Below are 57,671 nucleotides of genomic sequence, written 5' to 3'. Positions count from 1 at the left end.
GGCAACCATCCCGATGGTCGCGGCCGTGTCGCGCGTGGCCAAGGTGCACTACGCCGAAATCGTCGCCTCGATTGCCAGCAAATCTGCTGGCCCTGGCACTCGTGCCAACATCGACGAGTTCACCGAAACCACCTCCAAAGCCATCGAAGTGATCGGCGGCGCAGCCAAGGGTAAGGCGATCATTGTGATGAACCCGGCCGAGCCACCACTGATGATGCGCGATACGGTGTTTGTGCTGTCCGAGGCGGCCGATCAGGCCCAAATCGAAGCGTCCATCCTGGAGATGGCGACCGCTGTGCAGGCCTACGTGCCCGGCTATCGTCTCAAGCAATGGGTGCAGTTCGACGTCATTCCCGAAGAGGCGCCGCTGCACATTCCGGGCCTGGGCACGTTCTCCGGGCTCAAGACCTCGGTGTTCCTCGAAGTCGAAGGCGCCGCCCATTACCTGCCGGCTTACGCCGGCAATCTCGACATCATGACCTCCGCTGCCTTGGCCACCGCCGAGCGTATGGCGCAGTCGATGCTGAACGCCTGAGGAGACTGACATGACTTTTAATCCTGGCAAAAAACTCTATATCTCCGACGTGACCCTGCGCGATGGCAGCCACGCAATTCGCCACCAATATTCGATCCAGAATGTGCAGGACATCGCCCGCGCCCTGGACAAGGCCAAGGTCGACTCGATTGAGGTCGCCCATGGTGACGGCCTGCAAGGCTCGAGCTTCAACTACGGCTTCGCGGCGCACACCGATCTGGAATGGATCGAAGCGGCGGCCGATGTCATCAGCCACGCCAAAATCAACACGTTGCTGCTGCCCGGTATCGGCACGGTGCATGACCTGAAAGCGGCCTACAACGCCGGGGCCCGGGTGGTGCGCATCGCCACCCATTGCACCGAAGCCGACGTCTCGAAACAGCACATCGAATACGCTCGCGAGCTGGGTATGGATACCGTCGGTTTCCTGATGATGAGCCACATGATCCCGGCCGAGCAGTTGGCCGCTCAGGCGAAGTTGATGGAAAGCTACGGGGCCACCTGCGTGTACATGGCCGACTCCGGTGGCGCGATGAACATGCAGGACATCCGCGACCGTTTCCGCGCGTTCAAAGCCGTGCTCAAGCCGGAAACCGAAACCGGCATGCACGCGCACCACAACCTGAGCCTGGGCGTGGCCAACTCGATCACCGCGGTCGAGGAAGGCTGCGACCGCATCGACGCCAGCCTTGCCGGCATGGGCGCCGGGGCCGGCAATGCCCCGCTGGAAGTGTTCATCGCCGCCGCCGAACGCCTGGGCTGGAACCACGGGACCGACCTGTACACGCTGATGGACGCCGCTGACGACATCGTGCGTCCGTTGCAGGACCGGCCGGTGCGGGTCGACCGCGAAACCCTGGCGCTGGGTTATGCCGGGGTTTACTCGAGCTTCCTGCGCCACGCCGAAATCGCCGCTACCAAGTACGGCCTCAAGACCCTCGACATCCTCGTCGAGCTGGGCAAGCGCCGGATGGTCGGTGGTCAGGAAGACATGATCGTCGACGTGGCGCTGGATCTGCTCAAACGCTGAACCGTGCATCACCCCCGGCTGGTCGCCCACGCAGCGGCCGGACGGGTTTGCTTTGCCCACTACAAAAATAAAACGGGTATTCCATATGACATCGCTAAACGTGATAACACCGTTACACATGGCGCGGACCATCGGTCTGTGTTTCCTCGTCGCCCTGATGGAAGGCCTGGACCTGCAAGCCTCGGGGATCGCCGCCCAAGGTATGGCGGCGGCTTTCCAACTGGATAAATTACACATGGGCTGGGTCTTCAGCGCCGGCATTTTCGGCTTGCTGCCCGGTGCCTTCCTAGGCGGCTTGCTGGCTGATCGTATCGGTCGCAAACGCGTGCTGATGGTGTCGGTAGCCCTGTTCGGGCTGTTCTCGCTGGTCACCGCCATGGCTTGGGACTTCAACAGCCTGTTGGTTGCCCGCTGCCTCACGGGCGTGGGCCTGGGCGCCGCGCTGCCTAACCTGATCGCCCTGAGCAGTGAAGTGGCGAGCCCGCGCCTGCGTGGCACAGCCGTTAGCCTGATGTATTGCGGCGTGCCGTTGGGTGCTGCGCTCGCAGCTACTATTGGCATCGCCGATCTGGCCGGTGGCTGGCAAGTGGTGTTCTATGTCGGCGGAGTGGTGCCGCTGTTGATTGTGCCGCTGTTGGCACTTTATCTGCCCGAGTCGGCACAGTTTCTCCAGCGCGGCCAGAACGTCGCTCCGGTCGGCGTGGTCCGGGGCCTGTTTCGTGAGGGCGCGGCAGTGCCGACCGCGATGATCTGGGTCAGCTACTTCTTCACGCTCATGGTGGTCTACATCCTGATCAATTGGCTGCCCAGCCTGTTGATCGGCCAGGGCTTCAGCGGTACCCAGGCCAGCTGGGTGATGCTGGCGCTGCAAATTGGCGCAGCGTCCGGCACCTTGCTGCTGGGCTGGGTCATGGACCGCTTGCCGGCCTGGGCGCTGTCGGCGCTGATCTATCTCGGCATTCTTGCTTCTCTGACCGCCCTGGGTCTGGCCAGTCAGCTGCAGAGCATGCTGGTGGCCGGGTTCGTTGCCGGCTTTTTCGCCACGGGCGGGCAATGCGTGCTGTATGCCCTGGCACCGCATTTCTATCGTCCGTCCGTGCGTGCGACAGGTGTCGGCTGCGCGGTCGCCATCGGCCGATTGGGCGCCATGAGCGGCCCGTTGGTGGCCGGCAAGATGCTCGCCTTGGGCACCGGCACCACCGGGGTGATGTTGGCCTCGGCACCGGGGATTGTCATAGCGGCGCTGGCGATGTTTTACCTGTCAGTGCGGCGCAACGGCTCGCAAGCCGACTGACTTTCTACCCGTTACACCCCGCGTCGCTATGGGCGCGGGCTTATTCCAACAACAATAAAAGTGAACACTGCCATGCTCAGGAATTCTCTTGGGGCGCTTAGCGCCTGCGCCTGCGTTTTATCCCTTGGTCAGGCTTGCGCCAGCGGCTTTGTCGACGACAGCCACGCCGATCTGGTGATGCGCAACTATTACTTTGACCGCAATTACGTGAATGCCACGCCTCAGGCCGCCGCCCGCGAATGGGCGCAGGGCTTCATTCTCAATGTGCGTTCCGGTTTTACGGAAGGGCCGGTGGGGTTCGGCCTTGATGCTCAAGGTTTGCTGGGTGTGCGCCTGGATTCCTCACGCGCTCGCACCGGTACCGGCCTGCTACCGTTTAGCGGCACCACCCGTGAGCCGGCCGATGAATATTCGGAGCTGGGCCTGACGGCCAAAGTCAGGGCGTCGAAAAGCGAGCTGCAATTGGGCACCATCAGCACGTTCCTTCCGATCGCTTTCGCCAGCCCTACTCGCCTGCTGCCACAGACGTTTCGCGGCGCGTACCTCAAGTCCCAGGAAGTCGACAAGCTGACCCTGCACGTCGGCTGGCTCGACCGCATCAACCTACGTGACTCCACCGACTACCAGAAAATGTCGGTGGCCTCGCCCAACGGGCGCTTCAAGGGTGCGGCTGAGTCCGACCGCTTTTCATTCCTCGGAGGCGACTACGCCTGGTCACCGCAACTGACGCTGAAGTACTACCACGCAGAACTCGCGGACCTGTACCGCAAGGACTTCTATGGCTTTGTCGACAATCGGCCGATGGGCCCCGGCAGCCTGAAAAGCGACTTCCGCCTGTTTGTCACGGGTGAGGACGGCGCGGCCAAAGCAGGCACAGTGGACAACCGCAACGCCGCCCTGATGCTGACGTACAGCCTGGGAGCCCACAAATTCGGCGCCGGCTACATGCAACTGAGCGGCAAGACAGGCATGCCGTACCTGTTCGGCACCGAGCCGTTGGTGATCACCGAGGGCTCCCTGAGCTCCGACTTTCTGAATCCCAAGGAGCGCAGCTGGCAGGTGCGCTATGACTACAACTTTGTCGCCCTGGGTCTGCCCGGACTCAATGGCGTGCTGCGCTACGTTAGCGGCGATAATATCGAGTTGCCCAAGTTGGGCGGCAGCAACCTGAAAGAAAGCGAAAAGGACATCGAACTGAACTATGTGCTTCAGGGCACGCCTCTCAAAGGCCTGGCCCTGCGGGTGCGCAACGCCTGGTACCGCAACGACTTCAGCGCCCAGGCCAGCCATCGGGATGACAATGAGCTGCGGGTGAATGTCGATTACACATGGAAGTTATGGTGAGTTCCCGCCGGTTCCCGGGTGAGGCGCCAATACTTGCATCACGAAGATGCGCGTACACCGTCACTGGATCAAGCCGCCTCCATAGGCCAGATTCATGGTTTGCAGGTAGCGCCAAGCGCTTGCTACAGGTCGATTTCGGCTCGTCGTGACCGGCAGAAATCGGCCGATTCTGTTGAAAAAGTAGCTCTCCTGTCTGGCCTGCGGCAAAATCTCTGCATTGGCCAGCAGGGAAGCACGCAGCATGATGGGACAGTTATCGAGTGGGCAGGAGCGGCTGTTTTACTCGTTCAACCTTGAAGATCACATTCCAGCCAATCACCTTCTGCGCAGCATTGATCAATGTCTCGATCTGAGCAACCTGCGCCATTACCTCGCCGATTTCTATAGCCCGATTGGGCGTCCGTCGATTGATCCCGAACTGATGATCCGCATGCTGATCGTCGGCTATTGCTACGGCATTCGCTCAGAGCGGCGGTTGTGCGAAGAGGCCCATTTGAACCTGGCGTATCGCTGGTTCTGCCGGTTGAGCCTTGAAGACGAAATCCCCAACCACTCGACCTTTTCCAAAAATCGACACGGCCGTTTTCGGGACAGTGATCTGTTTCGCTGGTTGTTCAATGAAGTGCTGCGTCGCTGCATGGACGCCGGTCTGGTCAAGGGCGAAGGCTTTGCCGTGGACGCCAGCATCATCAAAGCGGATGCGAGTCGGCAGCGCGGCGTACCGGGAGATGAACCGGTCAACTGGAGCGATCCATCCCTGAGCACCCGCGCCGTGCGTGAGTACCTTGAGGGGCTCGATGAAGAGGCTCTGGCCGAAACGCTACCAAAGCGCCTGTCGCTGACGGATCCTCAAGCCCGCTGGACCGCTGCTTCAGGCGGCCCAGCTTTCTACGCTTACTCCACGAATTATCTGATCGATACCGAGCACGGCGTGATCATGGATGTGGAACCCACACCGGCTCATCGAACCGCAGAAGTCGAGAGCACCAAGACGATGATCGATCGGGTCGAAGCGCAGTTCGACATCAAGCCGGAACGCCTCATTGGCGACACCGCTTACGGTACCGCGCCGATGCTGGCCTGGATGGTGGAGGAAAAAGACATCGAGCCACATGTGCCGGTGTGGGACAAAACCGAGCGCAAGAACGACAGTTTTTCGAGCAACGATTTCCACTGGAATGAAGAGGCTGAGGAATACCGCTGCCCGGCCGGCAACCCATTGCGCAGCGAATGGCGAGCCTTCAAGAATGAGCGTTCGCACGTCACCAAAGCCAACACCATCATCTTCCGATCCAGACAGACCGACTGCGCGACGTGTCCGATGAAAGCCAAGTGCTGCCCGAACACTGCGTTTCGCAAGATCGCCCGCAGCGTCCATGAAGCCGCTCGGGATGTGGCTCGGCGCATTGCAGCAACGCCGGCGTATCAGCGCTCTCGCCACGAACGTAAAAAGGTCGAAATGTTGTTTGCCCACCTCAAGCGCATCCTGAAATTGGATCGCTTGCGACTACGTGGCATGAGTGGCGCGACTGATGAATTCACGCTGGCCGCTGCGGTGCAAAACCTGCGACGGCTGGCCAAGTTTTCATCGCAAGGGCCACCAGTCACGGGATAGGTGCGCCTGCACCAAGCAAAAAACCTCAAACTAACCCAATAACAGAGCCGAAAAGGTCAACGAAGGGCCGAAAAACCACTCAATGTAGTGAGTAGGTTCTCCAGTGGTGGTCGTGCCTGAGTTCAGGCGATCTGAAAATCCGACTTTTTCAACAGAATCGTCCCATAGCCGCCAGTCAATGTGTCTACAAAATCGGGGGCCATTCAAATCAGAGGGCAGTCTTGCGCTGAGTAATTTATGACTCGCGTATGCTCAAAATGGAATCTGTGATGGCTTGAGCATTAGTGTCCAGCGTTTCCATGGCCGACATCGCATCAGCGGCGACACTGCCTACCCCATTTTCTGAGAGCCAATTGGTTATTTCTTCTATAGCTGCACTTAAGGCGTGCTGGTTGTGGAGGAGCAATGTCAGAGCGTCCGCCGTGGCGATCTTGCAGTCTGAGTAATCTGGCATGGCGGTCGTCCTTGAGGAATGATGCCGGAAGCCTAGCTCATCTCGTCTTTGGCTGAGACTCGCCGACAGCTGACCGCCATGATAGGCGGCAGATGGACAGATGCTGACGCTCGCCGGTATCTGCTCTGCAGGCCTTTGTCACTTCAGGTCAGACCCAACGACGCTTTACTACAGAGTCCGGCCTTCCTGATAGAATCGATCAGGTTATAGATAACACCCTTCTGAGAAATGGTATGAATACGGAATTGATGGAAGATGAGATGCGCCGGGCGCTTTTCGGTGATTCTGAGCCCTCTGCGCCGGCAATTAACTCAGACGTGCAGGACACAGTCCCGGATGTTGTGATCGTCCAACCGGTGAAGGCAGCGAAGAAAAAGGCAGTCTCAAAAGGCTTCACCCCTAGATTGAGAGTTACGCTCCGTGTGGGAAACGAATTTGAAGGCGAGATGCACGAGATGGTGCATGAGGCCGATACGCTGAGCTCCCTAGTTGCAGAACAAGAAGCTACAAAGACGGCCAGAAAAAAATTCAGGTTTGTGGAAGTAGTCTCGGTCAAATCGATGTAAGTGGGGACTCTCATTTTTCGCCCGCTGGGCATTAAGCCGCATTCACTTACCGCGGGTCACCCAACAGATTCGTGTCGATTGAAGCCTCAAATATTAGGGGCTTTAGTCGTATCCCGGACTGGATTTAACACCCTCACTCCATCCCACTCTCAATGTTTAACTGGTCGCTAACCCCAAGCCACATATCTCAGGGCAGCGCTGCTTTTCTCTTGCGTTCAAATATATAAACCCTGTTCCATCCTTGTATAAAGGCCCACTCTCACCATCAAGAATTTAATTCTGGAACCCGCTCCGGGTTTTATACTGTGGTTCCCAACAGGGTACCGACTCCTGCTGCCACCGCCATCGAAAGCGCACTCCAAAAAGTCACACGTAAAACCCCATTTTTAATATTCGCCCCGCCGACCTTGGCCGCCAAGCCGCCAAGGATAGCAAGGAAGACCAACGACGCGACGACGATGACTGGGATGAGATGTTCTTGTGGAACTACTACGACCACGAGTAATGGTAGTGCCGCACCTACGGCAAAGCTTAGCGCAGATGCAAGAGCAGCCTGTAATGGCTTTGCACTCATCGCATCGGTGATTCCCAACTCATCTCGGGCATGCGCCCCCAAGGCGTCGTGATCCATTAGTTTAGTCGCGACTTCTTTTGCAAGCGGCACCTCAAGTCCTCGCTCAACATAAATCCCTGTCAGTTCACGATTCTCGCCCTTCGGATTTTCCTGAATCTGAATTCGCTCCGCCTCTAGGGCAGCCGCTTCCGTGTCGGCTTGGGACTGCACGGAAACGTACTCTCCGGTAGCCATCGACATAGCACCGGCGACGAGAGCAGAGACACCCGCTATAAGGATGCTGTTGTGAGTTGCGTGAGAGGCGGCTACGCCCAGAATCAGACTTGAAGTTGAAACGATTCCGTCATTGGCCCCCAATACGGCAGCGCGCAGCCAACCAATATTGTCTATTGAGTGTTTCTCTTTATGATGCGCTGCCATTCTGGAATTCTCCGTGTGAAAAATTGCATTAGGTCAGGTCACTCCGGCGTCATGAGCACCGTGAAATTCATGTTGATGAACGGAGATCCAATCACCGGTAATGACTGAATCAACCGATTAAATTTCAGAAAGATGCTTTACGCTGCCAGCATATCCCAGAACATATCGATCACGGCAAAAAGCCATTACGATAGTACATCGTGTTTAACAAAAAAGGCCCTCGAAGGGCCCTTTTGTACTCAAACCAAATTCATTTGGTCAGCCAGGACTCGACAGTATCGGAGCCGTATTCCGCTTTCCATTCTTTCAAAGTTTTGTGATTGCCGCCTTTGGTTTCCACGACTTCGCCGGTGTGTGGGTTTTTGTAGACCTTCACTTGGCGTGGCTTACGGCTGCCAGTTTTGGACTCGACAGCTGGAGCACGACGGCGGCCAGATTGTGGATCAAGCAAGTTGATCACGTTCGGTAGGCTGTAGCCGTACTCGGCGAGCAAAGCGCGCAGCTTTGTTTCAAATTCAATTTCTTTCTTCAGGCCAGCATCGCCCTTCAAGGCTTCAAGAGCCTCAAGTTGCTCGGCGAGGTGTTTTTCCAACTGACGAAATTCTGCAAGCTTAGACATGGGCAATCTCTATGTAATTAGTCTCCTAACAGTACACCAAAACAGCGATGTGCATGAAGTGGCGACAAGAGAATGTTTGAATAATCGCGAATAGGGAGCATTAGTGCGATGGCGCCACCTCTGAGACTGACTCGCGGAACGGAGCTGGGAGCGAGGTGTCATTTGTATTATGACACATCAGTGACGCAATCCTGTTGAGATAGAGAGGTGGTTTTCATGAACAATATTATCTACATCGTCGGGGCAGTTGTGATCGTCCTCGTTATTCTTTCGTTTGTCGGTCTTGTATAGCCTTAGCTGCTAAGCACATCACTGAATCATCTGTTTGGCGCTAACAGCCTTTGAAGTGCCAAGGCGAATACCCGAAGATGCCTCTGTCAGACGCCCCAAGCGCTGCCACCTGAGAACCGTTCTGGTGGCGCCATTTGCGGTCTAGTACGAGCCAAGCCACGGCAATTGGAAAAACAAGGCGTTCCCGACATGTATCCGACCACACCTGACGGTCGCTACTTTGTAGTCAAAGGGCAGCTGTGGCTATGCACCAACCCATCGCTGAGTGAGGATGTTCGACAGCGGCGTCGATGAGCTGATGGCAGCTCGACGTGAGGAAAGGCAGCTAAGGCTTCCGGCGATCATGGGCAATTGTCGTCGGCGAGGGCAAAGGTTCAAAAGGCCAAGGTGGAGCTAGGTGAGCGCGGGCCTGTTTGGTGGGACGATGGCAGTCCTGATTTAAATAGATATCAGGTCGCCAATAAACCCTATGCCGACTGGTACCTCTAATTGAGTGCCGCAAACTCCAGTACACCAACAGAAAAATAAGCTGGGGAAAACGAACTGTAGAAGCGCGGCACCTCAGTGCATTTATGTTTATGGATACCTGTGCTTAATTGGACTCGTTCCATACCGCATTACGCACGTCTATTTTCTTGGGCAAAAGCTTGTTTTGATAGAATAGATCGGCCGTCATTTGCTGCGCATTGATGATATTTTCGTCAATGGGCAATATTGGAGAAGGTGGACGATTATCGAGGTAGCTGGCAATCACACCGTCGGGCAGCCCCATGTATTTTTTCACCACGCTCAGGCTTTGTTCCCGCTGGCTGCGAGTCAGCCCTTCGGCGGCAGTAAGCTCATCGAGCAGTGCGTGGACAAAAGAGCCATTGGCTTGCGCGTAGGCGCGCCGTGCTGTGTACACAGGGCCTGACAGATTCAAACCTTCGCCGTTGGCAAGCACGCGAACATTGCCCTGACTTAAGGCCAGCGAGGAGTAAGGCTCCCAAATTGCCCAGGCATCGACGCTGCCTTGTTCGAAGGCAGCACGCGCATTAGCGGGAGGCAAGTTCATTGGCTGGATGTCCTGGTAGCTCAAACCTGCCTTATTCAATGCCCTCAGAATCAGGTTGTGTGAACTGGATCCTCGCTGAAATGCCACCTTTTTTCCTTTCAGGTCGGCAATGTCTTTTAGCGGACTGTCAGCGCGTACCAGTATGGTTTCCGCTTGCGGTTTTGGCGGCTCCGTTCCGACATAGACTAAATCAGCTCCCGCCGCTTGAGCGAACAGCGGCGGGATGTCCCCGGTGGAGCCAATGTCCAGCGCATTGACGTTCATCGCTTCCAGCATCTGCGGGCCGGCAGGAAATTCAATCCACTGCACTGCAGTCTGAGGAAAGCGCTTCTCCAAAAGCCCGTACTCTTTAGCGAGTAATAAGGAAATCGAGCCTTTCTGGTAGCCAATTCTCAGCGTTACAGGGTCTGCTGCCATTACTGAGTTTGTCAGACTAAACAGGGCTAGCCCCGTAACAAAAACCTTTAGAAATGTCATCTTTGTCTCGCTGCTTAAAGTCCGGGAGAACGCCTGAGTTGGGCTCAAATTTATTCGGCAGTCGACGGCCTTTCCCAAAGATTGATCCCACCCTCCTGAGCAAACCGATCAATCTCCGCCAATTCCTCTGCACTGAAACTCAGATTCTTCAACGCTTCTACGTTCTCGATGATCTGCTCTGGGCGGCTCGCTCCGATTAGCGCTGACGTCACCCGCGGATCACGCAGAGTCCAGGCCAACGCCAGTTGCGCCAGGCTCTGACCTCGTCGCTTGGCAATCTCATTGAGAGCACGCACGTGGGCGATGTTGGCCTCGGACAAGTGCGATGCTTGCAACGAACCACCGCCCGGACGATTGACCCGCGCATCCGCCGGCACGCCGTTGAGGTACTTGTCGGTCAACAATCCCTGAGCCAGGGGCGTGAAGGCAATCACACCGGTGCCGAGCTCATCGGTGGTGTCCAGCAGGTCTTTTTCAACCCAACGATTGAGCAGGTTGTAAGCCGGCTGATGGATCAACAACGGGATTTTCCACTCCTTGAGCAGCGCGGCCATTTCCCGGGTTTTTACTCCGGAATAAGACGAAATGCCGATGTAGAGAGCCTTGCCCTGCTGCACTGCAGTAGCCAGGGCGCTGGCAGTTTCTTCCAGTGGGGTGTCCGGGTCGAAACGGTGCGAGTAAAAGATGTCCACGTAGTCCAGCCCAAGGCGTTGCAGGCTCTGGTCGAGGCTGGCCAGCACGTATTTACGCGAACCACCGCCCTGCCCGTAAGGGCCTGGCCACATGTCCCAACCAGCCTTGCTGGAGATGATCAGCTCATCGCGGTAATGCTTGAAGTCTTCGCGCAGCAAACGCCCGAAGTTGATCTCGGCGCTGCCGTACGGTGGGCCATAGTTGTTGGCCAGGTCGAAATGGTTGATGCCAAGGTCGAACGCTGTGCGCAGCAATGCACGTTGGGTGTCGATCGGTGTGCTGTCGCCGAAGTTGTGCCACAGGCCAAGAGACAAAGCCGGCAGCACCAAGCCGCTGCGACCTACGCGGCGATAAGGGATAGAGTCGTAGCGGTTTTTGGCTGCGATATAAGTCACCGGGCCCTCTCCTGCTGTTTAGAATGGGTGTCGAGGTTAATAAATTTGTTTGAAGGTCTGGCCAGCCCCAGGTTCTGGCGCAAAGTACGGCCTTCGTACTCTGTTCTAAAAAGTCCGCGACGTTGCAGCTCCGGGACTACTTCGTTGGCGAAATCTTCCAGGCCGCCAGGAAGGTGCGGCACCAGTACGTTAAATCCATCGGCCGCGCCTTGTTCGAACCATTCCTGCAGTCGGTCGGCGATCTGCACCGGTGTTCCCACCAGGCTGTAATGTCCGCGACCGCCGGCGATTTTTATGCCCAGTTCGGCGAGGCTCAGGTTTTCCCGACCTGCCAGCTCCGTGAGCAATTTCTGCCGACTCTGCTGACCGCTGTCGGTGATCGCCAACTCCGGCAACGGCCCGTCCAGCGGATATTTAGACAGATCGAAGTTGCCCAGCATGCGGCCCAGTAAAGCGACACCCACTTCGGGTTCGACCAGGCGCTGAAAGGATTCGAATTTTTCCAGCGCTTGCTCTTCGGTCGATCCGACCACCACGAAAACCCCGGGCATGATTTTCAGCGAATCGGCGCTGCGTCCATACTGAGCGAGGCGCCCCTTGAGGTCGGCATAAAACGCTTGGGCATTGGCCAACGATGTTTGTGCTGTGAATACCAGCTCCGCCGTTTGCGCAGCTAGATCGCGGCCGACTTCGGAAGAGCCGGCCTGCACAATCACCGGATGTCCCTGCGGGGGGCGCGCGACGTTCAACGGGCCCTTGACCCGGAAGTGTTCACCCACGTGATCCAGCACATGTAATTTGGCTGGGTCGTAATAGGCGCCGCTAGTCTTGTCGCGGGTAAAAGCGTCGTCTTCCCAGCTGTCCCACAGCCCCGTGACAACCTGATAAAACTCGCGGGCGCGGCTGTAGCGTTCAGCGTGCTTAATGTGCTCTTCCCGGCCGAAATTTTGCGCTTCGGCAGCGTTGTCCGAGGTCACCAAGTTCCACCCCGCGCGCCCGCCGGACAGGTGATCCAGCGAAGCGAATTTGCGCGCCACGTGGTACGGCTCGTTGTAGCTGGTGGTGGCCGTGGCAATTAGGCCGATGTGCTCGGTGACGGCGCTCAGGGCCGACAGCAGCGTCAGCGGCTCGAAGCCATCCGAGCGCGCCATGTGGCTGGCGCTCTCACCGACGGGCGCGGCAACACTGTCGGCGACGAACAACGCGTCGAACTTCGCCGCTTCGGCAATCTGCGCCAGCCGCTTGTAGTGGGCGAAATCCAGCCCGGCGTTGGCCGGCACATCGGGGTGCCGCCAGGCGGCGACGTGGTGCCCGGTCGCCATCAGAAATGCCCCGAGTTTGAGTTGACGAGCCATGGTCAGAAATCCTTGCGCAGTTGCACACCAAAGTAGCGTTCGTCGTCCCGTGGCACAGCGCGATAGATGTAGTTGCCGCCAGTGGCCAGCATTGGAGAATAGGACTTGTCTGCGAGGTTTTTGCCGAGCAGCGCCACGCGCCAACCGTTGTTGTAATCGGCCAGCGCGACGCTGGCATTCCAGATCCCGTAGGCGCCCTGTTTGGTGTCAGGATTCTGGCTAATGTCGTACTGCACTTCACTCTGCCAGCTGTAGTCGGTGCCGAGTTCGATATCCAGGCCGTTATCCAGTGGGATGCTATAGTCGGCGCGCACATAGCTTTTCCAATCTGGGGTGTACGGCAACGGTTTGCCGTCGACGTTGCACGACGCTGCTGCGCCTGCCGGGCAGGAGAATTGGTCGATGCGTGCATGGGTGTACGCCAGCGCACCGGAAAACTTCAGTTGCTGAGTGGCCTGCAAGGCGTAATCGAGTTCGACGCCCTCGGTGCTGACACTGCCGGCGTTGATTAGGCGGGTAACCACTTGCCCGGCGACGGTGTCGAAAAAGTTGGCCTGGTAATTGTCGTATTCGCTGTGGAATACAGCGACGTTCGTGGTCAGGCGATTGTTCCAGGATGTGGCCTTGATGCCCAGTTCCCAGTTGTTGGACGTTTCTGGCTTCAGCGCGTCGGTGTCACGTGGCTGCATGTTGAAGAATACGTTGTAGGCCGGGCCTTTGTAGCCACGCGAATAGGTCAGATAAGTGGTGACTGTATCGGTCAGGTCGTACTGCAGGCCAAGCCGACCAGACCAGCCATCTTCGTCCACTGCCCCCGAACTGCTGGTGCCCGGTTGTATGCCAGTGACGGCGGTCTGCGAAGTGGAAACTCGGCTGTGATCGTATTCCAGATCGTCATGCGTCCAGCGCAGACCAGCGATGCCGCGAAAGACCGATGTGAAGTTCAGCGTGCTTTCACCGAACACTGCATAGCTATCGTTGGTGGTGCTGTAATCGGCAACACCACGGTTGACGCTTGTGGGTGTGGTCAACGTGCGCTGATAGGTTTCATCGTCCTTGCCGTGCATATAGAACAGGCCACCCACGTACTCCAGGAACTCGCCCTTCGGTGAAGCCAAGCGAAGCTCCTGCGAGTATTGATCGAACGCCAGATCACCTATGTCCGCGGAGCCTGGAAATGCCGCCGTGATAGTACTCAGACGATCACCATCCTGATATTGGGTGTTATCCCAACCGCGCCAGGCGGTGATCGAGGTCAAGGTGTAATCGCCCAGGTACCAGTCGAGTTGGCCGGACAGGCCTTTGTTGATGTCATCGACGTGAGAGCGCGTGTCAGTATTGATCTTGCGGTTGTGGCTGGACGCCTGCACCGGACTCAACGCATTGGCAAAAGCCGGCGTCAGCGATTGGCTGACCACACCATTCGGTGCATCGTCGTGGGACTGCATGTAGTCCGCAATGAAGGTGAACTTGAGGTCATCGTTGGGCGTGAACTCCAATTTGCCGCGCGCGCCTTTATGGTTATACCCATTGACCTCCTGACCGTTGTGCTCGTTATCGACGTTGCCGTCATAGGTGCCAAACAAGGTGGTGATCGAGCCCTTCAAGGTGTCTGGGATCAGACTGCCACCGAGACCGAAACGGGTACGGTTTTCGTTGCCACTGTAGTTCGACTGATCGATGTAACCGTGAGTCTCGGCGGTCGGTGCCCGGCTGGTGATGTTGAGTACGCCGGCGGAAGCGTTCTTGCCAAACAGCGTGCCTTGCGGGCCACGCAGGACTTCGATCCGCTCCAGATCGAGCAGGTCAAGGGTCGTCTGACCTGGGCGTGCGTAAACCACGCCATCGATCACCGTAGCCACGGTCGGTTCAACGCCAGGCGAAGTGGATATCGTCCCCACGCCACGCACGAACAACGACGTGTCCTTGTTCGAGGCACCGGTGCGAAAATTCAGCGAGGGTACTTGCTGGACGATGCTGGCCACGCTGTTACGGTTGTCGCGTTCCAGCTGTTCGCCTTCGATCACCGACACGGCTACCGGGACTTTTTGCAACGATTCTTCGCGACGGGTGGCGGTAACCGTAACGGCTTGCAGCGTTAGCTCCTGATCGCCAGAGTCGGCGGCAAATGCATTGGGAAGTGGCAACGCCGCTAGGCCGGTGAATAGCCAGCTCGCAGCGCGAATCGAATGCGCCAAGTTCTTTGTTGCTCGAGGAAAAATGTGCATGGTCTGACCGCTCGAATGTGTGCCCTGAACCGCTGCCGTTCTGCGACGGACAGCGCCTTGAATGTGTCTTGGGCATTCGCTCGAGCGAGTAGCAGACAGAACGCTTTGTTAGCGCTAACATCATCAGTATCGGCAACTGCCATATAGATCGTCAAATACTGAAAAATTACTTTTATATGCACTTTTGTTTTAAACAAGGATTGCGCATTGAACGACGACAAACCCCGTAAGCGCCGCGGTGCAGGTCGCGTGACACTCAATACCGTGGCGCGACAGGCCGGGGTCTCGGCCATCACTGTGTCGCGCTTTTTCAACCAGCCGGAGCAGGTATCGCCTGAGCGGCGCGAGCGCATTGCTGCCGTGGTCGCTGAGTTGGGCTACGTGCCAAACCTGGTTGCCGGAGGGTTGGCCTCTGCCCGTGGCAAAATCGTCGGCATGGTGATTCCGAACATATCCGGGCCGATCTTTGCCAACACTATTCAGGGTTTCAGCGACACGCTCAGTCGCAACGGTTACCAGCTGCTTTTGGCGTCGAGCTATTTCAGCGCCGATCAGGAAGAAAGCGCGGTGCGTGCGTTTCTCGGTTGGTCGCCGGCGGCGCTCGTACTGACCAGTCACTTTCATAGCGTGGGCACCGAAAAAATGATCGCTGAGGCGGATATCCCGGTGATAGAAACCTGGGACTACCAACCCGAGCGCGGGCCGATGCAGATTGGGTTTTCGCACTTTGACGTAGGAGTTACAGCCGCACGTTACCTGCATGGAAAAGGCTATCGGCGAATTGCCTTTGTGCAGAATAGTGCCGCCGGTGATTACAGTGCGTTGGAGCGCCGCGATGGCTACATCACGTGTGTTCGTGAGTTGGGACTGGAACCGTGGGTATTTGCACCGGAGGTTGGTCTAGCGCCGTTTGAAGCCGGAAAAAAGGCGATGGAATCACTCATGCAGGCCCCCTCCCCGCCGGACGCAATCATCTTCGCCAACGACAACCTCGCGGCCGGCGGATTGCTGGCTGGGCAACGAACGGGGCTGAACATCCCCGGAGACTGCGCTGTGCTTGGGTTTGGAGATTACCCGTTTGCTGAAATGCTGCTGCCGAGCTTGAGCACCATCAAACCACCGGCACTTGAGATCGGTGTAATAGCGGCGACGCGAGTACTGGAAAGCCTGGGAGTGCTACCGGTGAAGCACGAGGTGCAGCGGATAAATCTACTCGAGTGTCTTGTGATCGAGCGTGAAAGTGCTTAAAAGTTAAATGGCAAACACGACCCGAAAACTGAGCGTCATTAGATATGAGGGTGAGAGTTTGACTGAGGCCGTTTAACATTGATAGACATGGAAAACAGGTCATCGGTGAACTCACCGTTCCGGCAAAGGTTGAGCAGGACTACACTAGTCTGCTGTACTTGCCCCTAGTCGGAATACTCGATCAACAGCATCCACTGCTGCCTTGGTCATACATCGAACATCGTCGGTCGGGTACGGCAACTCAATCACGGCCAAGAAACTAAGACAGATAAAACGCTACCGAGCATACCGACACGTAGCTTCCTACAGCCCCAAATCTCGACTCAACTGGTCATCTTTCATTTCATCAGTCGCAATTCCGGCCTTCATAAGGTGCAATTGCAATTGGTCGCGCAAGTGCATTCTCAGACGAGACCTGAGCTCGACGTAGCTGGCAGATTGGCCTGAATAGAGATCACGACGTGTCATCACGTCGCGCAACACCCTGATGCCCTGCTCGCCAATCCCTGAGATGTGTAACCGCAGGAGAGGATCGTAACCAGGATTTCTCTTGAAACTGTCGACTGCCTTTTCAATCAATCGCACAAACGCCGCCTTATCACATGTCTGCTGCGCCAGGCGCCAAACCTCTAACTCGATGTCTTGTTCCATCTGTTCTCTCCAGTTCCTATGCGGACTTCTCCTGATGTGAAAGTTGTCAGGCACGAGTATTTTTTTAAAAAATTGCTCGTTGTTTGAAATCAAACTGGAAAGCAGCGGCTTACGCCGCAAAGGGGCGATTTTGCTATGCCCACAGGGCAGTCGTACATCAGCGTCAGCGGGACTCACCGCAAGAAAAAAGGACAAAAACAGAAGCATGGCAAAGCAAAAACCAACACCGTTTCCCCTGCAGGATCGGTGGAAGGAGGGGCGCTGAGATCTCTGCTTTTTTATTGTCCTCAAATAATAAAGATCCGTCGCTGAAAAAAATTTTCAAGGGGCAATCTGAAAAAATATTTTTGTTGACACTGCCCAGCAAGAATTCACGACGCTCCGGTTTTCTTTTTGCTTCAAGAGTGTGCGATGCGTGCATTCAGATTTAAACGCCTAACAGCGTACAATTGCGCTTCCCGTAGAAACGTCCGGGTTGTCCAGGAAGGTGGGGGCTGAACTTGAATCCACTCCTGCCGATACGCGTTAGCGCGGAATGTGAACGCACTAAGGAAAACTTGATGGCGATCGATTTGAAAAGCCTTTGGCATCGTGAGCGTGCACGGCGGGCGGCTTTGTGGGATCTGGAGGAATTGCGACCCGGCGATGACCGCGCAAAACCTCAGCTGAGAATTCTCGATGAAATTGAACGGCAGGATCTCGAACAACCTCATGAGGAATTTCAGTTAATGACGATTGAGGAGTTGAGAGACTCAGTTCCAGAAACCCCGTATGAAAGCTGCGATGGCCACCATTTCTTGATCGTTTTAGACCAGGACATCCCTGAAGTCTGGCGAACGAGATTCGAAGCAGCTAATGCGCTCGCCGAGCGTTTTTCGCAAGGTAGCTATGCTCATGATTGGCGTCGATTCCTAAGGGTCTGGATTCGAGACATGGAGCATTTAGCGGCTCACCGTCTCGCGTAATTTCTCTTGGTTGGCGACGTCGACTACCCCCCCTCCTCTCCACCAGCCTGTCGCACACAAAAAATGAGTCCGGGAAGCTGACCTGGTTTGGTAGAGCAAGACTGCTGTACCCGAGCCTCAAGGTGCGGGCTGTAGTAAATGACACGCGTCAAAAGGATCGTCTCGAAAGTACGGCGATGCGTCAGCAAGTAAGCCCGTTACAGCCCTAAATCTCTGACCAATAGATCCTCCTTCATGTGCTCAGTGGCCAAGTCATTGACCACGAGATGCCATTGCAGTTGATGAGACAGATGATTTGTCAGACGGGATCCGATCTCGATGTAATCTTCTGAGATGCTGGCATATAAATCTCGACTACTCACTACGTTTTGCAATACCTGAACGCACGGTAACCCGAGTTCGGATACGGTAACTCGAGTCGGCCAATCAACCCTAGGTATAGGCTTGTAGCTGTCGAGCGCCGCTTCAATAAGGCTAACAAATGTCGTGACGCCAAATTTCTCATACACAGACCTCCAAATGGCCATATCACGCTCCCTATACATCCCCTCCCCCTTATACGTGGCTCTGCATGGCATGTTGACCGATCACCCTTAGTGAAACGGCTGCAACCGTTCGGGCCGGTGAAAAACGTCAGCGCTCAACAAAGTCAGCATCTGGACTACCCCGCAATATTCTTTCAAGAGGCTCCCCATTCGGCGTCGTTTTTGTCAGCGCGTAAAAAGGAAACCGATCAGGTGAGCACGCCGTGTTCGAGCTGTCCGATCAGATCGATCACGGCGCTCGCGCCCTCCTCCGAAATGAGCATTTCCAAAGGAGCCTTTGAGTTAAAACAACGCAACGGCGTGCGTAAGAAAGCCCCGGCTGCCTGGACATCGCCTTCGAACAGTTCGTAGGACGCCTGTAGAGCAACAATCAATCCATACAGGCGTCGGCTCTCGCACAAAGGAAAAAATCCTATAGTCGTCGCGCTCGACATGAGTTCGGAAGAAATACCCATGTGCTTACCAAGCAGCTCTTCATCGATACACAACATCTCGGCTAGAAACTGAAAGGAGGGAAAAGGCATACGGCGCCGAACGACATCGTGAAGTTCAATGCCTGGCGAGGGCAAATTCACAGTGACCCAAATGTCCGTTTTCATGAATTCAAAAAGGAGCTTTCCGTGGTTCATGCGCAATCGCTGGAAGGTGACCAGTTGACGTGATCGAGGCATCGTACGCTGACCCACCGCTCCCCTCCCAAAGTCCCAGCTTGCCCGCAAATCTCGCAGATCGACATTGACCGCTGCTCTGCAAAAGTAACCATTTCACGGCACGCCGCATCACCCCCGGAATAGTAGAAGCGTAACCCCCCGAATTTTTCCTTGACCTGACGCACCTGAATCGACGGCAGCTCAGGGTGAGCATCCATGTAAGTTTTCATCGTGCGACAAAGCTCATCGATTAAATCCAGCCAACCTGGCAGGCATCCGATTTCGCGAAGAGGCGCGCTGCAGAAAAACGTTGGGTAACGATCACGCAGGACAGGCAGCAGATCTTCAATCATTGGATTTTGTGCTCACTTACTAATACACAGATAGTGCCTGGACAGCGGGAAAGCTCGCATGCTTGCGCGCCCCTCGGCCTGCCAGGATGAAGATCGTGTCGTTACTTTCAAAAAAGCAACCGTCAAAATCACGTTGATATCCGCTTACGATCCGATCGCCAGGCTGGTACTTGTTCTGGCTGTCGAACACCGCGGATTGGGCGTATAAAAGTCTTGCCTCAAGCCCCTGCGCTTTGATTTCTCGCTCCTGAAATTCTGGGAGCATCACATCCAAAACCATCCAATGTCTGACGATGCAAAAAGGCTTTTCCCTGAAGGTATCGGCGGCCAATTCGATCAACTCATCGTCGCCAAGTTTTGAGCCTCCTAGAGGGCGTGCTGAGCCGAACAGTAAATCGCCCAGAAGGTCTGCATTCGTAACTCTTGTATTCATAATCTCGCTTCAACTCTTGCCGCGGGTACCAGGCAAAGAACCATTTTCCCGATCCCGTTACCACCTGGATAACCCGAAGCTTTTGTGCGATGCGTATCCGCATTTGCGGATGGCTCAGTGATAAATCCGATTCATATAGAGGTTGTTGCCGCCGGGCGCCCAACTGACTATCAAGTACCGACTTCCTGCAATGGTTTGACATATTGCATAGCCATTGACGAAGTCGACGCTTGTAATCCTTGACGTGCGGATGCTGGCGCCTTCGCGAAAGCGCCCCGTTGTGTCGCCATAAACTGTCCCCATCAGTATTGGAGGGCTGTCGACGGCTGCAAGCAAATACGCTGTGATGGGCATACCGAAATCCATCGCCATCGCCATTGCCATGACGACTGCTGCTGGAATCGACGGGCTAAGGTCTCCCTCACTCATGCTGCTGCGCCTAAGGAGTTCATCTGAGTCAGCAAGGGTCGTGTTTGGTCTTTTTTATGCATCATTCAAAGTTCGCATATCATGAAAAAATCGGACACCGACCGGCGTGTTCACAGCATTGGATGTAGACAGGGTCGATATGTGCCGGAACCGTTTCACCGGTTTGAAGGCGCACTCAGTGGGCGCATGACCTCTGACCGCAATCATCAAAGGCCGACCACCAGACTAGGATTAAAACCAATGTCTTCCCGTGGGTAGCCGCGAGGGTTAGAAACCACACGACACCGGCCTAGCTGGACGTCGACGGCGCGATGCGTATGACCAAACACCCAGAGATCTGCTTTTTCCAGAAGCACATGCCAGCTGTTGGTGTAAGCAGCGATTAGATCCCCCTCATGCTTATCCCCGACCACTTCGGGCACAGGTGCGTAATGCGTCACGACAACTGTTTTGCCGTCGAAAGGTTTATCCAGTTCATGGGCAAGCCAGTCGTGCGTTGCATGATTTCGGTTGATCAGGTCACAGGGGCGCAGCTTGCGGAAGCTGTCATCAATACGGATCACACTGAAATCATTCATCCGTTCCAATGCGGTTTGGGCAGCTGCCACGGTATTTCCTGTGGCGGAGAAATCAGTCCAGGCGGTGGCGCAGAGGAACCTTGTTTGATTCCAAACAAACACCTCGTTTTCCAAGACGTGGACATGTGGTAAGGCGGCTTCCTTCATTTTTTGGAGCGTGTAGTCGATGTGGCCACCATAGAATTCGTGGTTACCGCAGATGTAAATCACTGGGCAGGAAAAGGTCTCACCAGCCCAAGCAACGCCTCTAGCCTTCGTGTGGATATCGCCCGCCAGGATGACCAGATCCGCGGCGACGGCTGGTGCGTCGAAGACAGCAAATTCGTTGTGCAGGTCTGAGTAAATTCGGAGCTTCATGGTGAACAGGCATCTTCGATTAAGCGATATATTGATAGCCGTCTCACCGCTTACACATTTCGGGCTAGCCGATTAGAGACGCAAGGGAAAGATCAGCACGGATTGCATGCATCTGGATCAGGTTCATCCCAGCAAATGACGATCCATGTGAACGCCGTGGCCAAGTGATAATCCCAGTACGGGGACTATATTCCATGGATTGGGATTGATCAATATGGCTTTATCCTCAGCTTTGGGGATTTGTAATGCCGTTGAGAGATCCGTTGGCAGCAGTCATCCGCCTCGTTCGGTCGGCCCGTGGCCTGGCGAAAGAGGATTTCCATGGCCAAGTGGATGCCAAGCACGTGTATAACTTGGAGCATGCGAAGGCCAGCGTGACCCTCGACACATTGGAAATTCTCGCTGAGCACTTAGATGTTGAGCCGCTGGCCCTCCTCGCCGTTGCGGCCAGTTTTGAAATGCAGCAGTCCCCCGATGACTTTCTCAAGTACCTCAACAAAGAGATCAAGAAGCTGAAAGATCTGGGGGTTTTGGAGGGATTGCCGGCGCAGTTTGTAGGCGGTGCCTTGATACCCCGACTGCCAGGTCAACGCACCTCGCCTGAGAAGGTCAGCGCGGTGCTCCGCTGCCGCGCACACGGACTGACTCAGAAGCAGGCTTCGGACATTTTGGGCATGCCGACATCCACTGTTGGCAGGATCTGGAAGCGCGTTGAGGAGTGACTTATCGCACCGATAACACAAGCCATCGAATTAACGCATTAAGCTAGCGGTGTGGAGAGGCAATCATTACATGCTGGTCACGCACTGCTTTGGTCGCTAGCGCCAATAGCACGCAAAACAATGTCGCGATTTTCGTGAGTCATAGCGAGATGATCGACCATGTCCGGAGGAAACTGCGCTCCCAATAGCTCGTACAGGGCCTCCCAAAGGGCACATGCTTTGGAGTAGGCGGCGAGAGCCCCCTGTTTGTCGCTGGCGTTACCCAAAGCGGTACCGAGGTTCAAATAGGTGAGAGCTAGGTTGTTGGCCATTCCGGGTGGTAATTGCGCGCCCAGCTTTGTCCGAAGGGACTCCCAGAGAAGGCTGGCTTGGTGGTAGTCGGCCAGCTCCTCCTGTTTGTGATCTCTGGCGCCCAACACGACACCTCGATTCATGTAGCACAGGGCGAGACGATCAACCATTTCTGGCGGAAATTGTGTCCCCATGTGGATCCGAAGAGCTTCCCAAAGGACAATAGCTTGTTCGTAGTTGGCCAGTTCCTCCTCTTTGTCATCTGTGGCGCCCACAACACCTCGATTCATATAACAAAGGGCAAGGCGATCAACCATGTGCGGAGGAAATTGTGTTCCCATCTGGATTCGAAGGGCTTCCCATAGGACACTAGCTTCGGCGTAAGCCATCAAGGCACCTGAACCATCGCCAGATGTGAACAAACTGTTGCCCCGATACAAATGGATTTGAGCCAGATTATTGATCACAACAGGGGGCGTCATCGTGCCTTGCTGTTGATGAAGACTCGCCCACAGCGTGGCGGCTTCGGCGTATCCAACCAGCGCCCTTTGCTCGTCACCCACAGCGGCTAAAACGGTGCCGTTGTTCATATAGGTCAGCGCCAGATAGTGGGCCATCTCGGGGAAAAACTGCGTGCCCAGTTGCTGGCGCAATACTTCCCAGATAGTACTGGCTTTACCGAACGCGACCAAAGCCCCTTGGCCGTCGTTTATTGCGCACAATATGAGGCCGCCATTCAGATAGGTTAGAGCCAGGTTATTGGCAGATTCCGTGGAAAACTGCGCGCCAAGCTGCGTCCGAAGGGTCTCCCAGAGATTACAAGCTTCTGTATAGCTGAGCAGAGCCCCCTGCTCATCGCAGGCGGCACTCAGGACAATCCCACGGCTCATATAGGTGTGGGCCAAATGATTGACCATTTCGAGCGGTAAAATCACGCCTTGCTCCACGCGCAGGCTTTCCCATAGAGCAATCGCTTCGGCGAACGCAGCCTGTGCCCCCTGTATCTCTCCGCTGGCGCGCAAAACCACGCCCCGTTTCATAGAGATCAGAGCCAGATTACAGGCACCGTCCGCGGGAAACTGTTCACTCAAATGCTCGCGCAGAAGTATCAATAGCGAGCCGGCATCGGCGAGCGCCACCAGCGCGCCCTGATTGTCACCGGTGGCATGTAACACGGTGCCGCGGTTCATGTAGGTCAACGCCAAGTGGCTAGCCATGTCGGGAGTAAACTGTTCACCCAATTTCTCTCGCAGAGCCTCCCAGATGGCACTGGATTGGTCAAAAGCAGCCAAAGCCTGTTGTTCATTTCCGGTATCGCACAATGCGGCCCCGCGATTCATGCGCGTCAGCGCGAGAAGGTTGGCCATGTCCGGAGTAAACTGATCGCTTTGTCGCTCGCGCAAGCGCTCCAATAGAGCACTGGCCTGATCGTAGGCAACTAGCGCGCCCTTCACGTCGCCACCGTCTCTTAAAACGACACCACGGTTCATTAACGTCAGGGCCAAATGGTTGGCCATATCAGGGGGGAATTGCTCGCCTTTCAACTCCTGCATGGGCAGCCAGAGCGCGCAAGCCTCGGCGTAGGCCTCCAGTGCTCCCGCCTTATCATCATTGTTGCGCAGCACATTCCCAAGATTCATGTGGGTCAGGGCCAAATAATTAAGTGCGTCCGGGGTAAATTGCGCGCCCAACTGTGTGCGCGAAGTGCTCCAGAGAGCACCAGCTTCAGTGAACGCTTTCAGCGCTCCCTGCCTGTCGCCGGTGTCGCTCAACGCTGTCCCACGGTTCATGTAAACCAGGGCCAAATGGTTAAGCGCGTCCGGGGGAAACTGCGTGCCCAGCTGGGTGCGAAGAGTTTCCCAGAGGAAACTCGCCTGGGTGTAAGCGACTAATGCCCCCCGCTTGTCGCCTAAAGTGTCCAAGGCGATACCGCGGTTCATGTAGGTGTTTGCTACATTGTGGGCCATGTCAGGGGAAAACTGCGTGCCCAAATTATTCCGAAGACTCTCCCAGACGGCAATTGCGTCGGTGTAACTGACCAGCGCCCCCTGCTTGTCGCCAGTGGCGTTCAAGGCGAAGCCACGGTTCGAATAGGTCAGGGCAAGATAGTTGAACATGTCAGGAGGAAACTGTGCGCCCAATTGAGTGCGCAAAGTCTCCCAAAGGGCACTGGCCTGGTCGTAGGCAGCAAGCGCGCCCTTCTTGTTACCGATGTCGCACAGTGCATTGCCGCTGCTCATATAAGACATGGCCAGTTGATTTATCATATCCGGCGAGAACTGAGCGCCTAGCTGAGTACGTAGCATCTCCCCTAGAGTGGAGGCCTCGGTGTGGGCGGCCAGGGCCCCTTGTTTGTCACCGACATCGCGCAACACAGTCCCGCGATTCATGTGGGTTAGAGCCAGAAAATAGGCCATGTTCGGGGGGAACTGCGTGCCCAACTGAATTCTAAGAGTTTCCCAGAGCGCGCAAGCGTCAGCGAAGGCGTCCAGTGCTCCGTTCTTGTCGCCTGTGGCGCCCAAAGCATTTCCGCGGCCCATGTGGGTAAGGGCTAGTTGATTGATCATATCCGGGGTGAACTGCGCGCCCAGTTGGGTGCGCAGTGTCTCCGATAGAGCATTGGCCTCAGCATATGCGGCCAATGCCCCTTGTTTTTCGCCTGTATCGAACAGCGCGGTGCCGCGATTGGTACAGGTTAGCGCAAGATGATTAAGCATAGTTGGGGCGAGTTGACCGCCCTGCCGGTGGCGCATGACATACCAAATATGACTTGCTTCAGCGTAGGCAGCCAACGCTCCCATCTTATCGCCGGTGGCGCTCAAAACGTTGCCGCGGCTCATATAAACGCAAGCCAAATGGTCCGCCATTTCCGAAGGAAACTGCGTGCTCAAATCCGAGCGCAATGCTTCCAAAAGAGCGCCGGCCTCGGCATAGTCACCTAGGGCGTCAGTTTTGTTGCCTGTGTCGCCTAATATGGTGCCGCGGTTCAGATAGATCAGGGCCAGTTGCCCGGCCATTTCTGCGGAAAACTCTGCGCCAAGTTGCCCGCGCAAATTCTCCAACGCGGAGCAAAGGTTGCTATAGGTAGCAAGTGCCCCCAGCCTGTCGCCAGTGGCAGCCAATGTTTGTCCGAAGTTCTTTAGCAGACAAAACTGTGCGTCTTGCAACCACTGGTCTTGTTCTTCCCAACGAGGCGAATCACTTTTTAACCAGTTTATGATGCCCTGTACTACACAATAGCTAGACAGAGCACTGTAGTGAAATGAGCTCTCGGATGCTTTCCAGCCTTTCTCGAGAAACTCTTCCAAAAATTTCTTCAACACATGCCTAGCCCGAGCATCGTGACGCATTTGTTCGTGAAATGTTGGCGACAAAAGAGCAACGAACCCATCCAGGTGGCATGCCACCCACTCCATATCCACACTCCGTCGCAATGAGAGATCAAGATCTATTTCCGGCGCAAGCAATCGCCGAACAAGGTGGTCGTGCACTTGATTGAGCTCTGCTGCATGGTGCTGGCGCATCATTTCGCACAACCCCTTCATGCCAAATCGATACAGTGTGGCGCCGATATCTCCCCGCCAAACGGACAACAGCGGTTTGAGCATATACAGCACATAGGCCAGACGCGGTGTCATGCTTGGCTGGCCTTCCACGGCCTGACACAGAACATCCATGGGCAAACCCATCCATGGCTTTTGAGCCACCGTGGGCAAATGCTGGTAATGCCAGGCATAAGCTTCTTCGGCTGCTGCCATCCACAGCAATATTCGCTGCATCAAATCACCAACTACGGTGTTGATATAGCGTTGACGCAGCGCATCCAGGTACTGCGAAATCAAATGCTCCGAGTCGGCCAGATCCTTTAAATCTTCAGGGCTCAAGCCGCCATCTTTGATTCGCTGTACAAGAAAAGAAAAATACAGAAATCGTCCGTCACTCTTGTCATGCAGGGATTGTAATAGAGCATCATCTCGCGCTAGCGCCCGGTCCAGCCGCTTATGGGCATAGTCGTCCATCAACGTTAAGTACTCCCGGTCCCCTAAATCAATGCGGTGCACTAGAGCGTCTTTGAGCGAACCGGTCCTTTGTCTCAACCATACGGGCAACTCCTCGGGTAAACGGGAAGTCACGAGCAACATGACCTGCGGCGGCATCTGGGACGCCTGGGGCAGATAGTCGGCAATGCCAGGATGCTCCTCCGCCAACTCGTCCAGTCCATCAAGGATCACTAGCAGTTCTCGCTGTCCCAAGCGCTGAAATGCCTCAAGGAAATCACACAGCGCTTGCGGACCTGGGTGCTCGACATCCAGGATCGGTAACGGTTTGTTGTGAGCTCGAATATCCAGAGCCACTCTGATCCTGTCACGTAACTGATCGGCAAACTGCGCCAGATGATACTGATACTCGCGACGAATATAGAAAACCACGACCACCATGCCACTGATCTGTGGCTCCTCCCGAAACTGGCCCTGATAGTCTGGATCCAGACCCTGGACGAAGGTCGATTTACCTACATGGGCCGGGGCTTGTAACCAGAATACGTTTCCACGCTCAGCATCCAGAGAAGCTTCAATGAAGCCTTTGAGCGGGTTTCGCAGATAAGCCGGGGAAAGATAGTCGTGCTCGGCGGATTGCTCATCAAGTAGACGGCCAACCTGCTCGGGCAGACTGTCCTGGTCAAATCCTTGGGCTGTATCCACCATGGACCGACCGACAGCTTTGTAGTAGTCGAGCATTCGGGGGGCAGAAATCCCCTGCAAGCTGTAGGAGTGGCCCGTATCGTAGTTGACCAGACGGAAGTTAGGGACTGTCTTGCGGGCTCGCGTCGAGTCGTACAAATAGGTTTCAGACTGGCCGCAGACTTGGCAACGTCGTGCGCTGATCCAAGGATGCAAATCAAGATGCCTGCTCTGTCGCCGCAAATAAACACTGCGCATTTGCTCAAAATCATGCTCGACCGGCATCTCGGACAGAACGGTGTCTGCGCCCATGATTGATTGGCCATCAGCGTTGCATAGGACTATCCCATCCCACATATCAGCAAAGCACGACAAGGCGGCGTGAATGCTCGTCGGACCCTCTCCGAGAAAGCGCTCAAGATCCACCATTAGCGGGTTCATATCTGATCCGCGAACACCATGACCAATTGTCTCGTTGCGCCAGTTAACGATTTGATCGCTGAGTAAGGTGTTGAGCGAGGTACGTTTGTTATTACACGTTCTCCAGAGATGCGCGATCTCTGGAAATAGCAGGCTCTGCGGCGTGGCTTGTACTTGTCGGGACCAAGTATCAGCCAAGCGCATCCAGACACCCATACTCGGAGGGGTACCTAGTAGCTCGCTACAAATAGGCAAAATGCCTTCACGTGGCCCATTCTGAATAAGGTCTTGAGCCAAGATTAGCGTCGATATGCGCGCGAGCACTTCAGCTAAGTCTTTGAACACCAGTGCTGCTGCATCTACCTGCCCATTGCGCAGCAACTGACGCACCAGTCGATACGTATATGCCACCGGACCGGGCCACCGGACCTCGATGGAGTCGACCCAACCCGTATGGTTTGCCAATACCTTAGCGCGATGTAGAAATGCCGATTCCGCGTCGATCAGAGGATCCGGCGCAACTGCTGGTGGAGCGCTTTCGAAACGATCCTCGCAGTCCCGACACTCCCACGTCTGAGCCTTGGTTTTCCATAGGATGTTGGAGGATTCGCAATTTGGGCATGAGAGTGGCATGTGTTGACCCCTTCCTTTTTGCACCACGAATTGCTTGCGACTTTACTGGGCACCTGGCACTGCATGAAATACGACGTCATTTGTTGATAGTTGACTATAGCCATCATATGGGCGCGCTTGCGGCCAAGTATGGTCGATTCTGAGTTACGCGTTTAAGTGAGTGGGTATCAGATTTTCCGCATGCCAAAGAATGCTCGTTCCGAAGCCAAAAATGATGGTGAGGTACCACAGTTAGGAGGGGTCGGCCTAGACATTCAACCCTCATGTGGCTTAGTGCCATAAGTGAGGTAGACAATAACGCCGCATGCGAGCCCCACGAGCAGTGCTACAAGGGTTGCCCAATCCCAAACCTCAAGGTTATGGGATATTTTCTCAAGCTCCTTGGGGATTTCCACTGGTACAAACTGACGAATGAGTTCCAGTTGCCACTCGTAAGAACTCGCTACCCAGACCTCCTTCAGCGTCTCGACAACTTCTTTGAAGATAATCCCAACCGCCAAACCAGAGCCTATTGCTTGGACGACTTTCGCCCGACGGTCACGAAAGTCGGCGACTATTTCAGTCGTAACGTGATCAATCCGATCAATGGCCCTTAGCGTTTCATCACGCTGTTCATTTATCCCCCACTCTTTAGCGAGTTGTGTACGAAACTCATTCAGTGGCCACGGATCCGCGTGGTTGAGAACGCTCACACTCACCTTGAGCGCTTCCGCTCGCAGTTCCCAACTATTTTTCTTCCACACTTCGAATTGCTTGAGATGGACTGATTTTGGGTTTTTCAAAATCAGACTCTGATACTCAAGAGCCTCCTCCAGCGGCTTTTTGCCATGAAAATCAATTAACCGGGCCGATGCTTGGGCCAGGTCGTTAAAGATCGAATTGATCGCATCGATCTCCAAGGGTGTGTTGGACCAATCTTCAAATGCCGTGACACCTGCACGATGCAAAACCAAGATGCCACCCTCAAAAACGAGCTCATGATAGCTCTGCTCAGATGGTAGATCGAAGGGCGACCGAATGGTCACTCCAGGGGAGGACTGTGCTTTCAACCAGGCACGAAATGTCGGGCAATTTGCCATCGACGTGGTTGACGCCTTAGGCGAAGAAAGCTTGTCACCTACCACACCATCTCCCAGGGGCCGGTCGTGCCAACGGTAGTAACAAAGGCGCTTAGATAACGGTGATGTCCGTTCCTCGTAGATGAGGTGCTTACTCGGAATCGGCGAGTACAAACTCCAGACTGTTGGGAGCACGTCTTTGTACCAGTCCAATTTGCTTCCAAGTACTTCCAGGTTATTGACCTCTACCTTCTTCGGCGCCCGAATGATCGTGTACTTTCCGTAATCATCCCACCACGGCTGATCTGGAATATTTAAATATTGGCCATCACTATCGCCGACTGGGGAGCGCTTACGAGGCCTATCCATTCCCCAGCGCTCTTCCTCCAACTTCTCCAATTCGCGCCAGAGACCAGGCAAAGTCAACCCGGATTCAGGAGTTGTTGAGATCGTCATGTCCCAGCCAGTGCCAACCTCCAATGGCCGATAAATTCCTAGGACGTCAAACCCACGCCGTGTCCAGGTGTTCTCCTGATCATTGCGTGCGAAGACTTTCAATACACCACTCGGGTTCCTCTCTTCGATAAATAGCGCATCGACCAAAATCGACCGGCCTGACCCTGCAAGCGGCACGTTGAGCTGACAGCTCTTTCCATGCTGCAGAGCTAACCGGTACTGCTCCCATTCATATAACAGGTGAGCGCGCGCCCGGGCCAAGCCCTTAGAGTGCTCAAGCTTCGAAAAATCCAAGAGCTCGGGGGCGGTTTGCTGTGTGAAAGCTGCCCAAATCAAATCCAAACATACGTTGGCCCCCTCTGCGAACAAGGCAGGCTCAGTATTAGAGCTCCTGTCCTCCTCGTCGAAATCGAGGTAGGTATGCCCCAATACCGTCACGAGTGCAGCCATCGACTCCGTGAGCGGGCGCCCCTCACGGGTAAATCCCTCATTCCACCGGCTCACGTAACGGCACCAGGCATTAAGGTTGGTAATCGTGAGTTCTGGTTCGTCATGCTGGAGGCGCAAGACAAATAAAAGCAGCGAAAAGCAGCTGTCGAAGGACAAGTCTTCCATTACAACGCGCTGAATGGAAGCCACTCCTTTCGGTAGCCTTTCACGCCATTCGCTCACGGTTTTCACATCAGCCGCGATCACATAGCTTGTTACCGAGTAGTGCTGAGTGCTTTTGTACTTTCCGTTCAGTGCAACTCCGGCCTGGCCACTATCCAGTGAATTTCCAAGTCCAACTAGAATGTCGCCGGCCTGAGCTTGCCGAACGTTGGGGTTGAAGACCAGGGTCACCCGTCTCCACCACGTAAGTTCATGCTGCGTCATTCATGTGATCCTTTTCGGCATTTGGAAACTCGTAAAAGAGGCATCAGACTGAGCCGCAATTGGTCGGCGGGGATCACCACACTCGAGTTTTCGTACACCTACCGGCAAATGTCAGTTTCGGCTTTACAGCCGGGTTGCACGAGGCAAGGTAGGCGATTGTGCATGCCCCCCGCCCCGAAAAGCTTAGCCCACTTGAACTGATCAACATATTTACTCGACCAATAAGCTAAAAGGCACTCGGCACTTATAGTGGAACGCTCTGAATATGGATACTCACGCGAGATTTGGATCGGATCAAAGCTCCCCACGGAGTCAATGTGGAGCGATGCGGTATCCGTTTCACAGGGGGATGACGGCTGGTGTCGATGGTTCAATGTGCGCAGCGTTTGCGCAGCATTCTCCATGGTCCACGATCATTCAAAGATCTAACGTTTAATCGCAGCGATCACAGCGTTGGGGCTTCCTATCAATGCTGGTATCGATTGCGGAGCGCTCGTCCATGACCTTGGTAAAATCGGGATCGATCTTCATGTCGATTACGCAGAAGGCACGGTCTAGCATCGTTGGCATGGAACTCTCTCCCGCCCCTACCGCCTACGCTACCGAAAGGATCGGCAGTGCCGATTACACAGCGCGGCAGCAGGCATGCTCGCTATGGGGGTTTCTGTCCCTCGTGACAGGTAGAGATCGGCCCACCAGGAACGCCAGACTGACGCCGAAGCCGATGAGGGCCGGAATTAGAATGAAACCTTTTTCGACTATATAAGCGCTCCTTGGTAGGAATTAAAGCGTTCCTTTACTTAGGCTTTCTCCCCGCTCGAGACGCCTTAGAATTCGCGGCAACTTTCCTTAAGCCCTTTACGCATTGAGACCCACCCTGCTCATTTTTGGCGTCACCTTCTTCACGCCTGACGGGACTCGCCCAATACGCTTCAATGGCCCCGAACAACTGTCCGAAGAAACCATCTGGTTCAAGCGCTCATGCGCATTTTTCAGGTCAAGAGTGCTTGCAACGGAACCGCTGCCCACCGCGTCAAATTTGATCAAAAAAACTCTCCCTTGGTCTTATTTTGTGGGGCTTTCATTGTCTGCATCAGGATGAGTTGTGGTTAGTCGTAGCTGAGTGAGCTCCTCAAAATATTGCTCCGACAACCTCTTGGCTTCGACCAATTGCACGCTTACCTGCGCCAAGCCTTCCTCTAGCCGCTTGGATTCGGCGCGCGACATGCCAAGCTGTTCCTGGAGCGTTTCTTTTGCCCCGTCTGCCTTGGCAACTGCTGTCTTCATGCTAGCAATCTCACCGCTCAACCGAATCGCTGCATCTTCATTTGTTGCCGCCGCTTTGGCCTGCAGTCGCGCCTCACTTAATAAGCGCTCGTTATCTCTGTTGAGTCGAGTCAGTTCATCCTGCTTGAGCATTAACGTTTGCTGCAGCTGTCGCAGCTCAACCTGAACTTGCTGCACCTGTCCTTCGTGTCGTTGCTGCTCCTGGTCACGCTGCTCCTTGACCGCGTTGCGGTAATGTTCCAGCGCCTCGCGGGCGTGAAGGTGCTTTTCTTCCAGAGAGCGGATCTGCTCATCCTTCTCCTGCACGCGAATTTCCAAGTCACTGCAATTTTGGCTCAGGCGGGCATTGCGGGTGAGCTCGGCTTGCAGGCTTGCCTGACAAATCTGCAACTCATCCGCTTGAAGCGCTAACGCTCCTTTCTGACTATCCACTTCACGCTGCAATGAGGCGAGTTCGGCACTCAAGCCGTCGAGCTTTTGCTCCAGCTCGCTGCGCTGCTCGTCGAAGCGCGCCTGGGCGTATGCAAGAGCTTCGCCTCCCTCCTCCGTCATTCGCTCTAAGAGGCCGGCAACAAGCTCGGTCAATTCATCACTCAGCCGCTCTTTAGAGGCCCGAGGTCGAGGGTCAAAATCTTCTATTTCCTTCAAATAACGGTGAATAGTCGTCTTTGAGCCGGTATTTCCAAGTTCGATGCGCACGGCGTCGATGCTCGGATTCTCTCCCCGAGCCAGCAGCGATTCTCGCGCTTTTTGGACAATTGCCTTGTTAATTCCGCCGCGTGCCATCTTCCTCTCCTACGATTTCATACTGTTCTACATACTACGTGTATACATAGCACTTTATAGCTATAAAAAGAACGATATGAGCGCTATTCTTTGATAAAATAATCGAGCGTTATCGCATCATAGAGGTGGATTTGGACTTTTCCGTTGCTGGAAAAGGTACGTTTCACGCATAAGGGTCGAGATGAACAAGGTTGATCGTTACCTGCAGGCTGGCACCCGGGAAAACACCCGACGCAGCTACCGCGCCGCGGTGGAGCACTTCGAAGTAACGTGGGGCGGGTTTCTGCCGGCGACTGGCGATGGCATCGTGCGTTACCTCGCCGCGTACGCGGACAAGCACACCATCAACACACTGAAGCAACGCCTGGCTGCACTAGCGCAATGGCACGTCACTCAGGGATTCCCTGACCCGACAAAAACACCAACCGTTAAGCAGATGATCAAGGGCATTCGGACATTGCACCCGACCCAAGAAAAACAGGCAGCCCCTCTCCTTCTACTTCACCTGGAACAAGCGGTGGGTTGGCTTGAGCGGGAGGCGGCTCTGGCGGCTGAGCGTGACGACTACAAAAGGGTGATGAGGCATCGACGGGACATTGCCCTATTGCTGATAGGATTCTGGCGAGGTTTCCGGGGTGACGAACTGGCTCGCCTGCAGATCGAGCACACCCAAGCAGAATCAGGGATAGGCATTACCTTCTATTTGCCGCACACGAAAGGCGATCGACAACACCTAGGTACTTCATTCCACACCCCTGCATTGAAGAAGCTTTGTCCTGTGCAGGCTTACATCAACTGGATCACCGTGGCCGGCATTGCGCGGGGGCCGGTTTTCAGGAAAGTGGATCGATGGGGTAATTTGGCTGAGGACGGCATCAACTCAAATAGCCTGATACCTCTGCTTCGCCGAATCTTCGAGCAGACAGGAGTCTCGGCTGAGCTTTATAGCAGTCACTCCATGCGCCGCGGATTCGCGACCTGGGCTTCAGCGAACGGATGGGACATCAAGGGATTGATGAGTTATGTGGGCTGGAAGGATGTGAAATCGGCGCTGCGATATGTCGATGGGAGCACGTCGTTTGGAAAGATGGCCGCGAGCAATGTAGAAACGAGTCTTGTAGGGCGCGATCATTAAATTCGACGCTTGGATTGCATTTAGTGAGGCACCGCCAGGCCTGTATCCGACGTTTCGCCTTGCAATAACAATAGGCGGGCCAAGGCTATGAAGTATTATCAAGATCATCATTTTAGCACAAACTCTAAAGTTCGCATGAACACTCACCACTTGCGAATCGATCATGCATCGCACAGAGAACGTTTTCGTTGTTCAGTAATGCAGACGAAAGAAATTCATCGACATGCACAGTTAGGGATTGCTTTCGACGACGCAGGCAATCTGGAATGCTAGCCTCCAAACTGTACTGTGGATTCTCCATGAATAGATATGAATCCCAGTAACATGAATACCTGTATTCGAGTGCGGACTCGTGACTTCCGATATGTACTAAGTTGAAAGCCGCGTTATCATACCTAGACGAAACAACCAATTGCTTACAATTCATACTCTTATAGTGGCGCAATGCTCCCCAAACTCTATAAAAGCTTGCCAATAAATAGTACATATACAACTCAAATTCACAGAGTATGGTTGTTCGTGGTCGAGACTTGAACTCATCACTCTTGCAATTAACGTCTTTTTTATATGGATGCAAAAAAGTCCATGGCGAAACACCCCAATCCTTTGAGAAAACTATGAGGTAAGCCATAACGCAGGGGCACACCGCTGCGATATTTAACTCGTACCAATCACCACTTTTGGTCATCACCAACCGGCTCAAGCATCGTCTATGAGATCGTAAAAACCTTCGAAATACATATCGGCGAATGGCTTTGGCGATCAATTTCATTGTTGTAGCATCAATTTGAGGCTGAGATTGGTTTAAGCATTTTATCCGCGCACGATGCAAAATCCCCCAAAAGGGCAGTTTCCAGGCAAGCTTTGAACGCGGAAATTTGAAAATAGATATTTTCTCACCAAGCTTGCTTGAAAAAACAGGATTACCTATACGGTCGGTCAAAAAGTCGATGGCCATTTGCTTATTTGAAGTTGAGTTGTTTTTGGTGGCAATAACTTCATACACGGCGTGCCCTACCAGATCGGTGCTCCGCTGAACCCAATCCCTCAAGCCGGAGCACCAGACCTGAACTTGTTCATTAAACTGCTCTGTTGCCGGCGAAGACGGCAAAACCCCAAGAGCGATATCTAAGTGTTCACATTGCCCGGAAACGCCATATATGCCCTTATTAGCAGAAAAAACCAAATCAAGGGCGGAGGTGCATTTTTCGCAAGTCTGCAACTCCTCTTTATGCCAAGGACAACAAGTAATATGCTCGAAATAAAATACTACCGAATGATAGCCAAATTTAATACACTGGGGGCAGTGACGAATTGCTACTTTTGGCCTAGTATATATAGGCGCGCACTCTGAAGATGTGGGAGGTGGAAACCAGCCATCCATATATGAATAGCGCAGATCATTTAACGAAAGTCCCGCAGCCGCCTCAATTTTCCAATGTGGTAATTCGCCCCCGCACCACCACAAGTTACCCTTCCGTCGAATGCTTTTATTTGGGTTAAGGATTTTACGCAACGATATGAGATCGCCTATGTAATTCCATTTTAGAATATTGATAAATACCAGCCACGACGAAGAGTATGGAAATGTCATTTTCGGAAAAATCAAGCTGAGGCTATTTATTCGATTCATTTTTTACTGCACTCTCATGCATGTTATTGGCATAGTTATGTAACTGAGACTCCTTGGTAGCGGACTTTATAACATCCTCCGTCAATACGAAATCTGGAGCATCGTATTTTCTAGATCTGATTAAGATCAGCCTGAATACCTCAAATATGGAAACGGTTGGCAAGTTTTCCAGATCTGCATTCTTAGCCGCCTCCTCCATAATTTGATATATTTCTACGGCATACGAAGTCATCCTAAATCCAGCCGTAAAAGCATTAGGTAGAAAAAATTGAGTATAAGAACATTCACTACCAAGAGGGTAAGTGAATATTGCATCATACATAGACAATGTTTCGCTCATCCAAGCGTGATCCGTGCATCGAGGAAGATCATATTGCTCATTGAGAAATCTAACAATTAATTCTGGGCGCCCTTCCGCGCGCAGTAATGTGATCGTGTGCTCTATCTGAGTTTGGCTAAAGCCGATCAATGTCACTGCTATATTATGCAACCCCAACTCATTCTGAAGAAATTGTAAATTCTCGAAGTCCTCCATTTTCAGGGCTTGAAGTTCATCAATGAAAATGACTAGATGCCGGCCACCAAGCCCCCTGAGTCGGCTTTCGATAGCATCCAAAACAAGCACGCGCACTCTGTTTGAGTCAGGCCGCTCCGGAATACGAAGGTTCATGCTTCGAGCTATAATACGAATAATACTTTCATTCACTTTATGACCACTGATCCTGGGATCCGCGGTTACGTGAATTACAAATCGATCCCGGAAATCTACGTGCTTCTGTACAGCGGCCACCACGAAATTACAGATTTTCGTTTTACCCATTTGAGGCGCCGCACTGTAGATCAAGCTTTTTTTGTGGAGCATTACAGCATCCAATATGTTTTCTAGTACTTGCGGCATGCTTGGGGTTAAAATATTGTAATCGTTCGTCACTAATGGATGGCGTCGAAAATAGGAAGATTGTTGCTTAGGGTCTGTCGGATCGAAATCGCTCATAGAACCACCTTAGAGCTTTTTGACCAAAGCAATAAGATCTATAGTGCTTGCTGGAACTGTATAATCTCGATGTGGTGTTGGCTCAACAGGCTTAGATGAAATGAAAGTCTCAAATCGTTGTGATGTAGATTCATCGTCCCACTCATCTTCCGTCGATCCGCTCGTAATCTCGCGCTTGAGCCTGTCAAGTTTAGATGCAGAGGATCTATCTTGCTTTTTTTCGGCCTCTGCTGCCTGAAGCTTTCTCTCTAAATATCGCATATAGGCATCTACCGGACATTCACCTTGTACATACCAAAGAATTTTTTTATATTTTAGTGAGTTAATTTCTTTGCGAAGCTTGCGGCTGTGTGGACGTAGATTCCACGCACCTAGGACTGTAAGAGGGCCAAGAGGCTCCCCAGTTTCAAGGAATGCATGAATAACACGAATGTCGCGCTCATCAACTTCGATAATAATCTTCTTGCCGATCGCGGAAGGCGCGCTTCTCAATCGCCCTGAGCTATATCTGGCACTCTCGAAATTTACGTAAGGCCTCAGTCCTTTCTTTAAATTAGCTCTAACGAAACACCACTCTTTAACGTGGACCATGCCTATTGACTTTTTCTTTTCAATCGGGGGAAGTCTTGGAATAAAATGCCCGTCATCCATCCCAATAAGTTGTTCCAGCGCATTCAGTGGGGATTGGTATCCCAGCCCTTGAGACGGTTCCGAATTATGATTGGCAAAATAAGTATAGATAAGCTGTTCAAGGACGTTGCTTTCCATCATCAATAGCCTTGCGGTTTCGCCAGGTTTTTTGGCTCTGCCCTTGTCAGGCCCTGCACCAGTTGTGCTAGGTAGTCTCTTGAAAAGATCGGCTGTCAGGCGCCCAAAGGTGTTTTCTACGTTTGGACGCCTCTCAAAACGTCCGGGCACGCCAAATTCGAATAAAGAACCCAACTGTTTTCTGAGCGTGCTGTTCACCTTTGTAGACAAGTTCACAAGAGCATTATCGAGATGGATGCATGTGGGTAACGCTTGCCTAAGCTCAGGTATTATATCCGCAGGAAATCCTGCGCCAGGTTTGAGGCGCAAGCCAGGAATTACCTCCTCGGGTACGGGGCGTTTCTCCCCGAACATCTCACGGATTAACGCAACAACATCTTCGTCAGTTACGTCGTCGCCATAAACTACTCGAAACCACAGAATGGCAGTTGTTGCTATCTCGACTGCTGCGAGTACATGAAGACGTTTTAGTTCCTTGTAGCTATAAATTCCCGCGGAGTTAAGCATCCCGAGGACGAATTCCGAATCAAGCGTGTGACTGTCAATCTCTATTCCTTCAAGCAATCCTAGTAACCGTGTAAGGGATGAATGGCCAGTGCCCAACGGGATATGCGCGATTCCCGCACTGTCCCCCACAATAACCACTGATCTTGTAAAATTCCTCATACGAATTTGCCTAACATAATCATAAATAGTTCGTGCCCCGAAATACTTTGTATTTAAAGGCCATTCCACTGACGAATGTTCTTGCTCTTTCAAATACTTCATCAGTGCAGAATGCACATCCTTAGGCCTGATAGCAAATTCATGTATAGACGATTTTAATTCGTCATATGAATGATTTGCTGACTTCGATTTATGCCGCAGTTTCTTTTTTAGTATTTTAGAGTCTAGCAAAGGCTTTAGATCGGGATACCGCTCGAAAAGTAGATTGAGAACTCCTGCCAAGCCTGACCCTTTGGGCCAAGCTGATGAGCCTAGCGACTTCGTTCGGGTATAACTCTTAATAGCAAAATTTGGTAACAGTGCGCGAAGTCCGTAAGGCAATCCATCAGGGGCGACCTTCAGACACCGCTCTACCATCTTTCTAATGTAGCTGCCATCCACTGAGGTCTCTAGCTTGATGTCCGCAATCGATCTTCCAGCCATGTACATGTCTAGGGCATTCTTTCTATACCGATATGACTGACATGCATCAGGTGACAGCGCTTCAAAGGAAATTTCTTCCCAGGGCATCGTAGCCTTGATGAGCTCAATGACTTCTGCACGGGAGCGTCGGGTTTTCATGGTGATCGCCAAGGAGTATTGTAACCAAAGCCCTTCGCATCTGCTTTCACCTGGATCGAGCCGGTTAAAATGCTTCTACATATAATACCTAATGCAATCGCTGGATCTGGGATCGGGAGCACCGACAGTAGAGAGCGGATAGTGCCCTCGCCTTCTACCGCGACCATCGAGGCGACCAAGCCGGCTTCATAATCTAGCTCGCAATCCCTTACTTGTGAGACAAACGCGACAACCTTTAGCCAAAAGCTCAACTGCTTTGAATTCAGTTTCAAACGCGCAGCGGGAACGCGGACAAGTTGAGCCTGATGCGTTATGAGATCTGCGCTCCGAAAGCGGACGGGCAAAACTTGCGGATTTGTCTCGAAATTTTCGCTAGCATCGATTTGATGAAATTCAATCACGCCCCCTGCACATTCAACCCAAATTACTCTCAGTACTTCAAACGCATCTGATCCGTCCATCCGCCAGTCAACGCTTACCTCCTCATCAAATGCGAAGCTCAGAATATTTGGATTTGCTTCAAGCTCGGAAGCCCAATGGATTAACTCCAGATCCCCCAGTAGCACAAGGTCATCGTGCATTTTCGGGCTGTAGGTCATCCACATGCTTCGGTTCTTGCCGTTGGTCTTTCTGCCAGACATCAATTGACTTCGGCGATGCCCTTTCAATGACGTCATACCAGCGCCCTCGAATCTGTTACAGAGAAATTAAATTACTTCCAAGAATTCTAGTTCGAATTTCGGCTCTTTTAAGGATCAATTCGAAGCTTCTATTGTTCCTGACATAGCGATATACTATAAAAAGTCAATTTTCGACGGCCATAGAGTCTTGCGAACCAGGCACACATCACAGTTCGGCCTTGAACCTAGCGTTATAATTAGTTAGCAACAATTTTACTTCTTCTTGTTACGGCGACGTCATTTTTACTTCCGAAATACTGAAGTAAAATAATTGGTTTGGGTCAGATCTTAAAATGACTTAAAAACTAAGCTGCTGATTTCTAAAGGTTTTACAAAGGAAGCGTTGAGGCAGTAGTTACTTCGACGTACTGTTTTTAATGTGCCGTCTGGAAAAATCAGGCTGTACTGAATCGCGTCTCCCAAATGGTAGTAATGCACGATGTCTGACTGGTTGAGATGGAAATGACCTGTCGGCGAATCCTGGGTCAGCAAATAGTAAATGGACGTCATCAAGTAGCGCGGGCCGCTATCCGTTTCAACCATGGCGTGGTGATCCGACTGGAACGTCCTGCGGTAGAAACCACCTTCCGTATGAGGCTCCAGATCCAGTGTTGCGATTAATGCCTCTGCGTCAGGAACGGCGGCTTTAAACACAGGATTGGCCATCTGGATTGAGCCCTCTCATAAGCGACTATGAACTTTAATATTCCAATAAAATATAACTACGCTAAATGTGTGTTTAGTTTAGTTATATAAATTATCCAACCCTAGCGACCGACCAGCGAAGTTTCCAACAACGCCTGCAACCCCATCGGCTTGGCAAAATAATAACCCTGGGCCTGCCCTGCCCCTATTTCGCGCAGCAAGACAAGCGTCGCTTCGTCCTCGACACCTTCGGCCACCACGCTGAGGCCCAGGGATTCGGCCATCCGCACAATCGCCCGCACGATCGCGCGACTGCGGGCACTGGTGGTCAGTTCGAGGATGAATGACTTGTCGATCTTCAAACCGCTGAAACGGTATTGATGCACATAGCTCAGGGATGAAAATCCTGCACCGAAGTCATCGAGCACCACTGACATGCCGTTGTCGGCCAATTGCTGCATGTTCTGCCGGGCAATAGCTGGCTCGGCCACCAATGCTCCTTCAGTCAACTCCAGACAAATACGCGATGGTGCGACCTGGTGCAGCGCCAACAGTGCAAGCACATCACTGGCGAAATCCGGGCGCGTCATGCTGTAACTGGAGCAATTGACGTGCACCGCAGGCCAATTGGCGTGCTGGGGTTGGGCGAGGATCACTGCGACGCTGGTGAGCATGTACAGGTCCAGTCGACCGATCAGACGCAAACCCTCGACATTCGGCAAAAACTCACCCGGCGCGATCACTCGGCCGCCCGGCTGATGCCAGCGGATCAACGCTTCAAGGGCCAACAGTTCGCCGCTTTCGACGCTGACAATCGGCTGGAAATAGGGCAGCAGCTCATCGGTACGTTTGAGCGCATTGCGCAAGGCCCCTTCTCGCTCCATCTGGTCCGAGACTTCACGGCGCACTTCCTGGTTAAACACCGCGTAGCTGTCGCGACCGGCACTTTTGACCCTGTACATCGCCGCATCGGCATCGCGCAGCAAGTCGGCTGGCTCGTGATGGAACTGACTGTCGGCGCTGACAATGCCGATGCTGCAGGACGAAAAAACTTCATGGCCATTGATGAAAAACGGCAGGTCAAACGCCACCAGAATCCGTTCGGCGATCTCGATCAGCACGTCCAGCGGCGCCTCGGGAGCGAGAACCGAAAATTCATCGCCCCCCAGTCGCGCGAGCATGTCGGTGTCGCGCAGGCAACTGCGTAAACGGTGGGCGGCTTGCATCAACAGCAGATCGCCAAAATGGTGGCCGAGGCTGTCGTTGACCATTTTGAAACGATCAAGGTCGATGAACATCACCGCCAAGTGCCCGCCTTCACTGCCGAATCGCGACCAGGCCTGATTGAGGTGCTGTTGCAGGTAGGTACGATTCGGCAGCCCGGTCAACGCATCGTGGGAGTTTTCGTGCTGCAACTTGGCGTTGGCGTGATCGAGTTCACGGGTCCGGTTCTGCACCCGGGCTTCGAGTTTGAGATTGGCAGCGTGGATCGCTTCGGCGGCCGTGCGGCGCGACAACGCGGTATCAATGTGCCGCGACACGAACGTCAGCAATTCCTGGTCACGCTGGCTATAACGCACCTGCGAGGTATAGCTTTGCACCGCCAGCACGCCACGCACGACATCGCCATCGAACAACGGAATGCCCAGCCAGGAGTAGGATCGGACAGACTCATGGCCCAATTCGATTTCACCCTGCGCGGCCAATCGCTCAGCCTCGCCGGCGTCAATCAGGCAAGGTCGACGCTGACGGATGACGTACTCGGTCAAGCCCCGGCGACCACGTCGGGCCTTCGGACACGTCGTCTGGCGCTCATCGACATAATAAGGAAAGGTCACTTCACCGGTGGCGTCGTCGAACAGTGCGATGTAGAAGTTCTGCGCGAACAGCAAATCGCCGACGATGCCATGCAAGGTTTCAAACAGCTCGGCCATATCGCCAGGCTGGCTCGACAGTTCGGCAATCTGGAACAGCGCGCTCTGCAAATGCTCGGCGCGCTCTCGCTCTGCCACTTCCTGCCTCAATGCATCATTGAGTGCCGAGAGTTCCAGGGTGCGGCGCATGACGATCCCTTCCAGGTTCTCGCGGTGCAGAATCCGGTCCAGCGCCATGGCCACGTGGCGGGCCACCACCAGAAACAGCGCGCGATCTTCAGCACTGTAGGTACGGGAAACGTCATAGACCTGCATCGCCAGCATGCCAAACACGTCATCCGAAGCGTTTTTCAACGGTGCGCCCATCCAGAACTCGGGACGATCCCCCACGCAGTAGAAGCGGCCCTCGGCCTGGGCTGCGCGAATGCCGGCGGCATCAATCAGTAACGGCTGGCCCGTGGTCAACACCTGGCCGGTCAACGACAAGTGCGAGGCGTCGAGGTATTCGTAGTGCTCGGCCTCCACGGCATCAACGTCGATGATGTCGACGTAGTACGGGTAGTCGATCTTGCCAGTGTGCGGGTCATACAGCGCGAGATAGAAATTCTCGGCGTCGATCAGGCTCGCCAGCAGTTGATGAACCCCCACCAGAAATACAAACCGGTCGCGGGTCGAACTGGCGAGGTAGGTAATTTCATACAGCACACGCTGAGTAATCTGCGCACGGGCCAGGGTGTTGGTCTGCACCTGAATGCCCAGGCGCTGGGCAAACTCGGCGAGCGCCGGCTCTTCGGCGTCATCGACTGGCGCGAGTAGCCAACCCAGCACACTTTCGCCTCTGCCGGTTGGCCAGCGGTGCAAATGCCGAGTCTGGCAAAAGGCTTCGAATTCTTCATTGGCAACGCTGGATGGCCACTGCACCTGCGAGTCGCCCTGCCCGACCAAATGCATTTGTTCACCGGCGCGGTACACCACCCATGCAGTGGTGTGGCCCCAGTGGCGCGCTGAGGCCAGCAATTGTTCGACCGCGTCGTCGTTGCCAGCGTTATCCAGGCCGACAGACTCCGAACTCCCTTTTAGTTGAGCGGCGACAGCGTCGCAATCGATCGATTGCCGCGAGGAGTCGGTCAATGGACGAACACTCATCAGCGCTCCCTGAGCCAAGAACTGGCGATACTCATTTATTGTTTTCTAGCAATAGGCCAATGAGCTTCCCGTTTAAAGCTTATATAAGTTTTTTTCAATCGTTTTATTCGCTTTAGTGCAAACCTACGGGTTTGCCCCAACAAGTTTTCGCCGGACGACAATGACTTTTCATTTCATGACAATTGTCAGAACTTCTCAGCGACCCGTTTGAGCGGGTAATCCGACTCGCGATACCCCCCCGGCCGCTGCCGTTTGGGCAGCTTCACTTTCTCGCGCGGCACCTCCTCATAGGGAATACGGCTGAGCAAATCGGTGAGAATGTTCAGGCGAGCCCGCCGCTTGTCATTGGAGTTGGCCACCAGCCACGGGGCATGTCCGGTATCCGTCGACTTGAACATGTCATCGCGTGCGCGGGAGTAGTCATACCAACGGCTGTAGGACTTCAGGTCCATGGCGGTGAGTTTCCAGATCTTGCGCCCATCCTTGATGCGTTGCTCAAGCCGACGGGTCTGTTCCTCCGGGCTTACTTCCAGCCAGTACTTAAGCAGGATAACGCCCGAGTCGACGATGGCGCGCTCCACCAGAGGGATGGCCTTGAGGAAACCGGCGACCTGCTCTTTGGTGCAGAACCCCATCACCCGCTCGACGCCGGCGCGGTTGTACCAACTGCGATCGAAGATCACCACTTCGCCCGCCGCCGGCAGATACGGCAGGTAGCGTTGCACATACATCTGGCTTTTTTCCCGGTCGGTCGGTGCAGGCAACGCAACCACCCGGAAGATCCGCGGGCTGACGCGCTCGGTCAGGGCCTTGATGGTCCCGCCCTTGCCTGCCCCGTCGCGCCCCTCGAAGACAATGCAGATCTTGATGCCCTTCTGCTTGACCCACTCCTGCAGCTTCACGACCTCGACATGCAGCCGGCGCAGTTCGCTCAGGTAGTCCTTGTTTGACATCTTCTCGACGTCGGTGGTGTTGCCTTTTTTGGAGCGCTTCTTGTCCTTGGACATGACCCAACCCTCACAGTCGATGTGACCGATGAGTTTAGTCGATGGGTCAGGATTTACAGGCTGGCAGGAGGAACACAAAACAAATGTGGGAGCGGGCTTGCTCGCGAATGCGGTGTGTCACTCAACATTAATGTCGATTGATACGACCTCTTCGCGAGCAAGCCCGCTCCCACAGGTTTTGCTTCACATCATGACTGACTCAGCAGGTCAACAGCACTTCGGCCCGGCCTTGCTGCCGTAACGCGCCTCCTGGCGTTCCCGGAAGAACACCTCATAGCTCATCACCGGTTTGTCCGGGTGTTTGCTCTGCATATGTTCGACGTAGGTGTCGTAGTCCGGCATGCCGACCATCAGGCGCGCGGCCTGACCGAGGTATTTGCCGAGACGACTCAGGTCATTGAACATTAGCGCCCTCCTCTATCGAACCTGCGGCATTGCCTGGAATGGCGCTTCTTTATCCGTACGCTCCTTGGTGCCCCAGGCGGCAATGCCGACCTTGAGTGCAAAGAACAGAATGCTGAAGACCACCAGCAGGAACAGCGCCGTCAGAGTTGCGTTGGTGTAGGCGTTGTAGATCACGTGGTGCATCTGATCGATGCTTTTCGCCGGAGCGAGGATCTGACCGTTGGCCAGCGCGTCGCTGTACTTCTTGGCCAGGGCCAGGAAACCGATGGCCGGGTTGGCGTCGAACAGCTTGATGAAGCCTGCGGTGGTGGTGCAGATCAGCAGCCATACGGCTGGCAACATGGTCACCCAGACGTAGCGCTGGCGTTTCATTTTGATCAGCACGACGGTCGCCAACATCAGCGCGATACCGGCGAGCATCTGGTTGGAGATACCGAACAATGGCCACAAGGTGTTGATGCCGCCCAGTGGATCGATCACCCCCTGGTACAACAGATAACCCCACATCGCCACACAACCGGCGGTGGCGATCAGGTTGGCGGTCCAGGATTCGGTGCGCTTGAGGGACGGCACGAATGAGCCGAGCAGGTCCTGCAGCATGAAACGTCCGGCACGGGTACCGGCGTCGACTGCGGTCAGGATGAACAATGCTTCAAACAGGATCGCGAAGTGGTACCAGAACGCCATGGTGTTTTCACCCGGCAGAACGTGGTGCAGGATCTGCGCGATGCCGACTGCCAAGGTCGGTGCACCACCGGCACGGGCCAGGATGGTGGTTTCGCCGATGTCCTTGGCCACCGCTTGCAGCGCTTCCGGGGTGATTGCAAAACCCCAGCTGCTGACGGTCTGAGCGACCGAAACAGCATCGGAGCCAACCAGCGCCGCCGGGCTGTTCATGGCGAAATACACGCCAGGCTCAATCACCGAAGCCGCGACCATCGCCATGATGGCGACGAAGGATTCCATCAGCATGCCGCCGTAACCGATGTAACGGGCATGGCCTTCGCTGGCCAACAGTTTCGGCGTAGTGCCGGAAGCAATCAGCGCGTGGAAACCGGAAACCGCGCCACAGGCGATGGTGATGAACAGGAACGGGAACAACCCGCCTTTCCACACCGGGCCAGTGCCGTCGATGAACTGGGTCAGTGCCGGCATTTTCAGATCGGGCATGGTGACCAGAATGCCGATCGCCAAGGCCACGATGGTGCCGATCTTGAGGAAGGTCGACAGGTAATCACGCGGCGCCAGAATCAGCCACACCGGCAATACCGCAGCGACAAAACCGTAGCCGATCAACATCCAGGTGATCTGAATGCCGGTGAAGGTGAAGGCTTTGGCCCAGACCGGGTCAGCAGCAATCTGCCCACCGAGCCAGATCGAACCCAGCAGCAACAACACGCCGACGATGGAAATTTCACCAATGCGGCCCGGGCGGATGTAGCGCATGTAAATGCCCATGAACATCGCAATCGGGATGGTCGCCATCACCGTGAAAATACCCCACGGGCTCTCGGCCAGGGCTTTCACGACGATCAGCGCCAGCACCGCAAGGATGATGATCATGATCAGGAAGCAGCCGAACAGCGCGATGGTGCCAGGGATGCGGCCCATTTCCTCACGGACCATGTCGCCCAGGGAGCGGCCGTTGCGGCGGGTGGACATGAACAGGACCATGAAGTCCTGAACCGCACCGGCCAGCACCACACCGGCGATCAGCCAAAGCGTCCCGGGCAGATAGCCCATCTGCGCGGCCAAAACCGGGCCGACCAGCGGACCCGCACCGGCGATAGCCGCGAAGTGGTGACCGAAAAGCACGTGTTTGTTGGTCGGCACGTAGTCCAGGCCATCATTGTTGATGACCGCGGGCGTGGCGCGATTGGGGTCAAGTTGCATCACCTTGGTGGCGATGAACAGGCTGTAGTAGCGGTAGGCAACGAGGTAGATAGCGACTGCTGCGACTACGATCCACAGGGCGTTGATCGCTTCGCCGCGGCGCAGGGCCACGACACTTAGCGCAAACGCTCCCAGGACAGCCACGGCAAACCAGGCGAGGTGTTTAGCCAGACGGGGCATAGCGTGTCTCCTGCCGACAGCCAGTGACTGCGGCGGTAATTTTTATAATTGTGTCCGCGGTGCGGAGCTGGCCCAATATCCCCGCATGCCGTCTACAAATAAATCCGCGTTACTACGTACGTGGCGCCTACGTAGTTCTACGTAGATGCCACTGATCTTCCGGTTGAAATGCAACCCCCCTGTGGGAGCGGGCTTGCTCGCGAAGAGGCCATCACATCCAACATCAATGCTGGCTGGTACACCGCTTTCGCGAGCAAGCCCGCTCCCACAGGGTTTTGCATTTCAACTGACAGGCATCACCGCCGCAGGTCATTCCGTCCAGCACCGCTACTGGACGCGCGTATCTTTGGCATATGATGCCGGGCCATCGCCTTCCCTCGGTCCGGTCAGGAGCCAAGATGCAGCTCAAACACAAAATCGTCGCGCTCGGGATCCTGCCGCTGGTGTTGGCGATCGCGGTGATCTGCGCGCTGGTGATTTCCCTGAATCGCCAACTCGGCGATCAACAGGCGCAGCTGATCGAAGACAGCATTCTGGCGAGCAAGCGCGCCGAGCTTAAAAACTACGTGGAAATGGCGCAAAGCCTGATCGCGCCGCTGTACGACGACGGCCATGGTGACGCGCATGCCCAGCAACAAGTGCTGGAAGAACTGCGCAAGCTCAGCTTCGGCATCAATGGTTACTTCTTCGTCTACGACCGCGAAGGTCGCAGCCTGATGCACGCGCGCCAGTCGGAACTGGTGGGCCAATACCTGTGGGACATGAAGGATCCGCACGGTTTGCCAGTGATCCAGGCGCTGCTCAAAAGTGCGCAATCAGGCGAAGGTTTCCAGCGCTATGCCTGGAACAAGCCCTCCTCCGGCCAGGTCACCGACAAACTCGCTTATGTGGTGATGCTGGACCGTTGGGGCTGGATGCTCGGCACCGGCATCTACCTTGAAGACGTTGAACGCGCCACCCAACAGGCGCGTGACGAAGTCGCCCACGGCATCCGCAAGACCATGCTGGCGATTGCCGCCGTAGCCCTCGTGGCGGTGCTGTTTGTCTTCGCCAGCGGCATGACGCTCAACGTCAGCGAGCATCGACTGGCGGACAAAAAGCTCCAGCGTCTGACCCAGCGGATCGTCAGCTTGCAGGAAGAAGAGCGATCACGGGTTTCCCGCGAGCTGCACGACGGCATCAGTCAGGTGCTGGTTTCCATCAAGTTTCAGTTCGAACTGGCCAGTCTTCTGCTGGAGAACGGCCAAGGACAAGACAAGGGTTTGAGCACGCTGAAAGATGCCACGGCGCGCCTCGGCGATGCGATTGGCGAGGTTCGCAGCCTCTCTCACGACCTGCGTTCGTCACTGCTCGACACCCTGGGCCTGCCAGCGGCGATCGGTCAGCTCGCCGCCGAATTCGAGCAGCGCAGCGGTCTCACCGTGACCTACGACGACAATGAATTCGACTGCGATCTGGTGGAAGGCGCGGCGGTTTCGCTGTTCCGGATTGTGCAAGAAGGCCTGACCAACATCGAACGCCACGCCCAGGCGAAAAACGTTTCGATTACCCTGCACGGCTCGGAAGAATCCGTGCGGTTGACGGTGGTCGATGACGGTATCGGTTTCAACGTCGCCCAGGTCGAACGTCGCCACGCGGGCATCGGCCTGCGTAACATCCGTGAGCGTGTCGAACATTTTGGTGGTCGGTTCGACCTGATTTCGATGCCAGGAAGAAGTGAGCTGGACGTGCTGCTGCCGATGAAAATGCCCGGCACGAAACGCTGACTCGCCCCAATAAAACAAGAGTGAATACCGCGATGAACCTGCCTCACCCGATCCGCGTCGCCCTGGTCGACGATCACTCCCTGGTCCGCGACGGAATCAAAGCACTGCTCGCGGTCATGGCGCCCCTGGAAGTGGTCGGCGAAGCCGAGAGTGGCGCGCAGGCCATCGAGATGGTCGGGCGCTGCCAGCCGGATTTGTTGCTGGTCGACATCGGTCTGCGCGACATGAACGGGCTTGAGCTGACGCGCGTATTGCGCGCCCAGTACCCGTCGCTGAAGGTGCTGATGCTGAGCATGTACGACAACAATGAATACGTGAGTGAATCGGTTCGCGCCGGCGCCAGCGGCTATGTGCTGAAGAACTCTCCGTCGCGGGAAATCATTGCAGCCATCGAGGCCATCGCCAGTGGCGGCACGTTCTACAGCGCCGAAATCGCCCAGCGGCTGATTGCCGACAAAAGCACCGACAACGAGCTGACACCCCGTGAAAGCCAGGTGTTGTACAAAATGGCCCAAGGGCTGAACAACAAGGAAATGGCCCGCGAGCTCGATATCAGCGTGCGCACGGTGGAAACCCATCGCCTGAGCATCCGCCGCAAGCTCAACATCGACAAACCCGCGGCCCTGGTCAAATACGCAATCGATCACGGGATCATTTCGCGCTAACAGGCAGGCCTCACGCCGTGTCTGGATTGACGACCTTTGCCGTGCGGATAAACAACGCCCGCACCTTCTCCCAGAAATTGCCCCCCAGCACAAAAAAGCTGCCGATCAGCATCGCGTCGCCCAGCACCTGCAGCTGCCACAGGTTAGGTCTGAGCCCAGGCCAGAAGGTATCGATGTAGGGTTCAAGAAAGGCCGAGATCAACGGCAGGCAAAACATCACGATACCGATCCGATGACGGATCGGACCTACTTCGGTATCCATCGTCGGCGCCAGCCCGGATACATAACCGAACAGCTTGCTCTTCAACTGCTGGAACCCGGCCTTGCCCATGACGGCGATGACGATGATCAGCAGGACTTTGTTACTGATGAACAAAACGCCAGTCAGTGCGGCGATTCTTGAGCCTGGAATGTCCAGCGCAGCGGCGATCGGCACCATCAGCCACGAACCCAACATGACGCAGATAATCGCGATGCCTGCTTTGAAGCGCCAACCAGCGGAATGGGGCTCAGCATTACCTTGGGGGCTACTCATGAGTGTCCTGCCTGTAAGTGATCGCAGAAGGTTTGAGGATGCTTGAGAAGCTTAGCAGCCGGTTGCTCATTTGGACGGCTATGCTCCAGTGACCTTCCCCGGTTGGACGATACGCGATGCATCGAGGCCGTTCCTTGCTGAGGCTGCCAGGCCACCTCTTCTTGCTCGGCGCACTTGGCCTGAGTGGTTGCGTGCGGCTGGGGCCGGATTTCCAGCCGCCGGGTGAAAAATGGGTCGAACAGTGGAACACCGCCGCCCTTGAACAGGCCAGTCAGCGCGGAACGAATCCGGATATCCGCCAGTGGTGGCAGGTCTTCAACGATCCGCTGCTGAATCAGCTGATCGCCGAGTCGGATGCTCATAATTCCAGCCTGAAAATCGCCGGCCTGCGCGTGATGGAGGCCCGTGCCCAATTGGGCATTGCGCAAAGCGGGCTGTACCCGCAACTGCAGCAAGCGAGCGCCGACAGCTTGTACTTCAACCGCCGGCAATCCGGTGGCACCAATCCCCAGGACAGCCATTTCTGGCAATACAGCGCCGGGTTCGACATTGGCTGGGAGCTGGACTTCTGGGGACGCTTCGCCCGAGCCATCGAGTCGTCCGACGCCAGTTATTTTGCGGCCCAGGCCAACTATGAAGACGTGCTGGTATTGCTGCGCGCCCAGGTCGCGGACACTTACTTTTCGTTGCGCACCACCGAGGCGCGGTTGCGCGTCGCCCGGGAGAACGCCAAACAGCAAAAGCGCAACTTCGAGATCACCGAAAAGCTGTTCAACAGCGGCCAGCAAGCCGAACTCGACCTGCAACAGGCCAAAACCCAATACCTCGGCACACTCAGCACCATTCCTACCCTCGAAGACCAGCTGCAACGAACCCGCAATGCCTTGGCCGTGCTTATCGGGCAAGCGCCTGGTGCGTTACCGCTGCTGGTGAATAACGAAGGCTTGATCCCGCTCGTCGATCGCGCCGTGCTCCAGGATGTACCGGCCAATCTGCTGCTGCGCCGGCCCGACGTGCGTGCCGCCGAACTGAATGTCGCTGCCCAGTCGGCACTGATCGGCGTTGCTGAAAGTGACTTCTATCCGTCGCTGACCTTGCTCGGCAGCATCGTCTGGTCGGCGGACACGCTCAACGGCACGTCCAGGAACCTGGACCTGATCGGCGGCCCCAGCCTGCGCTGGAACCTGTTCGACCATGGCCAGATCAGCAACAACGTGCGCGTCCAGGATGCGCGGTTGCAGCAACTGATCGAGGCGTATCGCGACAAGGTCCGCCAGGCTGCGCGCGAAGCAGACGATGCCGCCACAGGCTTGATCAAATCGCTGGAGCGCGAACGCATCCTCAGCGAGGCCGAAGTGGCCGCCAAACGCTCGCTGGTGCTGGCCAGCGCGCAGTACCGCGAAGGTTATTCGGATTTTCAACGCGTACTCGATGCCCAGCGCGCACTGCTCGAACAGCAGGACAACTACCTGGTCGCCCGCAGCAACGCGGTGAGCAATCTGATTGCCCTGTACAAATCCCTCGGCGGCGGCTGGTACAGCGCCCAGCCCAAAGTCGATGAAGCCACCCGCCAGCAGATGGAAAAACGCACCGACTGGGGCGACCTGCTGAACGAGCCCGCCACCCCTTTGCCCCACAAGGTAAACAGCCATGAGTGAAGCCGTGCAGCCTGTACCCGTGGCGCCCGTCCCGACGCCTCCCCCGCCTGCCGCCGACCCGGCAAAAAAAGGCATCAAATGGGTGCTGCTCGTGATTCTCCTGAGCCTGGCGTGGTACCTGGCAGCCGACCGTTTCACGCCTTACACGCAACAAGCGCGGGTGGGCGCTTTTGTCATTCCGGTCGCGTCGGAAGTTGCCGGCCGGGTGATCCGCGTCAACGTGCGCAACAATCAGGACGTTCAGGCCGGCGACGTGCTGTTCGAAGTGGACCCGCAGCCGTACAAGATTGCCGTCGACCGCGCCCGCGCAGACTTAGAATCGACCCGTCGGCAGATCGGCGCCAGCACCGCCGGCATAGCCTCGGCGCAGGCCAACTTGCGCGCTGCCCAGGCCAACGAACTCAAGGCGCGGCAGGACAATCAGCGCCTGGAAGGCTTGTACCGTGAAGACCCCGGCACCATTTCCGTGCGTCTGCTCGAAGTGTCTCGCGCCAACCGTGAACAGGCGGTCAGCCAGGTCGCGGCCGCTCGCGCCGAAGTGCAACGTGCGCGCGAGCAAGAAGGTGGCAGCGAAGAAGACAACGCGCTGCTGCGTAGCGCCGCCACGGCCCTCTCGAAAGCCGAGCTGGATCTGTCCAACACGCAGATTCGCGCACGTTCAGCGGGGCTGATTACCGACCTGCGCACCGACGCCGGGCAATTCGCCGCGGCAGGAGGCCCGGTCATGACCCTGATTGCCATCCACGATGTGTGGATCAGCGCGGACATGACCGAAAACAACCTCGGTCTGGTGAAGGTTGATACGCCAGTGGCGATCGTCCTGGATGCGCTGCCGGGCGAAGTGTTCGGCGGGCGCGTGCGCAGTGTCGGATACGGGGTCAGTGTGGGGCAGCCCCCCGCGCCCGGCATCTTGCCCAGCGTGCAGAACAGCCGCGACTGGCTGCGACCGGCCCAGCGGTTTCCGGTGATTATCGAGTTCTCCGAGGACGCCCGAAAAGCCTTGCGCGACAGCCGCGCCATCCGTGCCGGCGGACAGGCCGAAGTCATGGCCTTCCCCACCCAGGGCAATCCGCTGAACCCGTTGGGTCGGTTGTTTGTGGGGTTCATGAGCTGGCTGAGCTATGCCTACTAAACGCACGCCCCGGGAACAGCGCGCATTGCGCCTCGCCACGGGCACGGCGTTGTGCCTTGCCGCGAGCTTCGGCCTCGGGTTGCCCATTCCTTTTCTGGCGCCGGTGCTGTGCCTGATCCTGTTGGCCTCGATCAATCGCCCGTTGCCATTCAAGGCTGCGGTGGTGCTCGCACTGGCCGCGATGTTGACCACGGGCCTCGGCCTGTTGTTGATCCCGATCCTGCGTTATTACCCCGTCACTGGCGTACTGCTGATCGGCTTGAGCCTGTTCCTGGTGTTCCGTTTCGGTCTGCGCGGCGGCAATGCTCTGATCGTGACGTTTCTGGTGATTGGCCTGACCATGATTTCCTCGGCAGGCGTCGCCGAATTCGATCTGGCGGCGATGGTCATCGGCGCTCTGGTCAAAGGTTTATTGCTCGCCGTTGCGGTCGTGGCGCTGAGTCATGGGTTATTCCCGGATCCCCCCAACGCCCCTTCCCCGCCGCCCGCGCCAACGTTGCCCGCCGAAGAGGTCAGCCGAGTGGCGCTACGTGCAACCCTGATCGTGTTGCCGACGTTCCTGCTCGCGTTGATCGACCCGGCCGGCTACCTGCCGATCATCCTCAAGGCCGTCAGCCTGGGTCAGCAAAGCTCCACGACCAACGCCCACACCGCCGGGCGTGAACTCGTCGGATCGACCTTGCTTGCCGGCCTGCTGGCGATCCTGTTCTGGAGTGCCCTCAGCCTGTTTGTGCACCTGTGGATGTTCTATTTGTGGATGCTGCTGTTCGGCCTGGTGCTGGCGCGCAAGCTGTATGCCCTGAGCCCGACCCGGTTCACCCCGGGGTTCTGGCTCAACACGTTGATCACGCTGATTATCCTGTTGGGCCAGTCGGTTCAGGACAGCATCGCCGGCAAGGACGTGTACACCGCGTTTGCGGTGCGCATGGGGTTGTTCCTCGCCGTCACGTTGTATGCCTGCCTGATGGTCTATCTGCTCGAGCAGCGGCCGCAGAAAGTCAGGGATTAACCTGATAGCCCTTGCCTTGCAGACAACTGGTGTACGCCGTCGAGGTGTTCGCGGCACTGGTTTTCTCTTGTGCCCGGCGCTCCTGACGCTGACGCGAACCGCCGACCACAGCACCGGCCACGGCGGTCTCTTTGGCGCGGTTCTGCCGATAGTCCTGCTTGGTGTCGTCATCGACGCGATCGTAAACCTCGTCACGCTGATTCCCACGCACCTGGGCTCCGGCCGCTCCGGCGGCGGCCCCCACGGCAGCACCTTTCAGGCGCCCTCCAGAGGGAGACGTCGTCGACGCAGCCTGACTGGACGCGATGCTGTTGCATTCATTGATGTCCAGCTGGGTCTGTTGCGAACTCTGCCCTTTCATCGGAACGACCGTTGCAGCCCAACCCTGGGTGCATGAAACCGCCAATGCGATGCTCAAGCAGATGGGCGATACCTTGCTCATAACCACCTCCAGGCGCAGCCCGTCACTCTGCAAGAACACCGCGTGGGTAAACGCCGATGGCTGATTTCGGGCTTGATTCAGCAACATGAAGTGTAGTTCAACCAACACTTGCGCTCTGTGGATGCAACTCGTCAGACCGGTGCAGGCGCGCCGCCCTTAAGGGTTCACCTGATAACCCTTGCCTTGCAGGCAGTTTGTATACGCCAGCTTCGCAGCGTCATTGCCCCCCTCATAGAACTCGTCATGCTGGCGCCCGGGTTGTTCAGCCGCGGTTGCACCCGCAGCAGGCGGTGGCGCAGTGCCTTGCCTGAGCGCTACGTCATGGCAGTCGTCAATATCGAGTTGGGTTTGTTGCGAGGTCTGTCCCTGCATCGCCACGACCGTTTCGGCCCAGCACGGCGTACATGAAACCGACAAGAGAACGCCCAGGCTAATGGATGAAAGCGTGTTCATAAGACCTCCCACAGGGTCGCCCCCACTTGGTTGAGCAACAAAAAGTGTAGATCACCCCCAACCCTCCCCCCTCCCCAATGGGGGGGTTTTAAACCTCAAACCACGTCATTTTCCTACCCCGGCAGATAGATGAGTCGAATGACTTCAACTGTGAGCGAGGTAGAACAATGATCAAGCTGCACGACACCTTACAGCTACCGGATGTCGGACTGACCGGTTTCGAAACGCCGCTCAATGAAGTAGAGCGCGCCGTCCAGCATTCCGTTCACCAGTTCGCCAAGAACGTATTGCGCCCCATCGGCCAGGAACTCGACAAAATGAGCGCCGATGAGGTCTGCGCGCCGGGTTCGCCGTTCTGGACGGTGCACCAGGAAGCCGCCAAATTGGGGCTGGATCCTGATTTTTTCTCGCAATTCGAACCCGATGTCGCCATTCGACTGGAATCTCTGATTGGCGAGGAAATGGGCTGGGGCGATGGCGGCCTGGGCGTTTCCCTGGGCGCCGCGAGCTTTCCATTGCAGATGGCCATGGCCGTCGGCAACCAGGAACTGGTGGACCTGTGCACTGGCAAGATCGGCTGCTGGATGATCACCCATCCGGACAAGGGCAGCGACATCATGGTCTACGACATGAAGCGCGAATGGCCCAAGGATCAGGACGGCAACAAGGGCAATCTCACGGCCAAAGTCGGCCAGGACAACATCGTCCTCAACGGCCAGTGCTCGGCCTGGGTGTCCAACGGTGCCGTCGCTCAGGTGGGGCTCGCATACGTCGCCGCCGATTACGGTGATGGCTACTTCGATGCCGACGGTCGGCCCCATGGCCTGGCGGTGATCATCCCGCTCGACCTGCCCGGCGTGTCCCGTGGCAAACCGCTGGACAAGATCGGCCAGCGCTCACTGCCTCAGGGCGAGATTTATTTCGACAACGTGACCGTGCCACGGCGCTTTGCGGTCGCTGAGAAAGACACGTACTACGGCAACCAGTCGTCGGCGTGGTCCTACGCCGGTACGCACATGTCCCAGGTGTTCACCGGTGTCGCCCGTTCGGCCTTTGAACTGGCGTTGCAGTATTGCCATGAGCGTAAACAAGGCGGTCAGTTGCTGATCGACCATCAGCTGACCCGCTATCGCCTGGGCGGAATGATGCGCCGGGTCGAGCTGGCCCGTGGTGTGGCGCGGCGTTCGCTGGCCTACGCCCGCCTCTCCCCGCACACCCATCCTTATGCTACCGCCTCGGCCAAAGTGACCGTCACCGACGAGTGCATGAAGGTCGTCAGCGAAGCCCTGCAACTGTTCGGCGGCGCGGGCACTTCCCGTGAATACCCGATTGAAAAGCTGTTCCGCGACGCCCGTTCGGCGCTGATCGAAGACGGCGAGAACCACATCATCACTATGCGCGTCGGCTTGCTGTGCCAGCAGCTGTACGCCGAAGGCTGGTCGCAGCACTGACCGCCGCACACCTCCCCCCGGCAACCCTTCAAAAATAAGAGATGAAATGAAATGGCTAAATACCCTGTAGTTGTTTATGGCGCCAGCGGCTACACCGGCATGCTGACAATGGACTGGTTGATCGACCAGGACATCCCATTCACCGCCGTGGCCCGTAATGCCGGGCGCGTGCAGGAATTGATGGCGCAGCGCGTTGTCCGCCTGGAGTCGGCCACCTACGAAATCATCGAAGCGGAACACACCGTTGAAGCGCTGACCCACGCGTTCAAAGGGGCGAAAGTCGTTTGCAACACCGTCGGCCCTTTTGTGAAATTCGGTCTGACGGCCGTTGAAGCGGCGCTCAAGGCGGGTTGCCATCACCTCGACACCACCGGCGAACAAGGCTACATGCGCCAGGTTCGTGAACAGTTTGGCGATCTGTATGCCCAAGCCGGCCTGCTGGTGTCGCCATCGCTGTCCTACATGTACACCTTTGCCGAAATCGCCGCCGAACTGGCCCTCGAAACCCAGGGCATCGACGCCCTGGAGACCTCGACCCTGTGCCGCAACCTGCGCAACGTCGGCGCCGGTGTGACGGTCGGCTCGACTGCCTCCATCTTCGAGCTGTACCGCGCCGAGCAGTGCTATCTGTGGGAAAACAAGCTCGTACAGCACCCGATCGGCACCTCCTTCAACATCACCTCGCCAGACTTCATGCAGCCGGTCTTCGCCCTGCCGTGGGGCGGTACCTCGTTGCCGGTCTATTTCGAACACGACCCTCGTGTGCGCAGCTGCGTGTCCGCCGTCGGTTTCTACGATAACGACGCCATGAAAATGGTGCACGCACTGGGCCAGAAGTGGGAAGACGAATACAAGCATTTGCCGGTTGAGCATCAGGACGCCGTGCTCAAGCAGATTGTCGAATCCACCACGCCAAGCATGCCGCCACGTGAACGCACCACGACCCATCGCACGGTCGACACCGCCATCGGTCGCGGTCAACTGGCTGCCGTACGAGCCACCGTCCACGGCATCACGCCCTACATCGCCACCGGTGCGCTGCAAACCGCCGGCGTGATCAAGCTGATCGACGGTGAAACCAACAAGGTCGGTTTCGCTTCCGGCTCAAAAGCCTTTGGTCATCGCTACCTGTTGGGCTTCCTCGAACAACGTGGACTGGCCCGCGCCACCGTTACCCCGCTCTGATCCGGGCACAGGAGCTGACATGGCTATCATCGATTTTTATGACCGCGGCTGGCGCATCGATCCCGATGCCATCGCCTACATCCAGGGCGAGCGTGCGTTTACCTTTGATGAAATCGGTGCGCTGTCCTGCCGCATCGCCAATGCGTTGCTGGCGCTGGACCTGCCGAAGGAAACCAAGGGCGCGATCTGGGCCGGCAATGACGTGACGGCCTGGGCCTGCACCCTGGGCCTGTGGCGCGCGAACATGACCTGGATTCCGGTCAATGCGCGCAACTCGGTCCAGGAAAACGCCGACATCCTCGACGCGTTTGATTGTGACGTGATGTTCTACCAGCACGATTTCGCCTCAGTAATGGCGGATATTCGTCCTGGGCTGCCGAAGATTAAGCACTGGATCTGCATCGACGCCACCGACGGCGATACACCGTCGCTGGACACCTGGACCGCAGGCCAGCCCTCCACGCGTCCAGAAGTCGCCTATGACATGGACGACGTGGTCATGCTTTCGCCCACCGGCGGCACCACCGGCAAGCCGAAGGGCGTGATGAACACGCACCGCAGCGCACAGACGTTCATTGCGCACTTCCTGCTCGCCTGCGCTTATCGCGACGGACACAAACCGGTGAACATGGCGGCCGCGCCGATGACCCACACCGCTGGCCTGCTGGCCGTTCCGTGCACGGCGCAAGGTGGCACGGTCGTCGTGCTCCCAAAGCCTGATCCGGCGCTGATGCTGGCGTCCATTACGCAACACAAGGTCACCGAGTTTTTCCTGCCGCCGACTGTGATTTACAAGCTGTTGGAAATCCCCGGGATCGAAACCCTCGACTTCTCTTCAGTCAAATACCTGTTGTACGGCGCAGCGCCGATGTCGGTCGAGAAGCTGAAAAAAGCTATCGATGTCTTCGGTCCGATCATGACCGGTGGTTACGGCCAGACTGAAGCCCCGGCGAGCATCGCCAACCTGCGTCCGGACGAGCACCTGATCAATGGCGAACTGGCCAGTGACAGTCGACTGTCCTCGGTCGGCCGCCCCAACCCGCTGATCCGTGTCGAAGTGATGAACGATGCCGGGCAGATTCTTGCCAAGGGCGAAACCGGTGAAATCTGCGTGCAGGGCGACTTGATCATGAAGGGCTACTACAAACAGCCTGAGGTGACCGCACAAACCATCGTCGGCGGTTGGCTGCACACCGGCGACATCGGCCACATCGACAGCGAAGGCTTCCTGCACCTGACCGATCGCAAGAAAGACATGATCATCACCGGTGGCTTCAACGTTTATCCAAGCGAAGTCGAGCAAGTGCTTTGGAGCCATCCGGCCGTGCAGGACTGCGCCGTGATCGGCGTGCCTGACGAGAAAT

The 57,671-nt window shown here is 55.7% G+C and carries 47 protein-coding genes and 2 pseudogenes (2 of these 49 only partly in view); 19 read left to right on the top strand and 30 right to left on the bottom strand.

The window, feature by feature from the left end:
* The 4 genes from ACA049_RS14785 to ACA049_RS14770 all read left to right on the top strand — a co-directional run.
* A protein-coding gene (locus tag ACA049_RS14785; RefSeq protein ID WP_497336602.1) for an acetaldehyde dehydrogenase (acetylating) crosses the window boundary here: on the top strand, nt 1-535 show its 3' portion. The gene continues 401 nt to the left of window position 1, outside the view; the window shows 535 of its 936 coding nt (coding positions 402-936); its start codon lies beyond the left edge, outside the window; it ends in the stop codon at nt 533-535.
* Nucleotides 536-545: 10 nt separating this feature from the next.
* Nucleotides 546-1,565 (top strand): 4-hydroxy-2-oxovalerate aldolase, encoded by a 1,020-nt coding sequence (dmpG, locus tag ACA049_RS14780; RefSeq protein WP_497336600.1) that lies wholly within the window; start codon nt 546-548, stop codon nt 1,563-1,565.
* Nucleotides 1,566-1,650: 85 nt separating this feature from the next.
* Nucleotides 1,651-2,859, top strand: a complete 1,209-nt coding sequence (gene mhpT, locus ACA049_RS14775) for a 3-(3-hydroxy-phenyl)propionate transporter MhpT (protein ID WP_497336598.1) — start codon at nt 1,651-1,653, stop codon at nt 2,857-2,859.
* A 72-nt stretch (nt 2,860-2,931) separates the two neighbouring features.
* Nucleotides 2,932-4,203: an OprD family porin gene (locus ACA049_RS14770; RefSeq protein WP_497336596.1), complete on the top strand. Its 1,272-nt coding sequence runs from the start codon at nt 2,932-2,934 to the stop codon at nt 4,201-4,203.
* A 60-nt stretch (nt 4,204-4,263) separates the two neighbouring features.
* Here the strand turns inward: ACA049_RS14770 and ACA049_RS14765 are convergent, their stop codons facing one another.
* The gene (locus ACA049_RS14765) at nt 4,264-4,446 is read right to left on the bottom strand and encodes a hypothetical protein (RefSeq protein WP_497336594.1); all 183 of its coding nucleotides are present in this window, start codon (nt 4,444-4,446) and stop codon (nt 4,264-4,266) included.
* On the opposite strand from ACA049_RS14765, the gene ACA049_RS14760 reads away from it, so the two are divergent.
* Nucleotides 4,445-5,818 carry a transposase gene (locus ACA049_RS14760; RefSeq protein ID WP_497336592.1) on the top strand — a complete coding sequence of 458 codons (1,374 nt, stop codon included), beginning with the start codon at nt 4,445-4,447 and terminating at the stop codon, nt 5,816-5,818. The genes ACA049_RS14765 and ACA049_RS14760 overlap by 2 nt on opposite strands.
* Before the next feature lie 235 nt (nt 5,819-6,053).
* Here ACA049_RS14760 and ACA049_RS14755 read toward each other — a convergent pair whose 3' ends face one another.
* Nucleotides 6,054-6,272 carry a hypothetical protein gene (locus tag ACA049_RS14755; RefSeq protein ID WP_497336590.1) on the bottom strand — a complete coding sequence of 73 codons (219 nt, stop codon included), beginning with the start codon at nt 6,270-6,272 and terminating at the stop codon, nt 6,054-6,056.
* A 233-nt stretch (nt 6,273-6,505) separates the two neighbouring features.
* On the opposite strand from ACA049_RS14755, the gene ACA049_RS14750 reads away from it, so the two are divergent.
* The gene (locus tag ACA049_RS14750; protein WP_348124443.1) at nt 6,506-6,838 is read left to right on the top strand and encodes a hypothetical protein; all 333 of its coding nucleotides are present in this window, start codon (nt 6,506-6,508) and stop codon (nt 6,836-6,838) included.
* A 298-nt stretch (nt 6,839-7,136) separates the two neighbouring features.
* Here the strand turns inward: ACA049_RS14750 and ACA049_RS14745 are convergent, their stop codons facing one another.
* The gene (locus tag ACA049_RS14745) at nt 7,137-7,832 is read right to left on the bottom strand and encodes a VIT1/CCC1 transporter family protein (protein ID WP_497336588.1); all 696 of its coding nucleotides are present in this window, start codon (nt 7,830-7,832) and stop codon (nt 7,137-7,139) included.
* A 250-nt stretch (nt 7,833-8,082) separates the two neighbouring features.
* Nucleotides 8,083-8,451 (bottom strand): histone-like nucleoid-structuring protein, MvaT/MvaU family, encoded by a 369-nt coding sequence (locus ACA049_RS14740; protein ID WP_497336586.1) that lies wholly within the window; start codon nt 8,449-8,451, stop codon nt 8,083-8,085.
* 480 nt (nt 8,452-8,931) lie between these two features.
* On the opposite strand from ACA049_RS14740, the pseudogene ACA049_RS14735 reads away from it, so the two are divergent.
* A pseudogene (locus tag ACA049_RS14735) lies at nt 8,932-9,231 on the top strand (hypothetical protein).
* 103 nt (nt 9,232-9,334) lie between these two features.
* On the opposite strand, the gene ACA049_RS14730 reads toward ACA049_RS14735, so the two are convergent.
* The 4 genes from ACA049_RS14730 to ACA049_RS14715 are packed head-to-tail and all read right to left on the bottom strand — an operon-like array spanning nt 9,335 to nt 14,944.
* A complete protein-coding gene (locus ACA049_RS14730) occupies nt 9,335-10,273 on the bottom strand; it encodes a sulfonate ABC transporter substrate-binding protein (protein WP_497336584.1) in 939 nt (312 codons plus the stop codon).
* 50 nt (nt 10,274-10,323) lie between these two features.
* The gene (gene mgrA / locus ACA049_RS14725) at nt 10,324-11,361 is read right to left on the bottom strand and encodes an L-glyceraldehyde 3-phosphate reductase (protein ID WP_497336582.1); all 1,038 of its coding nucleotides are present in this window, start codon (nt 11,359-11,361) and stop codon (nt 10,324-10,326) included.
* Nucleotides 11,358-12,716, bottom strand: a complete 1,359-nt coding sequence (locus ACA049_RS14720; protein WP_497336580.1) for an LLM class flavin-dependent oxidoreductase — start codon at nt 12,714-12,716, stop codon at nt 11,358-11,360. Before ACA049_RS14720 ends, mgrA begins: the two co-directional genes overlap by 4 nt.
* A 2-nt stretch (nt 12,717-12,718) precedes the next feature.
* Complete coding sequence (locus tag ACA049_RS14715) at nt 12,719-14,944, bottom strand: TonB-dependent receptor (RefSeq protein ID WP_497336578.1); 2,226 nt, start codon at nt 14,942-14,944, stop codon at nt 12,719-12,721.
* A 207-nt stretch (nt 14,945-15,151) separates the two neighbouring features.
* Here ACA049_RS14715 and ACA049_RS14710 point away from each other — a divergent pair, with 207 nt between their 5' ends.
* Nucleotides 15,152-16,192: a LacI family DNA-binding transcriptional regulator gene (locus ACA049_RS14710; protein ID WP_497336576.1), complete on the top strand. Its 1,041-nt coding sequence runs from the start codon at nt 15,152-15,154 to the stop codon at nt 16,190-16,192.
* 303 nt (nt 16,193-16,495) lie between these two features.
* On the opposite strand, the gene ACA049_RS14705 is transcribed toward ACA049_RS14710, so the two are convergent.
* Together ACA049_RS14705 and ACA049_RS14700 are read right to left on the bottom strand one after the other, a co-directional pair.
* Nucleotides 16,496-16,843, bottom strand: a complete 348-nt coding sequence (locus tag ACA049_RS14705) for a hypothetical protein (RefSeq protein WP_497336575.1) — start codon at nt 16,841-16,843, stop codon at nt 16,496-16,498.
* Nucleotides 16,844-17,006: 163 nt separating this feature from the next.
* On the bottom strand, nt 17,007-17,264 hold the full coding sequence (locus ACA049_RS14700; RefSeq protein WP_497336573.1) for a hypothetical protein: 258 nt from the start codon (nt 17,262-17,264) through the stop codon (nt 17,007-17,009).
* A gap of 139 nt (nt 17,265-17,403) precedes the next feature.
* On the opposite strand from ACA049_RS14700, the gene ACA049_RS14695 reads away from it, so the two are divergent.
* A complete protein-coding gene (locus tag ACA049_RS14695; protein ID WP_497336571.1) occupies nt 17,404-17,808 on the top strand; it encodes a hypothetical protein in 405 nt (134 codons plus the stop codon).
* A gap of 733 nt (nt 17,809-18,541) precedes the next feature.
* On the opposite strand, the gene ACA049_RS14690 is transcribed toward ACA049_RS14695, so the two are convergent.
* The 5 genes from ACA049_RS14690 to ACA049_RS14670 form a co-directional block, all read right to left on the bottom strand.
* Nucleotides 18,542-18,982 (bottom strand): antitoxin Xre/MbcA/ParS toxin-binding domain-containing protein, encoded by a 441-nt coding sequence (locus tag ACA049_RS14690; RefSeq protein ID WP_497336569.1) that lies wholly within the window; start codon nt 18,980-18,982, stop codon nt 18,542-18,544.
* Nucleotides 18,979-19,356: a hypothetical protein gene (locus tag ACA049_RS14685; RefSeq protein WP_497336567.1), complete on the bottom strand. Its 378-nt coding sequence runs from the start codon at nt 19,354-19,356 to the stop codon at nt 18,979-18,981. Before ACA049_RS14685 ends, ACA049_RS14690 begins: the two co-directional genes overlap by 4 nt.
* Nucleotides 19,357-19,375: 19 nt before the next feature.
* Entirely contained in the window at nt 19,376-19,789 is a 414-nt protein-coding gene (locus ACA049_RS14680) for a DUF6957 family protein (protein ID WP_497336565.1), read from the bottom strand.
* A 114-nt stretch (nt 19,790-19,903) separates the two neighbouring features.
* Complete coding sequence (locus tag ACA049_RS14675) at nt 19,904-20,218, bottom strand: hypothetical protein (RefSeq protein ID WP_497336563.1); 315 nt, start codon at nt 20,216-20,218, stop codon at nt 19,904-19,906.
* Between the two features lie 206 nt (nt 20,219-20,424).
* Nucleotides 20,425-21,153, bottom strand: coding sequence for a metallophosphoesterase family protein (locus tag ACA049_RS14670; RefSeq protein ID WP_497336561.1), 729 nt, complete (start codon nt 21,151-21,153; stop codon nt 20,425-20,427).
* A 245-nt stretch (nt 21,154-21,398) separates the two neighbouring features.
* Between ACA049_RS14670 and ACA049_RS14665 the strand changes: the two genes are divergently transcribed.
* Entirely contained in the window at nt 21,399-21,875 is a 477-nt protein-coding gene (locus ACA049_RS14665; protein ID WP_497336559.1) for a helix-turn-helix domain-containing protein, read from the top strand.
* A 77-nt stretch (nt 21,876-21,952) separates the two neighbouring features.
* On the opposite strand, the gene ACA049_RS14660 is transcribed toward ACA049_RS14665, so the two are convergent.
* The 3 genes from ACA049_RS14660 to ACA049_RS14650 form a co-directional block, all read right to left on the bottom strand.
* Nucleotides 21,953-27,658 (bottom strand): tetratricopeptide repeat protein, encoded by a 5,706-nt coding sequence (locus tag ACA049_RS14660; protein WP_497336557.1) that lies wholly within the window; start codon nt 27,656-27,658, stop codon nt 21,953-21,955.
* 497 nt (nt 27,659-28,155) lie between these two features.
* Nucleotides 28,156-30,291 (bottom strand): hypothetical protein, encoded by a 2,136-nt coding sequence (locus ACA049_RS14655; protein WP_497336555.1) that lies wholly within the window; start codon nt 30,289-30,291, stop codon nt 28,156-28,158.
* A 1,065-nt stretch (nt 30,292-31,356) separates the two neighbouring features.
* Nucleotides 31,357-32,364 carry a DNA-binding protein gene (locus ACA049_RS14650; protein ID WP_497336553.1) on the bottom strand — a complete coding sequence of 336 codons (1,008 nt, stop codon included), beginning with the start codon at nt 32,362-32,364 and terminating at the stop codon, nt 31,357-31,359.
* A gap of 181 nt (nt 32,365-32,545) precedes the next feature.
* On the opposite strand from ACA049_RS14650, the gene ACA049_RS14645 reads away from it, so the two are divergent.
* Complete coding sequence (locus ACA049_RS14645) at nt 32,546-33,499, top strand: site-specific integrase (RefSeq protein ID WP_497336551.1); 954 nt, start codon at nt 32,546-32,548, stop codon at nt 33,497-33,499.
* A gap of 124 nt (nt 33,500-33,623) precedes the next feature.
* On the opposite strand, the gene ACA049_RS14640 is transcribed toward ACA049_RS14645, so the two are convergent.
* The 9 genes and pseudogenes from ACA049_RS14640 to ACA049_RS14600 all read right to left on the bottom strand — a co-directional run bounded on the left by ACA049_RS14640 (nt 33,624) and on the right by ACA049_RS14600 (nt 46,011).
* Nucleotides 33,624-35,132, bottom strand: a complete 1,509-nt coding sequence (locus tag ACA049_RS14640; protein WP_497336549.1) for a hypothetical protein — start codon at nt 35,130-35,132, stop codon at nt 33,624-33,626.
* Nucleotides 35,116-36,126 (bottom strand): ATP-binding protein, encoded by a 1,011-nt coding sequence (locus ACA049_RS14635; protein ID WP_497336547.1) that lies wholly within the window; start codon nt 36,124-36,126, stop codon nt 35,116-35,118. The genes ACA049_RS14640 and ACA049_RS14635 overlap by 17 nt, the downstream gene beginning before the upstream one ends.
* Nucleotides 36,127-36,135: 9 nt before the next feature.
* Entirely contained in the window at nt 36,136-38,181 is a 2,046-nt protein-coding gene (locus tag ACA049_RS14630) for a hypothetical protein (protein WP_497336545.1), read from the bottom strand.
* Nucleotides 38,178-38,858: a hypothetical protein gene (locus ACA049_RS14625; protein ID WP_497336543.1), complete on the bottom strand. Its 681-nt coding sequence runs from the start codon at nt 38,856-38,858 to the stop codon at nt 38,178-38,180. The genes ACA049_RS14630 and ACA049_RS14625 overlap by 4 nt, the downstream gene beginning before the upstream one ends.
* A gap of 369 nt (nt 38,859-39,227) precedes the next feature.
* Nucleotides 39,228-39,527 (bottom strand): annotated as a pseudogene (locus ACA049_RS14620) (cupin domain-containing protein); the annotation flags it as partial.
* Nucleotides 39,528-39,628: 101 nt separating this feature from the next.
* Complete coding sequence (locus ACA049_RS14615) at nt 39,629-42,526, bottom strand: sensor domain-containing phosphodiesterase (RefSeq protein ID WP_497336541.1); 2,898 nt, start codon at nt 42,524-42,526, stop codon at nt 39,629-39,631.
* A 185-nt stretch (nt 42,527-42,711) separates the two neighbouring features.
* Entirely contained in the window at nt 42,712-43,533 is an 822-nt protein-coding gene (gene ppk2, locus ACA049_RS14610) for a polyphosphate kinase 2 (protein ID WP_497336539.1), read from the bottom strand.
* A gap of 207 nt (nt 43,534-43,740) precedes the next feature.
* A complete protein-coding gene (locus ACA049_RS14605) occupies nt 43,741-43,938 on the bottom strand; it encodes a YbdD/YjiX family protein (protein WP_109631600.1) in 198 nt (65 codons plus the stop codon).
* A gap of 12 nt (nt 43,939-43,950) precedes the next feature.
* The gene (locus ACA049_RS14600) at nt 43,951-46,011 is read right to left on the bottom strand and encodes a carbon starvation CstA family protein (RefSeq protein WP_497336537.1); all 2,061 of its coding nucleotides are present in this window, start codon (nt 46,009-46,011) and stop codon (nt 43,951-43,953) included.
* A 398-nt stretch (nt 46,012-46,409) separates the two neighbouring features.
* Between ACA049_RS14600 and ACA049_RS14595 the strand changes: the two genes are divergently transcribed.
* Together ACA049_RS14595 and ACA049_RS14590 are read left to right on the top strand one after the other, a co-directional pair.
* On the top strand, nt 46,410-47,777 hold the full coding sequence (locus tag ACA049_RS14595) for a cache domain-containing protein (protein WP_497336535.1): 1,368 nt from the start codon (nt 46,410-46,412) through the stop codon (nt 47,775-47,777).
* Between the two features lie 32 nt (nt 47,778-47,809).
* The gene (locus ACA049_RS14590) at nt 47,810-48,442 is read left to right on the top strand and encodes a response regulator (protein ID WP_497336533.1); all 633 of its coding nucleotides are present in this window, start codon (nt 47,810-47,812) and stop codon (nt 48,440-48,442) included.
* A 10-nt stretch (nt 48,443-48,452) separates the two neighbouring features.
* On the opposite strand, the gene ACA049_RS14585 is transcribed toward ACA049_RS14590, so the two are convergent.
* Entirely contained in the window at nt 48,453-48,977 is a 525-nt protein-coding gene (locus tag ACA049_RS14585) for a transporter suffix domain-containing protein (RefSeq protein ID WP_497336531.1), read from the bottom strand.
* 116 nt (nt 48,978-49,093) lie between these two features.
* On the opposite strand from ACA049_RS14585, the gene ACA049_RS14580 reads away from it, so the two are divergent.
* From ACA049_RS14580 to ACA049_RS14570, 3 genes are read left to right on the top strand one after another with little or no spacing between them, the layout of a single operon-like run.
* Nucleotides 49,094-50,635 (top strand): efflux transporter outer membrane subunit, encoded by a 1,542-nt coding sequence (locus ACA049_RS14580; protein ID WP_497336529.1) that lies wholly within the window; start codon nt 49,094-49,096, stop codon nt 50,633-50,635.
* Entirely contained in the window at nt 50,628-51,767 is a 1,140-nt protein-coding gene (locus ACA049_RS14575) for an HlyD family secretion protein (protein WP_497336527.1), read from the top strand. Before ACA049_RS14580 ends, ACA049_RS14575 begins: the two co-directional genes overlap by 8 nt.
* On the top strand, nt 51,757-52,776 hold the full coding sequence (locus ACA049_RS14570; protein WP_497336525.1) for a DUF2955 domain-containing protein: 1,020 nt from the start codon (nt 51,757-51,759) through the stop codon (nt 52,774-52,776). The genes ACA049_RS14575 and ACA049_RS14570 overlap by 11 nt, the downstream gene beginning before the upstream one ends.
* Here ACA049_RS14570 and ACA049_RS14565 read toward each other — a convergent pair.
* Nucleotides 52,766-53,218: a hypothetical protein gene (locus tag ACA049_RS14565; protein ID WP_497336523.1), complete on the bottom strand. Its 453-nt coding sequence runs from the start codon at nt 53,216-53,218 to the stop codon at nt 52,766-52,768. The genes ACA049_RS14570 and ACA049_RS14565 overlap by 11 nt on opposite strands.
* Before the next feature lie 156 nt (nt 53,219-53,374).
* Complete coding sequence (locus ACA049_RS14560) at nt 53,375-53,671, bottom strand: hypothetical protein (RefSeq protein WP_497336521.1); 297 nt, start codon at nt 53,669-53,671, stop codon at nt 53,375-53,377.
* Between the two features lie 167 nt (nt 53,672-53,838).
* Here ACA049_RS14560 and ACA049_RS14555 point away from each other — a divergent pair, with 167 nt between their 5' ends.
* The 3 genes in view from ACA049_RS14555 to ACA049_RS14545 are tightly spaced (at most 51 nt apart) and all read left to right on the top strand, a layout consistent with a single transcriptional unit that may run on beyond the window.
* A complete protein-coding gene (locus ACA049_RS14555) occupies nt 53,839-55,122 on the top strand; it encodes an acyl-CoA dehydrogenase family protein (RefSeq protein ID WP_497336519.1) in 1,284 nt (427 codons plus the stop codon).
* 51 nt (nt 55,123-55,173) lie between these two features.
* Nucleotides 55,174-56,307, top strand: coding sequence for a saccharopine dehydrogenase family protein (locus tag ACA049_RS14550; RefSeq protein WP_497336517.1), 1,134 nt, complete (start codon nt 55,174-55,176; stop codon nt 56,305-56,307).
* 19 nt (nt 56,308-56,326) lie between these two features.
* A protein-coding gene (locus ACA049_RS14545) for a class I adenylate-forming enzyme family protein (protein ID WP_497336515.1) crosses the window boundary here: on the top strand, nt 56,327-57,671 show its 5' portion. 212 nt of this gene lie beyond the right edge of the window; only the first 1,345 of its 1,557 coding nucleotides appear in the window; it begins with the start codon at nt 56,327-56,329; its stop codon lies off the right edge, out of view.

This window comes from Pseudomonas sp. LBUM1662 (genome assembly GCF_059695915.1).
Note: the sequence above shows the minus strand (reverse complement) of the source record. Positions and strands in the feature narration are given on the sequence as shown.

What these genes read in the sequence shown, in the direction of transcription:
- dmpG (WP_497336600.1), top strand. Translation starts at nt 546, where the DNA reads ATGACTTTTAATCCTGGCAAAAAACTCTATATCTCCGACGTGACCCTG.
- mhpT (WP_497336598.1), top strand. Translation starts at nt 1,651, where the DNA reads ATGACATCGCTAAACGTGATAACACCGTTACACATGGCGCGGACCATC.
- ACA049_RS14770 (WP_497336596.1), top strand. Translation starts at nt 2,932, where the DNA reads ATGCTCAGGAATTCTCTTGGGGCGCTTAGCGCCTGCGCCTGCGTTTTA.
- ACA049_RS14760 (WP_497336592.1), top strand. Translation starts at nt 4,445, where the DNA reads ATGATGGGACAGTTATCGAGTGGGCAGGAGCGGCTGTTTTACTCGTTC.
- ACA049_RS14765 (WP_497336594.1), bottom strand. Translation starts at nt 4,446, where the DNA reads ATGCTGCGTGCTTCCCTGCTGGCCAATGCAGAGATTTTGCCGCAGGCC.
- ACA049_RS14755 (WP_497336590.1), bottom strand. Translation starts at nt 6,272, where the DNA reads ATGCCAGATTACTCAGACTGCAAGATCGCCACGGCGGACGCTCTGACA.
- ACA049_RS14750 (WP_348124443.1), top strand. Translation starts at nt 6,506, where the DNA reads ATGAATACGGAATTGATGGAAGATGAGATGCGCCGGGCGCTTTTCGGT.
- ACA049_RS14745 (WP_497336588.1), bottom strand. Translation starts at nt 7,832, where the DNA reads ATGGCAGCGCATCATAAAGAGAAACACTCAATAGACAATATTGGTTGG.
- ACA049_RS14740 (WP_497336586.1), bottom strand. Translation starts at nt 8,451, where the DNA reads ATGTCTAAGCTTGCAGAATTTCGTCAGTTGGAAAAACACCTCGCCGAG.
- ACA049_RS14730 (WP_497336584.1), bottom strand. Translation starts at nt 10,273, where the DNA reads ATGACATTTCTAAAGGTTTTTGTTACGGGGCTAGCCCTGTTTAGTCTG.
- ACA049_RS14720 (WP_497336580.1), bottom strand. Translation starts at nt 12,716, where the DNA reads ATGGCTCGTCAACTCAAACTCGGGGCATTTCTGATGGCGACCGGGCAC.
- ACA049_RS14715 (WP_497336578.1), bottom strand. Translation starts at nt 14,944, where the DNA reads ATGCACATTTTTCCTCGAGCAACAAAGAACTTGGCGCATTCGATTCGC.
- ACA049_RS14705 (WP_497336575.1), bottom strand. Translation starts at nt 16,843, where the DNA reads ATGGAACAAGACATCGAGTTAGAGGTTTGGCGCCTGGCGCAGCAGACA.
- ACA049_RS14700 (WP_497336573.1), bottom strand. Translation starts at nt 17,264, where the DNA reads ATGCACGCATCGCACACTCTTGAAGCAAAAAGAAAACCGGAGCGTCGT.
- ACA049_RS14695 (WP_497336571.1), top strand. Translation starts at nt 17,404, where the DNA reads ATGGCGATCGATTTGAAAAGCCTTTGGCATCGTGAGCGTGCACGGCGG.
- ACA049_RS14690 (WP_497336569.1), bottom strand. Translation starts at nt 18,982, where the DNA reads ATGAACCACGGAAAGCTCCTTTTTGAATTCATGAAAACGGACATTTGG.
- ACA049_RS14685 (WP_497336567.1), bottom strand. Translation starts at nt 19,356, where the DNA reads ATGATTGAAGATCTGCTGCCTGTCCTGCGTGATCGTTACCCAACGTTT.
- ACA049_RS14680 (WP_497336565.1), bottom strand. Translation starts at nt 19,789, where the DNA reads ATGAATACAAGAGTTACGAATGCAGACCTTCTGGGCGATTTACTGTTC.
- ACA049_RS14675 (WP_497336563.1), bottom strand. Translation starts at nt 20,218, where the DNA reads ATGAGTGAGGGAGACCTTAGCCCGTCGATTCCAGCAGCAGTCGTCATG.
- ACA049_RS14670 (WP_497336561.1), bottom strand. Translation starts at nt 21,153, where the DNA reads ATGAAGCTCCGAATTTACTCAGACCTGCACAACGAATTTGCTGTCTTC.
- ACA049_RS14665 (WP_497336559.1), top strand. Translation starts at nt 21,399, where the DNA reads ATGCCGTTGAGAGATCCGTTGGCAGCAGTCATCCGCCTCGTTCGGTCG.
- ACA049_RS14655 (WP_497336555.1), bottom strand. Translation starts at nt 30,291, where the DNA reads ATGACGCAGCATGAACTTACGTGGTGGAGACGGGTGACCCTGGTCTTC.
- ACA049_RS14650 (WP_497336553.1), bottom strand. Translation starts at nt 32,364, where the DNA reads ATGGCACGCGGCGGAATTAACAAGGCAATTGTCCAAAAAGCGCGAGAA.
- ACA049_RS14645 (WP_497336551.1), top strand. Translation starts at nt 32,546, where the DNA reads ATGAACAAGGTTGATCGTTACCTGCAGGCTGGCACCCGGGAAAACACC.
- ACA049_RS14640 (WP_497336549.1), bottom strand. Translation starts at nt 35,132, where the DNA reads ATGAATCGAATAAATAGCCTCAGCTTGATTTTTCCGAAAATGACATTT.
- ACA049_RS14635 (WP_497336547.1), bottom strand. Translation starts at nt 36,126, where the DNA reads ATGAGCGATTTCGATCCGACAGACCCTAAGCAACAATCTTCCTATTTT.
- ACA049_RS14630 (WP_497336545.1), bottom strand. Translation starts at nt 38,181, where the DNA reads ATGAAAACCCGACGCTCCCGTGCAGAAGTCATTGAGCTCATCAAGGCT.
- ACA049_RS14625 (WP_497336543.1), bottom strand. Translation starts at nt 38,858, where the DNA reads ATGACGTCATTGAAAGGGCATCGCCGAAGTCAATTGATGTCTGGCAGA.
- ACA049_RS14615 (WP_497336541.1), bottom strand. Translation starts at nt 42,526, where the DNA reads ATGAGTGTTCGTCCATTGACCGACTCCTCGCGGCAATCGATCGATTGC.
- ppk2 (WP_497336539.1), bottom strand. Translation starts at nt 43,533, where the DNA reads ATGTCCAAGGACAAGAAGCGCTCCAAAAAAGGCAACACCACCGACGTC.
- ACA049_RS14605 (WP_109631600.1), bottom strand. Translation starts at nt 43,938, where the DNA reads ATGTTCAATGACCTGAGTCGTCTCGGCAAATACCTCGGTCAGGCCGCG.
- ACA049_RS14600 (WP_497336537.1), bottom strand. Translation starts at nt 46,011, where the DNA reads ATGCCCCGTCTGGCTAAACACCTCGCCTGGTTTGCCGTGGCTGTCCTG.
- ACA049_RS14595 (WP_497336535.1), top strand. Translation starts at nt 46,410, where the DNA reads ATGCAGCTCAAACACAAAATCGTCGCGCTCGGGATCCTGCCGCTGGTG.
- ACA049_RS14590 (WP_497336533.1), top strand. Translation starts at nt 47,810, where the DNA reads ATGAACCTGCCTCACCCGATCCGCGTCGCCCTGGTCGACGATCACTCC.
- ACA049_RS14585 (WP_497336531.1), bottom strand. Translation starts at nt 48,977, where the DNA reads ATGAGTAGCCCCCAAGGTAATGCTGAGCCCCATTCCGCTGGTTGGCGC.
- ACA049_RS14580 (WP_497336529.1), top strand. Translation starts at nt 49,094, where the DNA reads ATGCATCGAGGCCGTTCCTTGCTGAGGCTGCCAGGCCACCTCTTCTTG.
- ACA049_RS14575 (WP_497336527.1), top strand. Translation starts at nt 50,628, where the DNA reads ATGAGTGAAGCCGTGCAGCCTGTACCCGTGGCGCCCGTCCCGACGCCT.
- ACA049_RS14570 (WP_497336525.1), top strand. Translation starts at nt 51,757, where the DNA reads ATGCCTACTAAACGCACGCCCCGGGAACAGCGCGCATTGCGCCTCGCC.
- ACA049_RS14565 (WP_497336523.1), bottom strand. Translation starts at nt 53,218, where the DNA reads ATGAGCAAGGTATCGCCCATCTGCTTGAGCATCGCATTGGCGGTTTCA.
- ACA049_RS14560 (WP_497336521.1), bottom strand. Translation starts at nt 53,671, where the DNA reads ATGAACACGCTTTCATCCATTAGCCTGGGCGTTCTCTTGTCGGTTTCA.
- ACA049_RS14555 (WP_497336519.1), top strand. Translation starts at nt 53,839, where the DNA reads ATGATCAAGCTGCACGACACCTTACAGCTACCGGATGTCGGACTGACC.
- ACA049_RS14550 (WP_497336517.1), top strand. Translation starts at nt 55,174, where the DNA reads ATGGCTAAATACCCTGTAGTTGTTTATGGCGCCAGCGGCTACACCGGC.